At 70.4% G+C, this 56,726-nt stretch carries 49 protein-coding genes (2 of these 49 cut by a window edge); 30 read left to right on the top strand and 19 right to left on the bottom strand.

Going from position 1 to position 56,726, the window contains the following annotated elements; genetic code table 11:
- The 5 genes from GGR16_RS10005 to GGR16_RS09985 all read left to right on the top strand — a co-directional run.
- Positions 1–862, top strand: partial view of a TonB-dependent receptor plug domain-containing protein gene (locus GGR16_RS10005; RefSeq protein ID WP_183316519.1) — the 3' portion only. Its footprint begins 1,115 nt before the window's first position; 862 of the gene's 1,977 nt are visible here — the last part of the coding sequence; the start codon falls outside the window, past its left edge; the stop codon is at positions 860–862.
- A gap of 4 nt (positions 863–866) precedes the next feature.
- Positions 867–1,910: a FecCD family ABC transporter permease gene (locus GGR16_RS10000; protein WP_183316518.1), complete on the top strand. Its 1,044-nt coding sequence runs from the start codon at positions 867–869 to the stop codon at positions 1,908–1,910.
- Positions 1,910–2,713, top strand: coding sequence for an ABC transporter ATP-binding protein (locus tag GGR16_RS09995; RefSeq protein WP_183316858.1), 804 nt, complete (start codon positions 1,910–1,912; stop codon positions 2,711–2,713). The genes GGR16_RS10000 and GGR16_RS09995 overlap by 1 nt, the downstream gene beginning before the upstream one ends.
- 91 nt (positions 2,714–2,804) lie before the next feature.
- Positions 2,805–3,443, top strand: coding sequence for a TetR/AcrR family transcriptional regulator (locus tag GGR16_RS09990; RefSeq protein ID WP_183316517.1), 639 nt, complete (start codon positions 2,805–2,807; stop codon positions 3,441–3,443).
- 93 nt (positions 3,444–3,536) lie between these two features.
- The gene (locus tag GGR16_RS09985) at positions 3,537–5,504 is read left to right on the top strand and encodes a nucleoside-diphosphate sugar epimerase/dehydratase (RefSeq protein ID WP_183316516.1); all 1,968 of its coding nucleotides are present in this window, start codon (positions 3,537–3,539) and stop codon (positions 5,502–5,504) included.
- Here the strand turns inward: GGR16_RS09985 and GGR16_RS09980 are convergent.
- The 4 genes from GGR16_RS09980 to GGR16_RS09965 all read right to left on the bottom strand — a co-directional run bounded on the left by GGR16_RS09980 (position 5,431) and on the right by GGR16_RS09965 (position 10,977).
- Positions 5,431–6,360 (bottom strand): NAD-dependent epimerase/dehydratase family protein, encoded by a 930-nt coding sequence (locus GGR16_RS09980; protein ID WP_183316515.1) that lies wholly within the window; start codon positions 6,358–6,360, stop codon positions 5,431–5,433. The two genes, GGR16_RS09985 and GGR16_RS09980, sit on opposite strands and share 74 nt — an antisense overlap.
- A complete protein-coding gene (locus tag GGR16_RS09975; protein WP_183316514.1) occupies positions 6,357–7,388 on the bottom strand; it encodes an MraY family glycosyltransferase in 1,032 nt (343 codons plus the stop codon). Before GGR16_RS09975 ends, GGR16_RS09980 begins: the two co-directional genes overlap by 4 nt.
- 96 nt (positions 7,389–7,484) lie before the next feature.
- Positions 7,485–8,351 carry an MBL fold metallo-hydrolase gene (locus tag GGR16_RS09970; protein ID WP_183316513.1) on the bottom strand — a complete coding sequence of 289 codons (867 nt, stop codon included), beginning with the start codon at positions 8,349–8,351 and terminating at the stop codon, positions 7,485–7,487.
- Positions 8,352–8,427: 76 nt separating this feature from the next.
- The gene (locus GGR16_RS09965; protein WP_183316512.1) at positions 8,428–10,977 is read right to left on the bottom strand and encodes an ABC transporter ATP-binding protein; all 2,550 of its coding nucleotides are present in this window, start codon (positions 10,975–10,977) and stop codon (positions 8,428–8,430) included.
- Between the two features lie 223 nt (positions 10,978–11,200).
- Here GGR16_RS09965 and GGR16_RS09960 point away from each other — a divergent pair, with 223 nt between their 5' ends.
- From GGR16_RS09960 to polA, 5 genes are all read left to right on the top strand, one after another.
- The gene (locus tag GGR16_RS09960; RefSeq protein ID WP_183316511.1) at positions 11,201–12,829 is read left to right on the top strand and encodes a GMC family oxidoreductase N-terminal domain-containing protein; all 1,629 of its coding nucleotides are present in this window, start codon (positions 11,201–11,203) and stop codon (positions 12,827–12,829) included.
- A gap of 101 nt (positions 12,830–12,930) precedes the next feature.
- Positions 12,931–13,509, top strand: a complete 579-nt coding sequence (locus tag GGR16_RS09955) for a Yip1 family protein (RefSeq protein WP_183316510.1) — start codon at positions 12,931–12,933, stop codon at positions 13,507–13,509.
- A gap of 78 nt (positions 13,510–13,587) precedes the next feature.
- Complete coding sequence (locus GGR16_RS09950; protein ID WP_246372981.1) at positions 13,588–14,082, top strand: MmcB family DNA repair protein; 495 nt, start codon at positions 13,588–13,590, stop codon at positions 14,080–14,082.
- Positions 14,083–14,204: 122 nt separating this feature from the next.
- Positions 14,205–15,260 carry an acyltransferase family protein gene (locus GGR16_RS09945; protein WP_183316509.1) on the top strand — a complete coding sequence of 352 codons (1,056 nt, stop codon included), beginning with the start codon at positions 14,205–14,207 and terminating at the stop codon, positions 15,258–15,260.
- Between the two features lie 111 nt (positions 15,261–15,371).
- The gene (gene polA / locus GGR16_RS09940) at positions 15,372–18,380 is read left to right on the top strand and encodes a DNA polymerase I (RefSeq protein WP_183316508.1); all 3,009 of its coding nucleotides are present in this window, start codon (positions 15,372–15,374) and stop codon (positions 18,378–18,380) included.
- 210 nt (positions 18,381–18,590) lie between these two features.
- Here the strand turns inward: polA and pncA are convergent, their stop codons facing one another.
- Positions 18,591–19,229, bottom strand: a complete 639-nt coding sequence (pncA, locus tag GGR16_RS09935; RefSeq protein WP_183316507.1) for a bifunctional nicotinamidase/pyrazinamidase — start codon at positions 19,227–19,229, stop codon at positions 18,591–18,593.
- A gap of 174 nt (positions 19,230–19,403) precedes the next feature.
- Here pncA and GGR16_RS09930 point away from each other — a divergent pair, with 174 nt between their 5' ends.
- Positions 19,404–21,002: a peptide chain release factor 3 gene (locus GGR16_RS09930; RefSeq protein WP_183316506.1), complete on the top strand. Its 1,599-nt coding sequence runs from the start codon at positions 19,404–19,406 to the stop codon at positions 21,000–21,002.
- A gap of 9 nt (positions 21,003–21,011) precedes the next feature.
- On the opposite strand, the gene pncB is transcribed toward GGR16_RS09930, so the two are convergent.
- Both pncB and GGR16_RS09920 read right to left on the bottom strand, forming a co-directional pair.
- Positions 21,012–22,304: a nicotinate phosphoribosyltransferase gene (gene pncB, locus GGR16_RS09925; RefSeq protein WP_019400785.1), complete on the bottom strand. Its 1,293-nt coding sequence runs from the start codon at positions 22,302–22,304 to the stop codon at positions 21,012–21,014.
- A gap of 102 nt (positions 22,305–22,406) precedes the next feature.
- A complete protein-coding gene (locus GGR16_RS09920) occupies positions 22,407–23,537 on the bottom strand; it encodes an NAD(P)/FAD-dependent oxidoreductase (RefSeq protein WP_183316505.1) in 1,131 nt (376 codons plus the stop codon).
- Positions 23,538–23,711: 174 nt separating this feature from the next.
- Here GGR16_RS09920 and GGR16_RS09915 point away from each other — a divergent pair, with 174 nt between their 5' ends.
- On the top strand, positions 23,712–24,497 hold the full coding sequence (locus GGR16_RS09915; protein ID WP_183316504.1) for an SDR family oxidoreductase: 786 nt from the start codon (positions 23,712–23,714) through the stop codon (positions 24,495–24,497).
- A 106-nt stretch (positions 24,498–24,603) separates the two neighbouring features.
- Here GGR16_RS09915 and GGR16_RS09910 read toward each other — a convergent pair whose 3' ends face one another.
- Positions 24,604–25,719 carry a saccharopine dehydrogenase family protein gene (locus GGR16_RS09910; protein ID WP_183316503.1) on the bottom strand — a complete coding sequence of 372 codons (1,116 nt, stop codon included), beginning with the start codon at positions 25,717–25,719 and terminating at the stop codon, positions 24,604–24,606.
- Between the two features lie 125 nt (positions 25,720–25,844).
- On the opposite strand from GGR16_RS09910, the gene GGR16_RS09905 reads away from it, so the two are divergent.
- The 13 genes from GGR16_RS09905 (at position 25,845) to GGR16_RS09845 (ending at position 40,429) form a co-directional block, all read left to right on the top strand.
- Positions 25,845–26,270, top strand: a complete 426-nt coding sequence (locus GGR16_RS09905; RefSeq protein WP_183316502.1) for an Lrp/AsnC family transcriptional regulator — start codon at positions 25,845–25,847, stop codon at positions 26,268–26,270.
- A gap of 6 nt (positions 26,271–26,276) precedes the next feature.
- The gene (locus tag GGR16_RS09900) at positions 26,277–27,524 is read left to right on the top strand and encodes a TIGR03862 family flavoprotein (RefSeq protein WP_183316501.1); all 1,248 of its coding nucleotides are present in this window, start codon (positions 26,277–26,279) and stop codon (positions 27,522–27,524) included.
- Positions 27,525–27,780: 256 nt separating this feature from the next.
- Positions 27,781–28,632: an FAD binding domain-containing protein gene (locus tag GGR16_RS09895; protein ID WP_183316500.1), complete on the top strand. Its 852-nt coding sequence runs from the start codon at positions 27,781–27,783 to the stop codon at positions 28,630–28,632.
- 1 nt (position 28,633) lies between these two features.
- Positions 28,634–31,423 carry a molybdopterin-dependent oxidoreductase gene (locus GGR16_RS09890; protein ID WP_183316499.1) on the top strand — a complete coding sequence of 930 codons (2,790 nt, stop codon included), beginning with the start codon at positions 28,634–28,636 and terminating at the stop codon, positions 31,421–31,423.
- Position 31,424: 1 nt separating this feature from the next.
- A complete protein-coding gene (locus tag GGR16_RS09885; RefSeq protein WP_183316498.1) occupies positions 31,425–32,918 on the top strand; it encodes a 6-hydroxynicotinate reductase in 1,494 nt (497 codons plus the stop codon).
- Complete coding sequence (locus GGR16_RS09880; protein ID WP_183316497.1) at positions 32,915–33,835, top strand: UPF0280 family protein; 921 nt, start codon at positions 32,915–32,917, stop codon at positions 33,833–33,835. Before GGR16_RS09885 ends, GGR16_RS09880 begins: the two co-directional genes overlap by 4 nt.
- Positions 33,828–34,412, top strand: coding sequence for an amino acid synthesis family protein (locus tag GGR16_RS09875; protein WP_071923041.1), 585 nt, complete (start codon positions 33,828–33,830; stop codon positions 34,410–34,412). The genes GGR16_RS09880 and GGR16_RS09875 overlap by 8 nt, the downstream gene beginning before the upstream one ends.
- The gene (locus GGR16_RS09870; RefSeq protein WP_019402110.1) at positions 34,409–34,993 is read left to right on the top strand and encodes an amino acid synthesis family protein; all 585 of its coding nucleotides are present in this window, start codon (positions 34,409–34,411) and stop codon (positions 34,991–34,993) included. Before GGR16_RS09875 ends, GGR16_RS09870 begins: the two co-directional genes overlap by 4 nt.
- 48 nt (positions 34,994–35,041) lie before the next feature.
- Positions 35,042–36,247, top strand: coding sequence for an ABC transporter substrate-binding protein (locus tag GGR16_RS09865; protein WP_040404348.1), 1,206 nt, complete (start codon positions 35,042–35,044; stop codon positions 36,245–36,247).
- Between the two features lie 292 nt (positions 36,248–36,539).
- The gene (locus tag GGR16_RS09860) at positions 36,540–38,489 is read left to right on the top strand and encodes an ABC transporter permease (protein ID WP_082312611.1); all 1,950 of its coding nucleotides are present in this window, start codon (positions 36,540–36,542) and stop codon (positions 38,487–38,489) included.
- A complete protein-coding gene (locus GGR16_RS09855; protein ID WP_183316496.1) occupies positions 38,486–39,259 on the top strand; it encodes an ABC transporter ATP-binding protein in 774 nt (257 codons plus the stop codon). Before GGR16_RS09860 ends, GGR16_RS09855 begins: the two co-directional genes overlap by 4 nt.
- Positions 39,256–39,960: an ABC transporter ATP-binding protein gene (locus GGR16_RS09850; RefSeq protein WP_183316495.1), complete on the top strand. Its 705-nt coding sequence runs from the start codon at positions 39,256–39,258 to the stop codon at positions 39,958–39,960. The genes GGR16_RS09855 and GGR16_RS09850 overlap by 4 nt, the downstream gene beginning before the upstream one ends.
- A gap of 37 nt (positions 39,961–39,997) precedes the next feature.
- Positions 39,998–40,429 (top strand): MarR family winged helix-turn-helix transcriptional regulator, encoded by a 432-nt coding sequence (locus GGR16_RS09845; RefSeq protein WP_063186704.1) that lies wholly within the window; start codon positions 39,998–40,000, stop codon positions 40,427–40,429.
- 36 nt (positions 40,430–40,465) lie between these two features.
- Here the strand turns inward: GGR16_RS09845 and GGR16_RS09840 are convergent, their stop codons facing one another.
- Complete coding sequence (locus GGR16_RS09840; protein ID WP_183316494.1) at positions 40,466–41,662, bottom strand: amidohydrolase family protein; 1,197 nt, start codon at positions 41,660–41,662, stop codon at positions 40,466–40,468.
- A gap of 137 nt (positions 41,663–41,799) precedes the next feature.
- Between GGR16_RS09840 and fdxA the strand changes: the two genes are divergently transcribed.
- From fdxA to GGR16_RS09820, 4 genes are all read left to right on the top strand, one after another.
- On the top strand, positions 41,800–42,129 hold the full coding sequence (gene fdxA / locus GGR16_RS09835) for a ferredoxin FdxA (protein WP_019402117.1): 330 nt from the start codon (positions 41,800–41,802) through the stop codon (positions 42,127–42,129).
- Between the two features lie 142 nt (positions 42,130–42,271).
- The gene (locus GGR16_RS09830) at positions 42,272–43,045 is read left to right on the top strand and encodes a ferredoxin--NADP reductase (protein WP_019402118.1); all 774 of its coding nucleotides are present in this window, start codon (positions 42,272–42,274) and stop codon (positions 43,043–43,045) included.
- Positions 43,046–43,204: 159 nt separating this feature from the next.
- Entirely contained in the window at positions 43,205–44,614 is a 1,410-nt protein-coding gene (argH, locus tag GGR16_RS09825) for an argininosuccinate lyase (RefSeq protein WP_019402119.1), read from the top strand.
- A gap of 200 nt (positions 44,615–44,814) precedes the next feature.
- Positions 44,815–45,924 (top strand): site-2 protease family protein, encoded by a 1,110-nt coding sequence (locus GGR16_RS09820; RefSeq protein WP_019402120.1) that lies wholly within the window; start codon positions 44,815–44,817, stop codon positions 45,922–45,924.
- Between the two features lie 4 nt (positions 45,925–45,928).
- Here GGR16_RS09820 and GGR16_RS09815 read toward each other — a convergent pair whose 3' ends face one another.
- Together GGR16_RS09815 and GGR16_RS09810 are read right to left on the bottom strand one after the other, a co-directional pair.
- Positions 45,929–47,272, bottom strand: coding sequence for a multidrug effflux MFS transporter (locus GGR16_RS09815; RefSeq protein WP_019402121.1), 1,344 nt, complete (start codon positions 47,270–47,272; stop codon positions 45,929–45,931).
- Positions 47,269–47,721 carry a MarR family winged helix-turn-helix transcriptional regulator gene (locus GGR16_RS09810; RefSeq protein ID WP_183316493.1) on the bottom strand — a complete coding sequence of 151 codons (453 nt, stop codon included), beginning with the start codon at positions 47,719–47,721 and terminating at the stop codon, positions 47,269–47,271. Before GGR16_RS09810 ends, GGR16_RS09815 begins: the two co-directional genes overlap by 4 nt.
- Positions 47,722–47,925: 204 nt before the next feature.
- Between GGR16_RS09810 and typA the strand changes: the two genes are divergently transcribed.
- Positions 47,926–49,755, top strand: a complete 1,830-nt coding sequence (gene typA, locus GGR16_RS09805; protein WP_019402123.1) for a translational GTPase TypA — start codon at positions 47,926–47,928, stop codon at positions 49,753–49,755.
- A 61-nt stretch (positions 49,756–49,816) separates the two neighbouring features.
- Here typA and GGR16_RS09800 read toward each other — a convergent pair whose 3' ends face one another.
- From GGR16_RS09800 to GGR16_RS09765, 8 genes are all read right to left on the bottom strand, one after another.
- Positions 49,817–49,978: a hypothetical protein gene (locus GGR16_RS09800; RefSeq protein WP_019402124.1), complete on the bottom strand. Its 162-nt coding sequence runs from the start codon at positions 49,976–49,978 to the stop codon at positions 49,817–49,819.
- A 229-nt stretch (positions 49,979–50,207) separates the two neighbouring features.
- Positions 50,208–51,194 (bottom strand): cysteine synthase A, encoded by a 987-nt coding sequence (cysK, locus tag GGR16_RS09795; protein ID WP_183316492.1) that lies wholly within the window; start codon positions 51,192–51,194, stop codon positions 50,208–50,210.
- Between the two features lie 121 nt (positions 51,195–51,315).
- Positions 51,316–51,768: an RrF2 family transcriptional regulator gene (locus GGR16_RS09790; RefSeq protein ID WP_019402126.1), complete on the bottom strand. Its 453-nt coding sequence runs from the start codon at positions 51,766–51,768 to the stop codon at positions 51,316–51,318.
- 33 nt (positions 51,769–51,801) lie between these two features.
- Positions 51,802–52,272 carry a dUTP diphosphatase gene (gene dut / locus GGR16_RS09785; protein WP_183316491.1) on the bottom strand — a complete coding sequence of 157 codons (471 nt, stop codon included), beginning with the start codon at positions 52,270–52,272 and terminating at the stop codon, positions 51,802–51,804.
- Positions 52,269–53,477, bottom strand: a complete 1,209-nt coding sequence (gene coaBC, locus GGR16_RS09780; RefSeq protein ID WP_183316490.1) for a bifunctional phosphopantothenoylcysteine decarboxylase/phosphopantothenate--cysteine ligase CoaBC — start codon at positions 53,475–53,477, stop codon at positions 52,269–52,271. The genes dut and coaBC overlap by 4 nt, the downstream gene beginning before the upstream one ends.
- 172 nt (positions 53,478–53,649) lie before the next feature.
- Positions 53,650–55,218 carry a 2-polyprenylphenol 6-hydroxylase gene (gene ubiB / locus GGR16_RS09775; protein ID WP_183316489.1) on the bottom strand — a complete coding sequence of 523 codons (1,569 nt, stop codon included), beginning with the start codon at positions 55,216–55,218 and terminating at the stop codon, positions 53,650–53,652.
- Positions 55,219–55,225: 7 nt separating this feature from the next.
- Positions 55,226–55,984, bottom strand: coding sequence for a bifunctional demethylmenaquinone methyltransferase/2-methoxy-6-polyprenyl-1,4-benzoquinol methylase UbiE (ubiE, locus tag GGR16_RS09770; RefSeq protein WP_183316488.1), 759 nt, complete (start codon positions 55,982–55,984; stop codon positions 55,226–55,228).
- Between the two features lie 116 nt (positions 55,985–56,100).
- A protein-coding gene (locus tag GGR16_RS09765; protein ID WP_183316487.1) for a lysine--tRNA ligase crosses the window boundary here: on the bottom strand, positions 56,101–56,726 show its end. It continues 1,078 nt past the right edge of the window; 626 of the gene's 1,704 nt are visible here — the last part of the coding sequence; the start codon falls outside the window, past its right edge; it ends in the stop codon at positions 56,101–56,103.

Genomic DNA, 56,726 nt, shown 5'->3' with positions numbered 1-56,726 from the left:
CGTGCTGCCGGTGCCCGGCCCGCGCACGACGCTCGACGATGCCGCCCAGACCACCCGCTCCCTCTTCGCCCTGCACCAGATCACCCTTGCCGAACGCCTGAACCTGTCGCTCGGCGGGCGCATCGACGACATCGAGGGGGCGGACCGCTTCGCCACCTGGCGCGCCACCCTCGCCTACGACATCGCCGAGAGCGACACGGTGCTGCGCGCGAGTGCCGGGACGGGCGCCAAGGCGCCGACGCTCTACCAGCGCCTCGATCCGCTCTACGGCAATCCGGCGCTCGGCCCGGAGCGCTCCTTCGGCGTCGACGCCGGCATCGACCAGAAGCTGTTCGACGGCCGGCTCACCCTCTCCGGCACCCTCTTCCTCAACCGCTTCCGCGATCTCATCAACTTCCAGAGCGATCCGTCCTGCCGGCCGGACCAGACCTTCGGCTGCTACGTCAACGTGGCGCGGGCCGAGACGAGCGGCTTCGAATTGTCGGCCAAGGCCGAGCTCATCCCCGAGATGCTGAGGCTCGACATCGCCTATACCAACCTTGTCGCCGTCGACCTCACCACCGACCTCAAGCTCGCCCGCCGGCCGGAGAACACGGCGCGCATCGGCCTCACTTTGACGCCGGCGCCGGGCCTCGTCATCGCGCCGGCGCTCGTCCTCGTCGATGCGCGCTATTCCGCGCCGCACGAGAAGGACAGGCTCGCGCCCTATGCCCGGCTCGACCTCTTCGCCTCCTATGAGGTGTCGGAGCGCGTTTCGCTCTTCCTGCGCGGTGAAAACCTCACCGATGCGCGTTATGAGGAGGTGAAGAACTACGGCACGGCGGGGCGCTCGCTCTACGCCGGCCTCAAGGCCACCTGGTGAGGCGATGGACGGGATGCGGGGCAAGGAGATCGAGGAAGGCGCGACCCGCCGCCCCGGCCGCTGGCTGGCGGCGGCGCTCCTTGTCGTCCTCCTCGTCCTTTGCGTCCTGTCCCTCATGCTCGGCCCGGCGCGGCTCACGCCGGCCTTGGTGATCGAGGGCCTCTTTGGTGACGGCGGCGGGGCGGGCGTCGTCGTGCGCGACATCCGCCTCCCGCGCACCCTGCTCGCCGTCATCATCGGCGCGACGCTCGGCCTTGCGGGCGCCGCCCTGCAGGGCCTGCTGCGCAACCCGCTCGCGGCCCCCTCCGTCTTCGGGGCGCCGCAGGCGGCGGCGCTCGGGGCCGTCGTCGTCATCTATTTCGGCTATGCGGAGGTCTATTCGCCCGCCCTGCCGCTCGCCGCCATCGCCACATCCTTCCTGTCGGTGCTCGTCGTCATCCTCATCGCCGGCGAAAGCGCGAGCCTCGTCGTCCTCGTCCTTGCGGGGCTTGCCATCTCGAGCCTCGCCGGGGCGGCGACCTCGCTCGCCATCAGCCTGTCGCCCAACGCCTTCGCCGTCACCGAGATCGTCTTCTGGCTCATGGGCTCGCTGGAGGACCGGACCATGCGCCACGTCGCGCTCGTGGCACCCTTCGCGCTTCTCGGGGCCGCGCTCCTCCTCTCGCAAGGCGGGGCGCTGCGCACGCTGGCGCTCGGCGAGGAGGCGGCCCGCAGCCTCGGCATCGACGTGCGCCTGCTGCGCCTTGCGGTCGTCACCGGGGTGGCCGTCGGCGTCGGCGCGAGCGTCGCGGTCGCCGGCACCATCGGCTTCGTCGGCCTCGTCGCCCCGCACATCGTGCGCCCGCTCGTCGGCCACGACCCGCGCCGCACGCTCGTGCCGGCGGCGCTCGCCGGGGCGGTGCTGCTGACGGCGGCCGACTGCGCCGTGCGCGTCATCCCCTCCGCCACCGAGGTCAAGCTCGGTGTGCTCACCGCCATCGTCGGCGTGCCCTTCTTCCTCTACATCATCGTGCGCCGCCGGGCGGAGCTGACAGGGGCGCCGGCATGATGGGCGCCGCCCTCACCGCCCGCGCCGTCGCCGCGCGCCTCGGCGGCCGGCAGGTGCTCGCCGACGTCGACATGACGCTCTCTCCCGGCAGCCTCACCGCCATCATCGGCCCGAACGGCGCCGGCAAGACCACGCTGGTGCGGGTGATGGCAGGCCTCGTCAGGCCGGAGGCGGGCACGGTGCTCTTCGGCGAGCGGCCGCTCTCGGCGCTCTCGGCCCGCGAGCGGGCCCGCACCGTCGCCTATCTGCCGCAGGGCGGCACCGTCGCCTGGCCGTTGCCGGCCGCCGACGTCGTCGCCTTGGGACGCGTGCCGCATGGCGGCGGGCCAGGGACGGGCCGGATCGACCCCGCCGTCGCCCACGCCATGCGCGCCACCGACAGCGAGGCCTTCGCCGGGCGGGCCGTTACCACCTTGTCGGGCGGCGAGCGGGCGCGCGTCCTGCTCGCCCGGGCGCTCGCCGTCGAGGCGCCGGTTCTCATCTGCGACGAGCCGGTCGCCGCGCTCGATCCGCGCCACCAGCTCGCGGTGATGGGCGTGCTCGCCGCCGAGGCGCGGAAGGGCCGCGCCGTCGCTGTCGTCATGCACGACCTCGCCCTCGCCGCGCGCTACGCGGACCGGGTCGCGATCCTCGCCGAGGGGCGTCTCGTCGCCGCCGGCACGCCGCACGAGGTACTGACCCCGGCCATGCTGGCCGAGGTCTTCGGGGTCGCCTCCCTGCGCGAGGAGCGGCCCGACGGGCTGCTCGTCCTGCCCTGGCGCCCGCTCGCGCCCGAGCCCGGGCCCCTTCCGCCATCCGTTTGACGGATGACGAGGAACGTCATACCTCTAATCGACATGCCCGGCCCGACAGGCGGGACGGGCCTTCTGGTTCGAGAGAAGTCGATCATCTGCCATGACGGACGGCAGCCCAAGCCCGGACACCACCCGCGAGCGCATCATCGCCGCGGCAGAACAGCTCTTCCGCGACATCGGCTTCCAGAAGACGACCGTTGCCGACATCGCCAGGACGCTCTCCATGAGCCCGGCCAACGTCTACCGCTTCTTCGCCTCCAAGAAGGACATCAACGAGGCGGTGGCCGAGCGCATGACGGGCCGCAAGCGCAACCGGATCGAGGCCGTCGCGAAGGAGCCCGGCACGGCGCGCGAGCGCATGCGCCGCCTCCTGACCGAGATGCACGTCATGATGGCGGAATTCGCCGATGCCGACGCCAAGATCCAGGAGATGGTGGCCGTCGCCATCGCCGAGAGCTGGAGCGTCATCCATAACCACATCCGCGACCTCGACACGATCATCGCCAATGTGGTGCGCGAGGGCATCGCCGAGGGCGAATTCTCGGATGTGGATCCGGAGGTGGCCGGCCCCTGCGTGCGCGCGGCGATGACACGCTTCTGCCATCCGAGCGTGCTCGTGATGTGCCGTGACATCCCGCAGCCGACCCTCGACGAGCAGATCGACTTCATCCTTGCGGCCCTCGGCGCGGGGCGGCAGGGGGCACCCCGCCGTGCCGGCGAGACGGCCCGGGCATCGTGAGCCGGCCACGGCTCCGGCCGGCGAGGCGCGTTGACAAACCGTCCCGTCAGGCTGATACCCCCGCAGACATCCACTAAGAACGGCTCCAGATTCTTGGCACAGCTCCTGGCGAAGAAAACGCTGATCATCGCCCACGACCTCGGCGCGACCGTCCTTGCGGTCCTGCTCGCCTTTGTCGTGCGCTTCGAGGACCCGCAGCTCGGCGAGCGCCTGGCGCTGCTGCCGCACGTCCTCCTCGTCTTCGTGCCGCTCGCCGCCGTCACCTACTGGTATTTCGGCCTCTACCGCTCGCGCTGGCGCTTCGCCTCGCTGCCCGACCTGTCGAACATCTTCAAGGCGGTCACGCTTCTGGCGATGACCCTCCTCGTCGGCGACTACATCCTCGCCTCCTCCGGTTTCTACGGCTACTTCTTCTTCGGCAAGATCACCATCGCGCTCTACTGGGTGCTGCAGATGTTCCTGCTCGGCGGGCCGCGGCTCGCCTGGCGCTATCTGAAATATGCCCAGTCGCGCCACAGCATCGAGCGGCATGAGGCCACCGCCTCCCTCGTCCTCGGGCGCAGTGCCGAGGTGGAGGTCGCGCTGCGCGCCATCGAGAGCGGCGCCTTTTCGAAGATCTCGGCCAAGGGCATCCTGTCGCCGCGCGAGTCGGACCTCGACCAGGCCATCCGCGGCGTACCGGTGCTCGGCACCTTCGCCGATCTCGAGCAGGTCATCGCCGATCTTGCCGAGCGCGGCGTCAACGTGCGCCGCCTCGTCATGACGCCGAGCGCCATCAACGCGCCCGAGGCCGACGCCCTGCTCGCCCGCGCGCGGCGCCTCGGCCTGCCGCTGTCGCGGCTGCAGGGCCTCGACGAGGAAGGCCTGCGCGACCTCACCCTCGCCCCTGTCGACATCGAGGACCTGCTGCTGCGCCCGACGGTGGAGATCGACAAGGCGCGCCTCGCTCGCTTCATCCGCGGCAAGCGCGTGCTGGTGACCGGCGGCGGCGGCTCCATCGGCAGCGAGATCTGCGCCCGCGTCGCCGCCTTCGGCGCCGATGCGCTCTATGTGCTGGAGAGCTCGGAGCCGGCGCTGCACGCGGTGACCGAGCAGCTCGCCGTGCTCGACGCGCCGACGCGGATCGAGGGCGGCATCGCCGACGTGCGCGACCGCGAGCGCATCGAGCATCTCTTCCGCCAGTTCGCGCCCGACGTCGTCTTCCACGCCGCGGCCTTGAAGCACGTGCCCTATCTGGAGCAGGACTGGAGCGAGGGCATCAAGACCAACGTCTTCGGCTCGGTGAACGTGGCCGATGCCGCCGTCGCGGCCGGCGTGCGCGCCCTCGTCATGATCTCGACCGACAAGGCCATCGAGCCGGTCTCCATGCTCGGCACGACGAAGCGCCTCGCCGAGATGTACGCCCAGGCCCTCGATGCCGAGACGGCCGCGAACGGCGGCAGCGGCACGCGCCTCATCGCCGTGCGCTTCGGCAACGTCCTCGGCTCGGTCGGCTCGGTCGTGCCGAAGTTCAAGGCCCAGATCGCCCGCGGCGGCCCCGTCACGGTCACCCATCCGGACATGGTCCGCTACTTCATGACCGTGCGCGAGGCGGCCGACCTCGTCCTCACCGCCGCCTCCCATGCCGATGCCGAGGGCCGCACGGCCACCGGCGCCGGCCGCCGCGCCGCCGTCTATGTCCTCAAGATGGGCCAGCCGGTGCGCATCTACGATCTCGCCCAGCGCATGATCCGCCTCGCCGGCTTCGAGCCCGGCGTCGACATCGACATCGCCGTCACCGGCGTGCGCCCCGGCGAGCGCCTGCACGAGATCCTCTTCGCCCGCGAGGAACCGATGACGGAGACGGGCATCGACGGCGTCATGGCGGCCGAGCCGGTCTTCGCCGACAAGGCGCGCATCGCCGGCTGGCTGGCGCGGCTCGAGGAGGCGGCGCACGCCTACGACCGGGCGCGTGCCGAGGCGGTGATGGCGGAGGCCATCCCCGAGTTCAGCCGCCGGCAGCCCCCAGCCGCCGCAGGCCTTCCGGCGTCGTCAGAGCAGGTCGCCAGCCGAGCGCCATGAGGCGGCCCGGCTCGACGACGAGCGAGCCGGCCAGCCGCTCCAGCATGCCCTGCCGGCCGGCGAGCCGCAGCAAAGCCGCGATCCACCGCTCGTCGATGTCGACGAGGCCCGGGCGCCGCCCCATCCCGGCCCTGAGCGCCGTGATGATCTCCGGCAGCGAGACGGGCGCCGCATCCGCCACCAGCATGGATCCCGACAGCGGGCCGGGCTGCGCCAGCACATGGACGATGGCACCGGCGAGGTTCTCGACGGCCAGGAGCGAGCGCCGGGCGCCGAGCCCGGCGAAGGGCAGCGGCAGCGGCAGGCGCGCCAGCCTGACGAGCGCCCCCATGTTGCCCGCGACGCCCCGGCCGTAGACGAGCACGGGCCGCAGCGCCACATGGTCGATGCCGCGCTCGGCAAGGCCGCGCTCGGCGGCGAGCTTGGAGCGGCCGTAAGGATCGACCGGGGCCGGCGCGTCGTCGTCGCGCAGGGTCGCCGGCGCGCTCGCCCCGCTCTGGGCGCGGACGGAGGACAGGAAGACGAAACGGCGCACGCGGCCGGCGGCGGCATCGGCGAGCGCCAGCGTCGCATCGGTATTGACCCCCTGGTAGCGCGCCTCCGGAACGCCCGGCCCCACATGGGCGATGCCGGCGCCGTGCACGACCGCATCGACGCCGGCGAGCGCCGGCGCCCAGTCGACCGGTGTGGCGAGATCGCCGATGACGAAAGGCTCGCAGCCGGGCGGCGCGCGCCCCGCATCGCGCACGGCGGCGCGGACCGCATGGCCGGCCTCGCGCAGGGCCGCGGCCACGTGCCGGCCGACGAAGCCCGAGGCTCCGGTGAGGAGGACGGTGCCGCCTGCGCCCGCCGTCATGCCGGGGCCATGCCCGCGCGCGGGCGCGAGAAGCGCAGCAGCACGAAGCCGACGCCCGCCGCCCCGAGAGCGACGAGGGCCGCCTGAAGCGCCGGAGAGGTGACGCCCAGCGAAACCGCCGCCAGCAATGCGAGGAAGAGATTGAGGGCCAGCACCTGCCCGACGACGGCCGGCACCGAATAGCCGTTGTCGGTGGCGCGCTGGTAGAAGTGGCTGCGGTGCGCCTGCCACACGCGCTCGCCGCGCGCGAGTCGCCTGAAGAGCGTCAGCGTGGCGTCCGCCAGGTAGTAGAGCGGCAGGAGGACGGCGGCGGCGAGCCCGCCATGGGCGGCGAGCACGAGCAGCAGATAGCCGGCGATGAGGCCGATGGGCAGCGAGCCGACATCGCCGAGGAAGAGCCGGGCCACCGGCCGGTTGAACGGGGCAAAGCCGAGGAGGCCGCCGAGCAGGGCGGCCGCAAGCACGCCCTCCGCCGGCGGCAGGAAGCCCGACAGGGCGAAGGTGGCGAGCGCGGCGCACAGCGGCGCGAATTCCGCCACCGTCATCAGGTCGAGCCCGTCCATGAAGTTGACGAGATTGACGAACCAGACCCCGGCGAGCACCAGCAGGGCCTGCTCGAAGCCGAGGGGCAGCCAGTCCGGCCCGATACGCACCACGTTGGTAGCTGCGACGACCACCAGCCCGACGGCGGCGAACTGCGCGCCGAGACGCGGCAGCACCGGCAGCGGGCGGATGTCGTCGAAGGCGCCGAGCCCCGCGAGCACGACGGCCGCGAGCGCGACGGCGAGGAGCGCGGCACCGGCACCGGCACCGAGCGGCGGCAGACCGATCGCGAGGGCCGCGGCACCGGCCGCGAGCGCGGCCCCGAGCACGGCGATTCCCCCGCCCTGCGGCGTCGGGATGCGGTGGCTCGAGCGCGCGTTGGGCCGCGCCAGCGCATAGCGCTGCAGCAGCGGGCGCAGAAGGATGATGGCGAGCCCCGCCAGGAGGGCGGCGCCGAGGCAGGTGGTGGCGAACAGCGCCGTCACGTCGCGCTCCGGATCACGAACCGATCCCGCTCCCCGGCGGGCGGCGCGACAATAGCCGATGGAGGCGCGGCCGCAAGGGCGGGCGGACGATCCGGCTCAGGCGGCGACACGCGCGGCAGCGAGGTGGACCTCCTGCCCCTCGCGCGCCACGAAGGAGCCGGGCAGCATGGCGGCGAGGCGCCGCTCCATGTCGGCGAGATCGGCATCGGTGTGCCAGGGATGGACGTGGAAGGCCGCGAGCCGGCCGACGCCCGCCGCCCGGCAGAGCGCGACGCCCGCATCGCAGGTCGAATGGCCCCAGCCGCGGCAGCGGCAATATTCGGCTTCCGTGTACATGGCGTCGTAGATGACGAGGTCGGCGTCGCGCACGAAGGCGAGCAGCTCCTCGTGCGGCCAGGGGCCGAGCTCGTCATGCTCGATGTCGCTGACGTAGCAGACGGAGCGCCCGCCGTGATCGAAGCGGTAAGCGGTGGCACCGGACGGGTGCTGCAGCGGACAGGTGCGGACCTTGAGCCCGTCGTCGAAGGTCAGCGTCTCGCCGGCATGGAAGCCGACGTGCTCGATGGTCGCCGGCAGCTGGGCGAGCGTCACCGGAAAGAGCGGCGGCGCGAACAGCCGGTCGAGCGCCGCCTCGGCGCTCTCGCCGTCGAGATTGCCGCAGTGCAGCCTCAGCGTCGTGCCCTTCATCAGAGCCGGCCGGAAGAAGGGCAGGCCGATGACGTGGTCGAGATGGAGGTGGCTCAGGAGCAGGTCGATATGCGCCGGCGCATCGGCGCCGAGCGTCTGTCCGAGGCGGGTGATGCCCGTGCCGGCGTCGATGACGAACAGCCGCTCGCCGCAGCGCACCTCGACGCAGGCCGTGTGACCGCCGAACGTGCACACGTCCGGCCCCGACACGGGATGCGAGCCCCGGACGCCCCAGAAGCGGACGCTGAGATCACTCTCGGTCGGTTTGTTGTCCATAGCCATCTGCCATTTCTACCTTAGAAAAACCGCAAACGACGTGCGCTAGCGCACATGAAGGTCACGATTCGGAGGGTCACGATCCATCCGCCATTTCCGCCTCCGCCCGGGGCAGCGCCAGCCCGGCGCGCGAGAAATGGACAGTCCTGTCGAGGCAATCCTCGGGCAGGCCCGGCGGCAGCACGGCGACGAGGCTGCGGTTCTCGAGCCCCTGGCGCAGGCGCCCGATCAGCGCCTCGGCGTCGCTTCGCGTCATGCCGTCGAAGATGTGGCTGACCACGAGCACCTGCGGCTCGCGCGCCAGGCAGCGGATGAGATCGACCAGCCGGTCCGGCACCGGCGAGACGAGCCCCTTGCGCGGGCCGACGCGGGCGGAGAGCCCGAGCCGCAGCACCTCGGCGTCGAGGTCGAGCGAGGCGAGCACGCGCCGCACGGCGGCATGCACCCGCTCCTCCGCCCCGGCGATGTCGTAGGCCACGCGGCCGAAGAGCAGGTTGTCGCTGAGCGAGGCGGCGCTGCACAGCCGCTCCGCCTCCCAGAACTCGATGGCCGGCGCAAGGCCCGGCGGCAGCAGACGGGCGAAGGTGCGCCGGGCGGCGACGAGGCGCGCCTCCAGCGCCTCGTCGAGCAGGCCGAGGCGGTGCCGCGTCTCCACATAGCGCAGGGCGAGCGCGATCAGGAGATCACGGTCCTCGGCCTGCTCGCTGCGCCGGCGCTGGGCGCGGCGCGCGATCAGTCCCTCGTAGCGGCCGCGCTCCTCGGCGCTGAAGAAGGAGAAGCGCTCGATGAGGGCATTGTCGTCCGGGATGCCGGCGAACATCTCCACCATCTGCGTGGCGATGGCGAGGCCCATCTCGGTCAGCGGCCGCGTCAGATCCTCCGCCTCCAGCACCGCCCTGAGGAAAGGGTTGCGGGCGAGACGCCGCTCCTCGAACGTGTCACCCACGGGCACGCCGAAGAGGATGTTCTCGGCCACGGTGCCGTGGCGGTTGTAGCGCTCGGCGGCAAACGGATCGACGAGATCCTCGGTCCCGTCGGAAGCGAGCTCCTCCCTCACTGCCCGCCGGGCATCGGCGATGAAGGGGGCGAGGCGCGCCGCCGCATGGGCGCCGACGGCCCCGTTGAGCCCGAGACTGTAGACCTCGGCATCGACCCCGACGAGCTTGAGCGCGGCGATGAGCCGGGCATCGCACGCATCCTTGTCCCGCGTCAGGTCCGGCGGCACGCCGTAGGTCAGGTTGTCCCTGAGGCTGCCGTCGAGCATCACGGGATCGGCCCCGGCAAAGGCGATGACGGCCGCCCTGTAGCCGTCGGACATCTCGCCGACGTCGACGCCATCGAAGAGGACGCGCCCCTCCGTAGGATCGAGCGCCCCGCCGAGGACGGCCGCGAGCACGTCCGCCCCCGAGCCCGGCGGCCCGGCAAGGGCGACATGCGCCGGCAGGTCGAGTGTAAGGTCGACGCCCTCGAGCCTGTGGCCGGAATGCGGGTCGAAGGCCGTGAGCCCCTCGACGCCGACACGCTGCGGCGAGGGCTGCGGCAGGCGCGCCGCACGCCGGCGCCGCTCGCCACGCGCATTGAGGCTGCCGACGGCCCGGGCCAACTCCTCGAGGGCCGCCCGGCCCTCGCGCTGCCCGGCAATCCAGCGCGTGAGCGCATCGACCGGCCGCAGCATCAGGAAGGCGGCGAAGAGCGCGGCGACGAAGCCCCCGGCGGACAGCACCCGCTCGGCCGCGAGATTGCCCGCGATGACGATGAACAGCGCCGGAAGGCCGTAGCGGACGATGGCGACGAGCGCCTGCAGCCCGATCTGGCGCCGCGCCTGCGCGACCTGCCGGGCGGACAGCCGCGCCAGCATGGCGCCGAAACCGGCGAGCTCCGCCTCGCCCGTGCCGTGAATGCGGATGGCGGGCAACCGGCGGGCCGCCTCCTGCGCCATGCGCCCCGATTCCCGGTCGCCGTCGCGCGCGACGAGGCCGAGCGCAGCCCTTGCCTCGTCGAGCGGCCGCATCAGGACGGCGGCAGCGATGGCCCCGCCGAGGAAGAGGAGCCCGATGGACAGGTGCTGCGCGAAGCCGAAGGCGAGGATGACGAGGATTTCCGGGCCGACGCTGAGCGGCACGGCAAGCGCCTCCCGGAGCACCGGCGCGAGCCGGCCGACGCCTTCGCCGATCTGCCGGGCTGCCGCCTCCGCCTCGTCCCGCGCCGAGGGCCGGGCCGTGACGATGCGGCCGAAGATATCCTTCCTGAGCCCGTTCGTGGCGCGGCTCGCTGCCGTCGCAGCAAGAAGGGAGACCAGCGCCCTGAGCCCCACCTGCAGGAGGATGAGGGCAATGAGCGTTGCGATGGCCGCCGCCATATAGGCATCGCGGCCGAGGAGAATGCCCTCGGACACGACGACCTCACCGCCGCCGAAGACCGCGGGCAGCCCGAAGGCGAGGCGCAGAAACGGCGCCTGCGCGTCGATATCGGCGAAACGCCCGCCGATGAGGACGTCGTCGATCAGGGTCGCCAGCACGCCGAGGAAAAGAAGGACGGCGACCGCCAGGAGGAGGCCGACGAGGGCGATCACCAGATTGAGGCCGCGATTGCTGCGCCAGGCAAGTCGTAGGGGATCGCGTTCCATGGTTCTCCGGCGGCCTGTGGCGGGCCGCGGTGCGGCAACCCGTGGCGACGACCCTACTGACGTTTCGCGAAAGTTTGAACAGCTTTTGCAGGAAGATGGCCGGGCGCGGTGCGGCGAGCCGACATGCGGTCTGGCCAAAGCATCACCGCAGCATGACTTGCCATGAGCCGCCGCGCCGTGTCCTTCTGCACATCAAGAAACGGCAAGGCTTGGGGAGGATGGCGTGGCACCTGCGAGCGATGAGGGGGAAACCTTCGACTACATCGTCGTCGGCGCCGGCTCGGCCGGCTGCGTGCTCGCCAACCGCCTGTCGGCGGACCCGAAGCGGTCCGTCCTCCTCCTGGAGGCCGGCGGCCGCGACAACTGGGTATGGTTCCACATCCCCGTCGGCTATCTCTTCGCCATCGGCAATCCGCGCGCCGACTGGATGTTTCGCACGGAGGCCGTGGCCGGCCTCAACGGCCGCGAGCTCGCCTATCCGCGCGGCAAGGTCATCGGCGGCTGCTCCGCCATCAACGCCATGATCTACATGCGCGGCCAGGCAGCGGACTACGAGCGCTGGCGGCAGATGGGCCTTGCCGGCTGGGGCTGGGACGACGTCCTGCCCCATTTCCTGTCGATGGAGAACCACGTCGCCCCGCCCAATGCGCTGCACCGCAGCGGCGGGGAATGGTGCGTCGACTATCCGCGCATGCGCTGGGACCTGCTCGACGCCGTGCAGGACGCCGCCGAGAGCCTCGGCATCCCCAAGGTCGCGGATTTCAATACGGGCGACAATTTCGGCTCCTCGTACTTTCAGGTGAACCAGAAGAACGGCCGCCGCTGGAGCGCGGCGCGCGGCTTCCTGAAGCCGGTCCTCGGCCGTCGGAACCTTCGTCTGGAGACGGGAGTGCACGTGGAGCGCATCCTCGTCGAGGACGGCCGCGCCACCGGCGTCGTCTTCTCGCGCGGCGGCGAGCGCTTCACCATGCGCGCCCGCGGCGAGGTGGTGCTCGCCGCCGGCGCCGTCGGCACGCCGCAGCTGCTCGAGGTGAGCGGTATCGGCGATGCGGCCCGGCTCGCCGGGCTCGGCATCGACCCCGTGCGCGACCTGCCGGGCGTCGGCGAGAACCTGCAGGACCATCTGCAGCTCCGCCCCATCTTCAAGGTCTCGGGCGTGCGCACCCTCAACGAGGACTATGCGCGGCTCGCCAGACGCGCCGCCATGGCGCTCGAATATGCCCTCTTCCGGCGCGGGCCGCTGACCATGGCCCCCTCGCAGCTCGGCATCTTCACCCGCTCCTCGCCGGAGTACGAGACGCCGAACCTGCAGTTCCACATCCAGCCGCTGTCGCTCGACAAGTTCGGCGACCGGCTGCACCCCTTCCCCGCCTTCACCGCGAGCGTCTGCAACCTGCGCCCGACGAGCCGCGGCTCGGTCCATGCGAAGAGCCCGGAGGCGCGCGTGCCGCCGGCGATCGCGCCGAACTACCTCTCCACCGAGGAGGACCGGCGCGTCGCGGTCGACGCCATCCGCCTCACGCGCCGGCTCGCCGCCGCCCCGCCGCTCGCGCGCTTCTCGCCCGAGGAATTCAAGCCGGGGGCGCATCTGGCGAGCGACGAGGAGCTCGCCGGCGCGGCGGGCGATCTCGGCACCACCATCTTCCATCCTGTCGGCACGGCGCGCATGGGCCGCGACGACGATCCGCTCGCCGTGGTCGACGCGCGGCTCCGGGTGCGCGGCATTGCCGGCCTGCGCATCGCCGATGCCTCGGTGATGCCGACCATCACCTCCGGCAACACCAACTCGCCCACCATGATGATCGCCGACAAGGCGGCCGCCATGATGGCCGAGGATGCGCGCGTCGCCTGACCGGGCGCGACCCCGGCCGGTTTCCGCCCGGGCGTTTCCGGCATATGTTGCGTCGTTTCGCCGCGGCCGGATGCCGCGGCCTCCGCCAGGGGAGATGGCACATGGGGCTGGTCGACAGGGCAAGGAACATCATCGTCACGCCGCGGACCGAATGGCCCGTGATCGCGGCCGAGGGGGGCACGGTCGGCGATATCTACCGCAACTACGTCGTTCCGCTCGCGCTCATCCCGGCCGTCTGCGGCTTCATCGGCATGTCGGTACTGGGCTTCAGCATGGGCGAGGGCCGCATGCGCATGCCCTTCTTCAGCGGCCTCGTGATGGCGGCCCTGCAGTTCGGGCTCGGACTCCTCATCGTCTATCTCGTGGCGCTCGTCATCGATGCGCTGGCCCCGCGCTTCGGCGGCCGCAAGGGCATGCTCCCCGCCTTCAAGCTGGCGGCCTATTCCTACACGCCGGCCTGGCTGACCGGCGTCTTCCTCCTCGTGCCGGTGCTCGGCTTCCTCGCCATCCTCGGGCTCTACGGCATCTATCTGCTCTATGTCGGGGCGCCGCGGCTCATGGGGGTGGCGGAGAGCAAGGCCGGCCTGTTCACTGCCGTGGTCGTGATCATCGCGCTCGTCATGAGCTTCATCCTGTCGCTCGTGATCGCCTCCTTGATGCCCATGCCCGCCATGATGTGAGACCAAAGCTGTGCGAAGGCAGGAGCGCCGGCGAAGGACGGCGAAGTGACGGGTGGATGATATCGATGGATGGCTTTGATGGGTGACTTGGCCTCCCGGTTGGACGGCGTGCTGGTGCTGCCGGAGGACGGACGCCAGTCGCCGGTCGCGCTCGCCGTCCAGCGCGGGGTGCGGCGGCTCTTCGCCGGCCTCGGCCAGGTGACGGTGACGGAGCTTACCCTTGCCTCCGGTCGGCGGGCCGACGTGGTGGCGCTCGCCCCCGACGGGCGCATCACCGTCGTCGAGGTCAAGTCGTGCCTCGCCGACTTCCGCACCGACGGCAAGTGGCAGGACTACCGGGCCTATTGCGACCGCCTCTTCTTCGCCGTCACCGACGACTTCCCGCAGGAGGTGCTGCCGGAGGCGACAGGGCTCATCGTCGCCGACCAGTACGGCGCCGCCGTGCTGCGCGAGGCGCCGCTCCATCCCCTGCCCGGCGCTCGCCGCAAGGAGGTGACGCTGCGCTTTGCCCGCGCCGCCGCCTCGCGCCTCCACGCCGCCTTCGATCCCGAAGGCGCGCGCGGCATCATCTGAGATCCCTGCCGCCATCCGGCACGAGGCTTGCTGGACAAAGCCCGAAAGAGAGCGCACGCCGGCCTCAGGCCCGGCCGGCGTCGCATTGCGGGACAGGGCGTGCCATAACGGGAGCAGCCAGCATGACGTCGCCATTGCCGACCGGCGAGCGCATCGCCTGGGTCGATACCGCCAAGGGCATCTGCATCATCCTCGTCGTCATGATGCATGCGACGCTCGGCCTCGGCGAGGCGGTGGGCCGCGAGGGCTGGATGCATGAGGTCGTCGCCTTCGCCAAGCCCTTCCGCATGCCCGACTTCTTCCTCGTCTCCGGCCTCTTCCTCGGCCGGGCCGTCACGCGCGACTGGCGCATCTTCGCCGACCGGCGCATCGTGCATTTCCTCTATTTCTACCTTGTCTGGTACGTCATCCAGTTCGCCATGAAGGGCTGGGGCCTCGCCGGCGGCGATCCGGCCGAGCTCGTCCGCCTCTTCGCGCTCGGCTTCATCGAGCCCTTCGGCACCCTGTGGTTCATCTACATGCTCGCCGTCTACTCGGTCGCGGTGAAGCTGCTGCGCCGGCTGCCGCCGGTGGCGCTCCTCGCCGGCGCCGCCGCCCTGCAGATCGCCCACATCGAGAGCGGCTGGCTCGCGATCGACGCCTTCGCCGCCTATTTCGTCTATTTCGCCGCCGGCTACGTCTTCGCCCCACGCGTCTTCGCCATTGCCGCCTGGGCGGGCCGCAATGCGCTGCCGGCGCTCCTTGGGCTCGGCCTCTGGGCCCTCGGCAACGGCTTCGCCGCCTTCACGCCGAGCGGGGTGAGCGGCCACGAGACGATCGCCACCCTGCCGGGGGTGAGCCTCGCGCTCGGCCTTGCCGGCGCCGTCGCCATCACGGCCGTTGCCGCGCTGCTCGTGGCGCGCGGCCTTGCCGGCCCGCTGACCTATTGCGGCGAGCGCTCCATCGTCGTCTATCTCGCCTTCTTCCTGCCGATGGCGGCGATGCGCGTCCTCCTCGTCAAGACCGGCCTCGTCGACGTCATCGGCGTCGGCTGGGGCGCCGCCCTCGTGACGGCGGCGGGCGTCGTCGCGCCGCTCGTCTTCGAGCGGCTGATCCGCGGCACGGTGCTCGACGTGCTCTTCGTGCGGCCGCGGGCCTGCCACATCGCCGCCCCGGCGCGTCTCGCACCGGCCGGCTGACGGCCGTTTTCCCCGGACGGCGAGCGAAACGGATCGCGAACGCGGGCGAGGCGTGGCATAGTCCCGCCCCGACCTTACCGGCGATTCCCGAGAAGCACCCGTCCGAGAGCCATGTCCGAGCAAGCCGCCCCCGCCGTTGCCGTCCACGCCGCCCGTGCGCTGAAGCCGGGGGACCACGTCTTCCTCGTCGACGGCTCGTCCTTCGTCTTCCGCGCCTATTTCCAGTCCATGAACCAGGACCGGAAATACAACTACCGCTCGGACGGCCTGCCCACCGGCGCCGTGCGCCTGTTCTGCACCAAGCTGTTCCAGTTCATCCGCGAGGGCGCGGTCGGCATCACCCCGACCCACCTCGCCATCATCTTCGACAAGTCGGAGCAGTCCTTCCGCAAGGAGATCTATCCGGCCTACAAGGCGAACCGGCAGGAGCCCCCGGAAGATCTCATCCCGCAGTTCCCGCTGATGCGCGAGGCCGTGCGCGCCTTCGGCCTCAAGCCGGTCGAGCAGGACCGCTACGAGGCGGACGATCTCATCGCCACCTATGCGCGCGAGGCGACGGAGGCCGGCGCCGACGTGCTCATCATCTCCGCCGACAAGGACCTGATGCAGCTCATCCGGCCCGGCGTCGCCATGTACGACCCGGCCTCCGGCACCCAGTCGAAGGGCAGCTTCCGGCCCGAGCGGCGCATCGGCCGCGACGAGGTGCTGGAATATTTCGGCGTCGAGCCGCAGAAGGTGGTCGACGTGCAGTCGCTCGCCGGCGATTCGACCGACAACGTGCCCGGCGCCCCCGGCATCGGCATCAAGACGGCCGCGCAGCTCATCGGCGAATACGGCGATCTCGACACGCTCATCGCCCGCGCCGGCGAGATCAAGCAGCCCAAGCGGCGCGAGACGCTGACGAACCCGGACATCGTCGAGCAGATCCTCATCTCCCGCCGGCTCGTCTCGCTCGTCGACGACGTCACCGTCGAGACGCCGCTCACCGACCTCGCGCTCGTGCCGCCGGAGCCGCAGAGCCTCGTCGCCTTCCTGAAGGCGATGGAGTTCACCACCATCACCAAGCGCGTCGGCGAGCTCTACGAGGTCGACATCGCCGCCGTCGAGCCGGACGCCCGCCTCGCCACCCCGGGAGCCGGCCTCGGCTGGAGCCCCGGCGAGACGGTCGCGGCGCCTGCGTCAACCGCTGCGTCGGCCACACCGACGGGGCCGGGCGACGAGCTTCTCGTCCCGGCGGCGCTCGTCGCGAGCCGCGCGGCCGAGGCGGCGGCCCCGGTCGACCGCAGCACCTACGAGACGGTGACGAGCCTCGCCCGCCTCGAGGAATGGATCGCCGAGGCCCGCGAGCGCGGCCACGTGGCCGTCGACACGGAGACGAACTCGGTCGACGCCATGCAGGCCGAGCTCGTCGGCTTCTCGCTCGCCACGGCACCCGGCAAGGCCTGCTACGTGCCCCTGCAGCACCGTGACGGCGACGACCTCTTCGGCAACGGCCTTGCCGCCGGCCAGATCCCTCTGCGCGAGGCGGTGGCGCGGCTGAAGCCGCTCCTCGAGGACCCCTCGGTCCTCAAGATCGGCCAGAACCTGAAATACGACTGGCTCATCTTCGCCCGCCACGGCATCACGCTGGCGTCCTACGACGACACGATGCTGATCTCCTACGTGCTCGATGCCGGCCGCAGCTTGCACGGCATGGACGCCCTGTCGGAGAAGCATCTGGGCCATAAGCCCATCGCCTTCTCGGAGGTCGCCGGCTCCGGCAAGGCGCAGGTCACCTTCGACAAGGTGGCGATCGACAAGGCGACCGCCTATGCCGCCGAGGATGCGGACGTCACCTTGCGCCTGTGGCTCGCGCTGAAGCCACGCCTCGTCGCGGAGGGCCGTACGAGCGTCTACGAGACGCTGGAGCGGCCGATGGTGGCGACGCTGGCGCGCATGGAGAGCCGCGGCATCGCCATCGACCGCGCCATCCTCTCGCGCCTGTCCGGCGATTTCGCCCAGAAGCTCGCTGGCCTCGAGGAGGAGATCTACGCCATCGCCGGCGAGCGCTTCACCATCGGCAGCCCTAAGCAATTGGGCGACATCCTCTTCGGCAAGATGGGCCTGCCCGGTGCCAAGAAGACGAAGACCGGCCAGTGGGCGACCGGCGCCGGCGTACTGGAAGACCTCGCCGCCGAGGGCCACCCGCTGCCGTCGAAGATCCTCGACTGGCGCCAGCTCGCCAAGCTGAAATCCACCTACACCGATGCGCTGCCCGGCTACGTCAATCCCGAGACGCATCGCGTGCACACGTGCTTCTCGCTCGCCGCGACCACGACCGGGCGCCTGTCGTCGTCGGAGCCGAACATCCAGAACATCCCGGTGCGCACGGAAGAGGGGCGCAAGATTCGCACGGCCTTCGTCGCCGCGCCGGGCACCAAGCTCGTCTCGGCCGACTACAGCCAGATCGAGCTGCGCGTCCTCGCCCATATCGCCGACATCCCGCAGCTGCGGCAGGCCTTCGCCGACGGCATCGACATCCACGCCATGACCGCCTCCGAGATGTTCGGCGTGCCGGTGAAGGGCATGGACCCCCTGGTGCGCCGGCGCGCCAAGGCCATCAACTTCGGCATCATCTACGGCATCTCGGCCTTCGGCCTCGCCAACCAGCTCGGCATCCCGCGCGAGGAGGCCTCGGCCTACATCAGGAAATATTTCGAGCGCTTCCCCGGCATCCGCGACTACATGGACGAGACCAAGCGCTTCTGCCGCGAGAACGGCTATGTGACGACGCTGTTCGGCCGCATCTGCCATTATCCGCAGATCAAGTCGTCCAACCCCTCCGAGCGCGCCTTCGTCGAGCGCCAGGCGATCAACGCCCCGATCCAGGGCACCGCCGCCGATATCATCCGCCGCGCCATGGTGCGCATGGACGAGGCGCTGGAAAAGGCCGGCCTCGGCGCGCGCATGCTGCTGCAGGTGCACGACGAGCTGGTCTTCGAGGTGCCGGAGAACGAGGTGGACAGGACGCTGCCGGTCATCACCCATGTGATGCGCGAGGCACCCAACCCCGCCGTGGCTCTCGCCGTGCCGCTCGAGGTCGAGGCGAGGGCCGCGGGCAACTGGGAAGAGGCGCATTGAGCGACGCGCTGCGGACGCTTCCAGCTGAGCGCCGCCATGCCCCGCAGGCCATGCGGCGGTTCAGCTGAAGAGGGCAGAAGCGGGTCGAAAGGACCGCCCCCGTTCGTCATGGCCGGGCTCGTCCCGGCCATCCACGCCTTTGAACCTGATGCCCGTGCTGGACCGTGGATGCCCGCGACAAGCGCAGGCATGACGGGGAGGCCATTCCGCTCAGCCGATATCGGCCGCATCCACCTGGGCGATGCCGAGCGCCGCGAACCCCGCCTCGGTCGCGGCCAGCGACCCGTCGAGGTCGATGGCGCGGCAGGCGTCCTCGATGACCGTGACCGCGAAGCCGTGGCCGTGCGCATCCTCGGCCGAGTAGCGCACGCAGAAGTCGAGCGCGAGGCCGGCGAGGAAGACGCGCCTCAGGCCCCGCTCCTTGAGATAGCCGCCGAGCCCCGTCGGCGTCACGCGATCGTTCTCGTAGAAGGCCGAGTAGGAATCGATCGCCGAGTCGAAGCCCTTGCGCAGGATGAGCTCGGCATGGGGCACGTCGAGGTCCGGGTGGAACTCGGCGCCCGGCGTGTCCTCGACGCAATGGTCCGGCCACAGCACCTGCGGCCCGTAGGACATCTCGACGGTCTCGAAGGGCCTGCGGCCGGGATGGGCCGAGGCGAAGGACAGGTGGCCCGGCTTGTGCCAGTCCTGCGTCAGGATGACGTGGGCGAAGCGCCGCGCCAGCGCGTTGACCACCGGCACGATGGCGTCCCCGCCCTCGACCGCCAGCGCCCCGCCGGGGCAGAAGTCGTTCTGCACGTCGACGACGAGGAGGACGTCCGCTTCGTCGATCCGGATCCCTGCCATCATCGGCTCCCGTTCACGGCCGCAGGATCCGGCGCGCCGGACGCTCCGTCAATGCCTGCCATTGACACGGCCGCCAATGGCTGGAAAGAACGCGCCAACCGTGGTTCCAGGCGCTGCCGGAGCCGGCGAGGCCCTTCCTCCCTGCCGGTCCGCCGCCGCAAGATTTTTTGACGCCCCATGCAAAGCCCCCTCGTCAACGGCGGGCCCGCCGACCCCATCGCGCGGCGGCGCACCTTCGCCATCATCTCCCACCCGGATGCGGGCAAGACGACGCTCACCGAGAAGCTGCTGCTCTTCGGCGGCGCCATCCAGCTCGCCGGCGAGGTCAAGGCCAAGCGCAACCGCGTGCAGACGCGCTCGGACTGGATGGGCATCGAGCGTGAGCGCGGCATCTCGGTCGTCACCTCGGTGATGACATTCGAATACGGCGGCTGCGTCTTCAACCTGCTCGACACGCCCGGCCACGAGGACTTCTCGGAGGATACCTACCGCACGCTGACCGCGGTCGATGCCGCCGTCATGGTCATCGACGCGGCCAAGGGCATCGAGGCGCGCACGCGCAAGCTCTTCGAGGTCTGCCGGCTGCGCGACATCCCCATCGTCACCTTCATCAACAAGCTCGACCGCGAGAGCCGCGACCCCTTCGACCTGCTCGACGAGATCGAGAAGACGCTGGCGCTCGACACGGCCCCGATCAACTGGCCGATCGGCGCCGGCAAGAGCTTCGCCGGCACCTATACCTTCGGCACGAAGACGGTGCGGCGCATCGCCGACGACGAGACCATGAAGGTGAGCGGCGCCGACGACGCGGCCCTCGCGGCGCTGTTGCCGGCGCACGAGGCCGGCGCCTGGCAGGAGGAGGCGATGCTCGCCGAGGAGGCGCTGAAGCCCTTCGACCTCGCCGCCTTCCGCGAGGGGCACCTGACGCCCGTCTTCTTCGGCAGCGCCTTGCGCAACTTCGGCATCCGCGACCTCATCGACGCCATGGCGGCCTATGCCCCCTCCCCGCGCGGGCAGGAGGCGGACAAGCGCACGGTCGAGGCGGACGAGCCGAAGATGACCGGCTTCGTCTTCAAGATCCAGGCCAACATGGATCCCAACCACCGCGACCGCATCGCCTTCATGCGCGTGTGCTCGGGGCGGCTGGCGCGCGGCATGAAGGCGAAGCTCGTGCGCACCGGCAAGGCCATCAGCCTCAACGCGCCGCAGTTCTTCTTCGCGCAGGACCGCACGGTGGCGGACGAGGCCTATGCCGGCGACGTTGTCGGCATCCCCAACCACGGCACGCTGCGCATCGGCGACACGCTCACCGAGGGCGAGGACATCGTCTTCCGCGGCGTGCCGAGCTTCGCCCCCGAGATCCTGCGCCGCATCTCCATCAAGGACGCGATGAAGGCCAAGAAGCTGCGGGAGGCGCTCGAGCAGCTCGCCGAGGAAGGCGTCGTGCAGCTCTTCATCCCCAACGACGGCTCGGGCGCCATCGTCGGCGTCGTCGGCGCGCTGCAGCTCGACGTGCTGATCGAACGGCTGAAGACGGAATACGGCCTCGACGCCGCCTACGAGACGACGCGCTTCTCCGTCTGCCGCTGGGTGAGCGCCGACGACAAGGCCGAGCTCGACAAGTTCGCCACGGCGAACAATTCCGCCATGGCCGCCGACCTCGACGGGGCGCCGGTGTTCATGGCCTCGAGCCCCTTCTCGCTGCGCTACGACGAGGAGCGCTGGCCGGCCATCCGCTTCTCGGACGTGAAGGACTACCAGAAGAAGGCGGCCTGAGGCCGCCCCTTACACGAGCACCGGCCGCTCGGCGCGCTCCTCGAGCTCGAAGACGCGCTTGTAGCGCTCGACCTCGGCCGCCGGGCCCATGGCCTTGGCGGGATTGTCCGACAGCTTCACGGCAGGGCGGCCGTTGGCCGACACCACCTTGCAGACGATCGAGATGGGGTCGAGCGCCCCGTCCGGCGCGAAGCCGCGGAAGTCGTTGGTGAGCAGCGTGCCCCAGCCGAAGCCGAAGCGCATGCGCCCGGCGAAATGGTAGTGGATGCGCTCGATGGCGGTGACGTCGAGGGCGTCCGAGAAGATGGCGAGCTTCTTGCGCGGGTCCTCGCCGCGCTCGCGCCACCAGCGGATCGCCTCCTCGCCGCCCTCGATCGGATCCTTGGAATCGACGCGGATGCCCGTCCAGCTCGACACCCAGCTCGGCGCGGCGGCCAGGAAATGCGTGGTGCCGTAGGTGTCGGGCAGGATGATGAGCAGGTTGCCCTCGTAGTCCTCCTGCCAGTCGCGCAGCACCTGGTAGGGCGCGGCGGCGAGCTCGGCGTCGCTGTCGGCGAGCGCCGCATAGACCATCGGCAGTTCGTGCGCATTGGTGCCGACGGCCTCGACCTCGCGGCGCATGGCGATGAGGCAGTTCGAGGTGCCGGTGAAGGCATCGCCCAGGCCCTCGATCATCGCCTGCACGCACCAGTCCTGCCACAGGAAGCCATGGCGACGGCGCGTGCCGAAATCCGCGATCTGCAGGCCGGGCAGGGCCTTGAGCCGCTGCACCTTCTCCCACACCCGCGTCATGGCCCGGGCATAGAGCACCTGCAGCTCGAACTTGCCCATGGCGGCGAGCACGGCGCGCGAGCGCAATTCGTTGAGGATGGCGAGCGCCGGGATCTCCCAGAAGGTCGTCTCCAGCCACGGCCCGTCGAACTCGAGCTCGTACTGGCCGTCGCGCACCCGAAGGTCGTAGGCCGGCAGCTGGAAGCCCTCCAGCCACTCGATGAACTCGGGCGCGAACATCTGGCGCTTGCCGTAGAACATGTTGCCGCGCAGCCAGGTCGATTCCCCGCGGGTCAGCCTCAGGCTGCGGGCATGGTCGAGCTGCTCGCGCAGGGCGCTTTCCTCGACGAGGTCGGCGAGGCGGATGTCCTTCGAGCGGTTGAGGATCGAGAAGGTGACGCGCGTGTCGCGCTGGCGCCGGAAGATCGTCTGCGCCATCAGCAGCTTGTAGAAGTCCGTGTCGAGCAGGGAGCGGACGATCGGGTCGATCTTCCACTTGTGATTGTAGACACGTGTGGCGATGTCCGTCATGCCCCGGCTCCGTCGGCCCGTCCCGTTCGGCGTTCTCCCGTGCCGAAACTAGGCTTTGCCATATATCGGACGCAAGAACGGCCAGCGCATGCCGGCGCCGCGTCAGGCGGGCGGCCGTCCTCCCTCGAGGCGCGCCAGAACCTCCTCGGCGATGGCGAGCGAGGCGGTGAGGCCCGGGCTCTCGATGCCGAAGAGATTGACGAGGCCGGCCATTCCATGGGTTTGCGGCCCGTCGATGCGGAAATCGGCCGCCGGCTCTCCCTCCCTCACGATCTTGGGGCGGATGCCGCTGTAGCCGGGCGACAGGGCCTCCTCGTCGAGGCCGGGCCAGTAGCGGCGGATCGCCGCGGCGAAGGCCGCACGGCGCGCGCCGTCGACCTCGTAGCGGATGTCCTCGACCCACTCCGTGTCCGGCCCGAAGCGCGCCTGCCCGCCGAGGTCGAGCGTCAGGTGCACGCCGAGGCCATGGGCGCTGGGCGCCGGATAGATGAGCCGGGAGAAGGGCGCCCGCCCGGCGAGGATGAAATAGCTGCCCTTGCAGAAGCGCGTGCGCGGCACCGCATCTGACGGCAGCCCCGCGATTCGGTCTGCCACGTCCGATGCGCCGAGGCCGGCGGCATTGACGAGCTCGCGGCAGGCAAGGCGCATGGGCTCCGCCCCGCCGGTCCTGACGAGAAACCCTTGTGCTGCGGGTTCGGCCGCGACGAAGGGCGTGTTGAAGGCGAGGACGGCGCCGGCGTTCTCCGCATCGCCCTGCAGCGCCAGCATATAGGCGTGGCTGTCGATGATGCCGGTTTGCGGCGACCACAGCGCCGCGACCGCTGCCAGTTCCGGCTCCATGCGCCGCGCCTCGGCGCCGGAGATCATCGCGAGGTCTTCGGCGCCGTTGACGCGGCCGCGCTCGGCGATCGCCGCGACGGCGGCGATCTCGTCCTCGCTCGCCGTCACCAGCAGCTTGCCGCAACGGCGGTGCGGCACGCCGCGCGCGGCGCAATAGGCATAGAGCGCGCGCCGCCCCTCGACACAGAGGCGCGCCTTCAGGCTGCCCTCCGGATAATAGAGCCCGGCGTGGATGACCTCGCTGTTGCGCGCGGACGTGCCGGTGCCGATGGCGCCCTCGCCCTCCAGCACCACCACCGAGCGGCCGGCGAGCGCGAGCGCCCGTGCGACGGCCAGCCCGACCACCCCCGCGCCGACGACGATCGCGTCGACAAAATCATCCGCTTCGCTCATCGCCGGCCGAATCTCCCTGCCCGATCGCCGCCCTTCGGCGCGTATCTAGCGGCGGCCGGCGCGCCGCGAAAGGCGCTTCTCGCACGGGCCGCCGGCCCGGGCTTGCCATGCGCCGCACCCGGCTGGCACAACGGCGCCGACATGCGGCCGCACCGGCCACGAGGAGATATGGCGATGGATCTTGGACTGAAGGGCAAGCGGGCGCTGGTTCTGGGGGCGAGCCGCGGCCTCGGCGCGGCGATTGCCCGCACGCTGGCGGAAGAAGGCGCGAGCGTCGTCGCGGCCGCGCGCAGCGAGGAGAAGATCAGGGCCTGGGCCGACGCCCTGCCGGCCGAGGTCGGCGGGCGCGTCACCGCCGCGCGGCTCGACCTCGCCGACCTCGCCAGCGTCGAGGCGCTCGTCGAGCGGCTGATCGCGGAGGGCGGCGTCGACATCCTCGTCAACAATTCCGGCGGGCCGCCGCCGGCAGATGCGCGCGAGGCCAAGCGCGCCGACTGGCTGGTGCAGTTCGAGGCGATGGCGGCCAACCTCTTCCACCTCACCCAGCGCCTCCTGCCCGGCATGCTGGCGAAGAAGTGGGGCCGCATCGTTACCATCGCCTCCTCGGGCGTCGAGCAGCCGATCCCGCGCCTTGCCCTGTCGAACGGCATCCGCTCGGCGGTGGTGGGCTGGTCGAAGACGCTGGCGAGCGAGGTGGCGGGCCAGGGCGTGACGGTGAACGTGGTGCTGCCCGGGCGCATCGAGACCGAGCGGGTGGAGGAGCTCGACGCGGCCAATGCGCAGCGCCAGGGCAAGACGCCGGAGGAGGTGGCCGAGGCCTCGAAGGCGACGATCCCGGCCGGCCGCTACGGCACGCCGCAGGAATTCGCCGACGTGGTCGCCTTCCTTACGAGCGAAAAGGCCTCCTACGTCACCGGCGCCAAGCTCCGCATCGACGGCGGCGCGACCCGCGGCATCTGAGGCGGAGCGTCAAGAGAACACCGGCAACGTGCGTGGCTGGCGGCTGCCGTCTGAACCCTCTCCCCGTGAACGGGGAGAGGGAGTGACGCCACGGCTCGGACGATGCTTACGCCGCGGCGCTGTAGGGCTGCGGCGCCGGCTGCCCGTAGGCGCGGCCGAAGCGGTTGGCGAGGAAGGTGTCGAGCGCGATGTCCTCCTGCCGCACAAAGCCGCGCCGCGGCAGCTCGCCCGTCGCCAGCATGTCGAGCACCGCGCAGATGCCCGAGGCCGTGGTGATCTGGATGGCGCTGCGGGTGATGCCGTTGACGCGCGCGCTGTAGATCTTGTTGGCGTAGGTCTCCTGCACCAGGCGGCCGCCCCGGCGCCCGCTCACGGTGACGAAGACGACGACGACGTCCTGCAGGGTCGTCGGCAGCGCGCTTTCGAGGATGTCCTTGAACAGCTCGCGCCGGTGGCGCAGGCCGAGGTCGTTCAAGAGCGCCTTCATGATGGCGCAGTGGCCGGGATAGCGGATGGTGCGGTAGTTGAGCGTGCGCACCTTGCCCTTCAGCGTCTCGCACAGGGTGCCGAGCCCGCCCGAGGTGTTGAAGGCCTCGTAGGTGACGCCGTCGAGCGAGAATTCCTCGCGTTCCTCCAGCGCCGGCACCTCGACGAGTTCGCCCTCGACGATGGCCTCGCACGGCTCGCAATATTCGTTGATGACGCCGTCCGTGCTCCAGGTGAGGTTGTAGTTGAGGGCGTTGGACGGATATTGCGGTAGCGCGCCGACACGCATGCGCACGCTGTCGAGCGTGTCGAAGCGGCGGGCGAGGTCGTGGGCGACGATGGAGATGAAGCCCGGCGCCAGCCCGCATTGGGGAATGAACGCGCTCTTCGCATCCGCTGCCAGCTCCCTGACGCGCCGCGTGCTGGCGACATCCTCCGTGAGGTCGAGATAGTGCACGCCGGCGCGCGCCGCCGCCTCGGCGATGCGCGTCGTCAGGTGATAGGGCGCGGCGCTGAGCACGGCGAACGTCTTCGCGAGCAGCCGGTCGAGCGCCCCGTCCCCGGCGATGTCGAGCCGGACCCTGGCGACGGGCAGGGCAGCGTCGAGCGCGTCGAGCTGGGCCTGATCACGGTCGACGACCGTCACGTCATAATCGCCGGAGCCCGTCAGCAGGTCGGCGATGGTGGCGCCGATCTTGCCGGCTCCGACGACGAGAATGGACTTGCGGTCACGCATGGCTGTGGTTCCCCGTTTGGCAATTGCCATCAGGATCGCACCTTGGCCGTCGAATTGAAGATTCCGCTTCGCCGAAACGCGAAGATCGCTTAGTGAAAACGACGATTCCTTCCTGCGAAACGCCGATGGACGATACCGACCGCCAGCTCATCGCCCTCCTGCGCGAGAATGCCCGCACGCCGACGGCCGACCTCGCGCGGCGCCTCAGGCTGTCGCGCACCACGGTGCAGAGCCGCATCGAGCGGCTGGAGCGGCGCGGCATCGTTGCGGGCTATACGGTGCGCCTGGCGGACGACTACGAGCGCGGCCTCGTGCGCGCGCATGTGCTCATCACGGCGCTGCCCAAGTTCGCCCGCAAGGTCGAGGAGGCGCTCGCCGGCATCGTGGAGGTGCGCACCCTCCACTCCATCAGCGGCAGCTATGACATGATCGCCGTCGTCGCGGCGCCCTCGATCGCGGAGCTCGACCAGCTCATCGACCGCATCGGGGCGCTGGAGGGCGTGGAGCGCACCATGTCCTCGATCATCCTGTCCACACGCATCAGCCGGTAGGACCTCATGACGGACAACAGGAAAACGGTGGCCGTCATCGGAGCCGGCCCGGCCGGGCTGATGGCGGCGGAAGAGCTGGCGCGGGCCGGCCTTGCCGTCACCGTCTACGAACGCATGCCCTCGCCGGCGCGCAAGCTCCTCATGGCCGGGCGCGGCGGCCTCAACCTGACGCACGGGGAAGGGCGCGAGGCCTTCCTCGCCCGCTACGGCGCCGCCGAGCCGTGGCTCACCCCGATGATCGAGGCCTTTCCGCCGGCCGCGCTGCGCGCCTGGTGCGAGGGGCTCGGCGAAAAGACCTTCGTCGGCTCGAGCGGGCGCGTCTTCCCGGAGAGCTTCAAGGCCTCGCCGCTCCTGCGCGCCTGGCTGCGCCGCCTCGACGGGCTCGGCGTGGCCCTGGCGACGCGCCACCGCTGGCAGGGCTGGGACGGGGACGGACGCCTCCTCCTCGAGAGGGAGGACGGCGATGCGCTTCACCTCGCGCCCGACGCCACATTGCTGGCGCTCGGCGGCGCGAGCTGGCCGCGCCTCGGCTCCGACGGGACGTGGACGGAGATTCTTGCCGCACGCGGCGTCGCGCTCACCCCGCTCGCGCCGGCCAACTGCGGCTTCGAGCATGCGTGGTCGCACCATTTCGCCGAGCGCTTCGCCGGCACGCCGCTGAAGCGCATCGCCATCGGCTTCGACGGCATGAGCGTCATGGGCGAGGCGGTCATCACGCGCGAGGGGCTGGAGGGCGGCGCCATCTATGCCCTGTCGGGGCGGTTGCGCGAGGCCATCGCCGCGCACGGCCCGCAGACGGTGACGCTCGACCTCAGGCCCGATCTCAGCCCGTCGCATCTTGCCGCCCGCCTCGCGCGGCCGCGCGGCAAGCAATCCACCGCCTCCTTCCTGCGTAAGGCGGGCGGCCTGATGCCCGTCTCCGTCAATCTCCTCAGGGAGGTGCTGGGCGAGTTGCCGGCCGAGCCCGCGGCGCTGGCGAAGGCGGCGAAGGCCCTGCCGCTCACCCTCACCGCGCCGCGGCCGATCGCCCGCGCCATCTCCAGCGCCGGCGGCATCCGCCGCGAGGCACTCGACGACAACCTCATGCTGCAGGCCCTGCCCGGCGTCTTCGCCGCCGGCGAGATGCTGGACTGGGAGGCGCCGACCGGCGGCTACCTGCTGCAGGCCGCCTTCGCGACCGGGGTGGCCGCCGCCCGGGGCATCCAGCGATGGCTCGGCGTGGAGCAAGCGTCGGGCGAAGCGGGGCCGAAATAGCCCTCCGCATAGACCTTGGCGCCGCGATCGGGCATCCTTTCTTCATCAGGCACAGCGACGTGCGGGGCGCCCCAGGCGGCGCCTGCCGCGCTTTTGGGCAGTTGCCATGCCACGAGCCCCCCATTGCTCCAAAAAGCGGGTCAGGTGCCGCTTGACAGTGCCGCTCATCCAGTTGCAGATTATTTGTATACCAACAAAAAACTGATCGGCATTGCTGATGCCGTCAGAGGGTGAACATCAGTTTCGGGAGGCATCGATGTACCTCCGTCCGCGGACCCTCGACGAAGCGCTCGACGCGCTCGCGACAACGGGCGCGCAAGTCCTGGCCGGCGGCACGGACGTCTTTCCGGCCCTCGGCGACCGGCCGCAGGCGCGCCCCTTCCTCGACATCTCGGCGCTGCCGGAGCTGCGCGGCATCGGCATGGGGCCGGACCATGTGCGCATCGGCGCCGCGACCACCTGGACCGAGGTCGCGAGGGCAGACTTGCCGCGCGGCTTCGACGCCCTGAAGGCCGCTGCGCGCGAGGTCGGCTCGATCCAGATCCAGAACCGTGGCACCGTCGCCGGCAATCTCTGCAATGCCTCGCCCGCCGCCGACGGCGTGCCGCCGCTGATCGCGCTCGATGCCGAGGTCGAGCTCGCCTCCCGCGCCGGCATCCGCCGCCTGCCGCTCGCCGCCTTCATCTCGGGCTATCGCCGCACGGAGCGGCGCGAGGACGAGATCGTCACGGCCGTGCTCGTGCCCCACGCCATGACGGACGCCCGCTCCGTCTTCCTCAAGCTCGGCGCGCGGCGCTATCTCGTCATCTCCATCGTCATGGTCGCGGCCATGCTGCGCACCGACGAGACGGGCCGCATCGACGCGGCGCGCGTCGCCGTGGGCTCGTGCTCGGCCGTGGCCCAGCGCCTGCCGGCGCTGGAGGCGGCGCTCATCGGCAAGCCGGCCGCGGCCGGTATCGGCACGGCCGTCGAGGCCGCGCATCTTGCCCCCCTTTCCCCCATCGACGACGTGCGCGCCACCGGTGCCTACCGCGCGGATGCGGCTGAGACGCTCGTCGCCCGCGCGCTCGAAGCCTGCGTGCGCGATGCTGCCAAGGAGGCCGCCTGACATGCTCGACCGGGTTGCCGCAACCGAGAGCCACGCCGGCGTCGCCCTCACCGTGAACGGCCGGACGGTCGAGGTCGCCGCCTCGCCCGCCGCGCGCCTCTCCAAGGTGCTGCGCGACGACCTCGGCCTCACGGGCACCAAGGTCGGCTGCGACGCAGGCGACTGCGGCGCCTGCTCCGTGCTCGTCGACGGCGAGGCCGTCTGCTCCTGTCTCGTCGCCGCCGGGCAGGTCGAGGGCTGCAGCGTCACCACTGTCGAAGGCCTGCCGGCCGGCCACCCCGTCGCCGGGCGCCTCGAGGAGGCCTTCCTGCGCCACGGCGCCGCCCAGTGCGGCATCTGCACGCCGGGCATGCTGGTCGCCGCCGTCGCGCTCCTTGCCGGCAACGAGCGGCCGAGCGAGGCCGAGGTGCTCGACGCCATCGGCGGCGTGCTCTGCCGCTGCACCGGCTATCGCAAGATCGTCGCCGCCATCCTCGACGTGGCGGCCGAGGCGCGGGCCGAGGTGCTGCCGGAGGGCGGCGCGGCCGTCGGCGCCCGCATCCGCCGCCTCGACGGGCTGAAGAAGGTGCGCGGCACCGACATCTTCGGCGCCGACGAGGCCCCGGCCGATGCCCTCGTCCTCAGGGCCGTGCGCAGCCCTTACCACCGCGCCGCCTTTTCCTTCGGCGACATCGACGCCTTCCTCGCCCGCCACCCCGGCATCGTGCGCGTCTTCACGGCGAAGGACGTGCCGGGCGAGAACTGCTACGGCGTCATCCCGCCCTTCGCCGACCAGCCGGTCTTCGCCGAGACGGAGGCGCGCTTCCGCGGCGAGGCGGTGGCGGCCATCGTCGGCGAGGCCGCGGCCATGGCGGCGCTCGACCTGTCCGATTTCCCCGTCACCTGGCAGGAGCTGCCGGCCAATACGACGATCGATGCGGCGCTCGCGGACGATGCGCCGCTCGTGCACACGGGCCGCGTGGGCAACATCCTCGTCGGCGGCCGCGTCGTCAGGGGCGATGTCGAGGCCGCGCTCGAGAAGGCCGACGTGGTCGTCGACGGCGAATTCGAGACCGGCTTCGTCGAGCACGCCTATATCGAGCCGGAGGCCGGCTTTGCCCGCCGCGTCGGCGAGCGCATCGAGGTGCAGGCCTGCACCCAGGCGCCCTACATGGACCGCGACGACGTCGCCAAGGTGCTCAGCATCGCGCCCGAGGCCGTGCGCATCATCCCGACCGCCGTCGGCGGCGGCTTCGGTTCCAAGCTCGACCTCTCGGTGCAGCCCTTCATCGCCATCGCCGCCTGGCACCTCGACCGGCCGGTGCGCATGACCTACACGCGCCCCGAGTCGATCATGACGACGACGAAGCGCCACCCGGCGCGCATCAGGGCGCGGGCGGGCGCGACGCAGGACGGCAGGCTCGTCGGCCTCGATTTTCTCGGCGACTTCAACACCGGCGCCTATTCCTCCTGGGGCCCGACCGTGGCGAATCGCGTGCCGGTCCACGCCTCCGGCCCCTATTATGTGCCGCATTACCGGGCGCTGACGCGCGCCGTGCACACCCACCTCGTGCCCGCCGGCGCCTTCCGCGGCTTCGGCGTGCCGCAGGCGGGCATCGCGCAGGAGCAGCTCTACGACGAGCTCGCCGACAAGATCGGCATGGACCGGCTGGAATTCCGCCTGCGCAACGCGCTACGCGCCGACCAGCCGACCGTGACCGGCCAGGTGCTCGGCGAAGGTGTCGGCATCCGCGCCTGTTTCGAAGCCCTTGTGCCGCACTGGCAGCGCGCTCTGGCCGAGGCGGCCGCCTTCAATGCGACGAGCGACGGCAAGGGCGACGGCCGGCTGCGCCGCGGCGTCGGCGTCGCCGGCATGTGGTACGGCTGCGGCAACACCTCGCTGCCCAATCCCTCCACCATCCGCGTCGGCCTGAAGCGCGACGGGCGCATTGCGCTGCACCAGGGCGCGGTCGACATCGGCCAGGGCTCCAACACCGTCATCACCCAGATCTGCGCCGACGCGCTCGGCGCGCCGATTGCCCGCTTCGATCTCGTCTCGGCCGACACGGACCTGACGCCCGACTGCGGCAAGACCTCCGCCTCGCGCCAGACCTTCGTTACTGGCAAGGCGGCCGAACTCGCGGGCCGCGAGCTGCGCGCCGCCATCCTGCGCCTCGCCAATGCCGGCGAGGGCGCGACGGTCAGCTTCGCCGACGATGCGGTCACGGTACGCGACGGCGGCCACGAGCGCGCCATCGCCCTGGCCGATCTGCCGGCCGACGAGCACGGCTACCTGCTGACCGGCGAAGCCACCTTCGACCCGCCGACGAGCCCGCTCGATGCCGACGGCCAGGGCATCCCCTACGCCGTCTACGGCTTCGGCGCCCATATGGTGGAGGTCGAGGTCGACACCGCGCTCGGCACGGTGAAGGCCCTCAAGATCACCGCGGCGCACGACGTCGGCCGCGCCATCAACCCGACCCTCGTCGAGGGACAGATCGAGGGCGGCGCCGCGCAAGGCCTCGGCCTTGCGCTGATGGAGGAGTTCTTCCCCGGCAAGGGCGAGAACCTGCACGACTATCTCATCCCCTCGGCGGGGGACATGCCGCCGGTCGAGTCGATCCTCGTCGAGGATGCCTCGCCCGTCGGCCCCTTCGGCGCCAAGGGCATCGGCGAACAGGCGCTGATCCCGACCGCTCCGGCCATCCTCAACGCCATCCACGACGCCACCGGCGTGCGCATCCGCCGCGTGCCGGCGACGCCCGACCGGGTGCGCGCCGCCCTTCTCGCCGCCAGAGGCGCACGAGGCTGACATGCAGAACGAACAGGCGGCCGCGCCGGGCGCGGCCAAGGACGACAAGATCCGCTGCGATGCCTGCCCGGTGATGTGCTACATCAAGCCGGGCATGACGGGCGCCTGCGACCGCTACGCCAACCACGAGGGCGAGCTGGTGCGCATCGACCCGCACGTGGTGCTGGAGCGTACGCTTGCCCAGGGCGGCAACGTGGTGCCCTTCAACAAGGGCGAGTGGGACGGCACCATCGTCCAGGGCGAGGAGACCTTCGTCACCGCCATCGGCGCCGGCACCACCTATCCCGACTACAAGCCCGCGCCCTTCATCGTCTCGTCCGAGGTGGACGGGGTGGACATGGTGACGGTCGTCACCGAGGGCATCTTCAGCTATTGCGGCGTCAAGGTGAAGATCGACACCGACCGCCACCTCGGCCCGGAGCAGGCGACCGTGCGCGTCGAGGGCGAGGCCGTCGGCCACGTCACCACCGGCGAATACGGCTCGCAGATGCTGTCGCTCGGCGGCGTGCATCACCTGACCGGCGGCTCGAAGAAGGAAGGCCGCATCACCTGCGACGCCCTGCTCGACCTGTGCAACGGCAAGCCGGTGGAAATGACCATCGACGACGGCACCACCGTCGTCGTTCAGGCCGGCAAGCCGCCGATCGTCAACGGCGTCGCCGAGGAGCGCATGCGCGTCGGCTGCGGCTCGGCCACCATCGGCATGTTCGCCAAGCAGTGGCACGGCAAGGTCGACGAGGTGGTGGTAGTCGACGATCACATCACCGGCGTCCTCTCCGAGCACCAGGCCGGCAAGCTGCTCGACATCCCCGAGACCGGCATCAAGATGAAGGGCCGGCGCTCGACCCCGGGCCGCTACTTCCAGGTGGCGGAGCCGGGCACGGGCTGGGGCGGCACCAACATCTCCGATCCCCTGTCGATCCTCGGCCCCTTCGACCCCAAGGTGGCGCGGCCGGGCCTCCGGCTCCTCATGGTCTCCACCACCGGCGAGCACCATGCCTATTACGAGCTCGACGAGACGCTGACGCCGGTCGAGCGCGCGCTGCCCGAGGCGCTGCGCCAGTCGGTCGAGCGCATCAAGGAGAACTGCGAGCCCGCCCTGTGCACCGTGCTCTTCATGGGCGGGGCCGGCGGCTCGCTGCGCGCCGGCGTCACCGAGAACCCGGTGCGCCTCACCCTCTCCGTCAAGGACGCGCTCACCTATGTCACCTGCGGCGGCGCGCCGGTCTATGTCTGGCCCGGCGGCGGCATCACCTTCATGGTGGACGTGACGCGCGTGCCGGAGAACGCCTTCGGCTACGTGCCGACGCCGGCCCTCGTCGCGCCCATCGAGTTCACGATGCGGCTGAGCGACTACGAGGCGCTCGGCGGCCATATGGGCGAGGTCCGGCCGGTCTCGTCGCTCGAGCCGGGCGAGGCGCGCCGGCAGGTGCCGCACCGCCTGGACAATCCCTGGCCGCTGTCGCCGCAGAAGGCGAAAAGGTCGCACGGATGAGGGACGCCGCCACCGCCCGCATGCTGCCCGACGGGCGCCGGCTGCACCTGCAGCACGGCCCGATCGACCTCATCATCGAGGCCTTCGGCGAAGCGGGCGAGGTGGCGCGCGCCTATGAGGCCGCGGCGCGGCGCTTCGCGACCCTGCTCGACGAGCTGTGCGCCGAACTGCCGGCGCTGCGGCGGCAGGCGCGCCCTGGCGATCCGCCGCTCGCCGGCGCGGTCGCGCGGCGCATGCAGGGAGCCGTCATGCCCCATGCAGCCGACGGCTTCATCACGCCTATGGCGGCCGTCGCCGGCGCCGATGCGGACGAGGTCCTCGCCGCCATGCTCGCCGTGGCGCGGCTCGACAAGGCCTATGTCAACAACGGCGGCGACATCGCGCTCCATCTTAGCGCGGCCAGCACCTTCTCCATCGGCATGGTGGACCGGCCGGACGAGCCGGGCCTTTTCGGCACCCTCAGCCTCACCGCCGCCCATGGCATCGGCGGTATCGCCACGAGCGGCCGGCACGGGCGTAGTTTCTCGCTGGGCATCGCCGACGCGGTCACCGTGCTCGCCCGCGACGCGGCGGCAGCGGATGCGGCCGCGACCATGATCGCCAACGCCGTCGACCTGCCGGGCCATCCCGCCGTCACGCGCGTGCCGGCCTCGGTGCTCGCGCCGGAGAGCGACCTCGGCGAGCGCCCCGTGACGCGCGCCGTGCGCCGCCTCGACGATATCGACATCGCGGCGGCGCTCGACGCCGGCTGCGGCTTCGCGCAGGCGCTTCTCCACCGCGGACTGATCATCGCCGCGGCATTGCATTTGCAAGGTCATACGCGAACGGTAGGCTCGCTGCCGGCCGCACCCACCGTCGCGGCGCCCGCGCCGCGGCCGGCTGACACTTTCCGGGAGACGGGTCAAATCCATGCCTGACGTCGATGTCCGCAAGCGCCTGATCACGGTGGAGGAGATCTTCCACGAGGGCGGCCAGCCGGCCGCAAGGCCCCTCAAGCGCGGCGCCATCGTCGCCGTGATCGCCAATCCCTTCGCCGGCCGCCATGTCGAGGACATCGCCGGCTTCATGGACGACCTGAAGCCCCTCGGCCTCGCCATGGCGCGGGACCTCATCGCCGCCCTCGGCGGCGACGTCGCGGCGATCGAGGGCTACGGCAAGGGCGCCATCGTCGGCGCCGCGGGCGAATTGGAGCACGGCGCGCTGTGGCACGTGCCCGGCGGCTATGCCATGCGCGAGGCCCTGGGCGATGCCAAGGCCATCGTGCCCTCGACCAAGAAGGTCGGCGGGCCGGGCGCGCGCCTCGACGTGCCGGTCACGCACATCAACGCTTCCTACGTGCGCAGCCATTTCGACGCCATGGAGGTGGGCATCCCCGATTCCCCGCGCGCCGACGAGATGGCGGTCATCCTCGTCATGACGACGGGGCCGCGCATCCACGCCCGCGTCGGCGGGCTGAAGGCGAGCGAGATCAAGGGAGAGGACGGCCTGAGATGAAGGCGAAGATCCGCAAGATCGCGACATTCGTCGAGGAAACCCACACCGAGATGGGCCGGCTGGTGAGCCCGCCGACCCGCAAGGCCGCGGCTGTCGCCGTGATCGAGAACCCCTTTGCCGGGCGCTATGTCGAGGACCTCGGCGAGCTCATGGACATCGGCGAGGAGCTCGGCGGCTTCCTGGCGGAGAAGGCCGTCGCGGCGCTGGGCATCGAGGGGCAGGCGGCCGAGAGCTACGGCAAGGCGGCGCTCGTCGGCGAGAACGGCGAGCTGGAGCATGCCGCCGCCATCCTGCACCCGCGCATGGGCACGCCGGTGCGCAAGGTGCTGGGCAAGGGCGCAGCGCTCATTCCCTCCTCGAAGAAACGCGGCGGGCCGGGCGCGGTGCTCGACATCCCGCTCGGCCACAAGGATGCCGCCTATGTGCGGAGCCACTTCGACGGCATGGAGGTCAGCCTCAACGACGCACCGCGCGCGGGCGAGATCCTGGTGGCGGTCGCCGTCACGGATTCCGGCCGGCCGCTGCCGCGCGTCGGCGGGCTGACGAAGCAAGAGATCAAGGGTGAGGACGGCTTGCGCTGACGGTCCAGACCAGAGGGGACGGGCGCGGACGATAACGGGAGAGAGCACATGCGGACGAGATTGCGAAAATCGGTAGCCTTTGCAGCCCTGGCCATTGTCGCGGCCACCGGCGCCGCCCGAGCCCAGGGCGAGATCAAGATCGGCGAGATCAACAGCTATTCGGCCCTGCCGGCCTTCACCGAGCCCTACCGCAAGGGCTGGCAGCTCGCCATCGAGGAGATCAATGCCAAGGGCGGCGTCGACGGCAAGAAGCTCGTCGTCATCTCCAAGGACGACGCCGGCAAGCCGGCCGAGGCCGTGACGGCCGCCAACGAGCTCGTCTCGCGCGAGGGCGTGGCGCTCATCACCGGCACCTTCTTCTCGCACATCGGCTTGGCCGTGGCCGATTTCGCCAAGCAGAAGCAGGTGTTCTTCATGGCAGCCGAGCCGCTGACGGACGCCATCACCTGGTCCAAGGGCAACGACTACACCTTCCGCCTGCGCCCCTCCAACTACATGCAGGCGGCGATGCTGGCCGAAGAGGCGGCCAAGCTGCCGGCCAAGCGCTGGGCGACGGTGGCGCCGAACTACGAATACGGCCAGTCGGCCGTCGCGGTGTTCAAGGAGCTTCTCTCGAAGGCCCGGCCGGATATCGAATGGGTGGACGAGCAGTGGCCGCCGCAGGGCAAGATCGACGCCGGCGCGGTGGCGCAGGCGCTGCTCGCGTCGAAGCCCGAAGCCATCCTCAACGTCACTTTCGGCGCCGACCTCGTGAAGTTCGTGCGCGAGGGCAACACCCGCGGCCTGTTCAAGGACCGCTCGGTCGTCAGCTTCCTCACCGGCGAGCCCGAATATCTCGACCCCCTCAAGGACGAGACCCCCAAGGGCTGGATCGTCACCGGCTATCCCTGGTACGACATCAAGACGCCCGAGCACGACGCCTTCCTCAAGGCCTACCAGGCGAAGTTCAACGACTATCCGCGCCTCGGCTCCATCGTCGGCTACGGCACGATGAAGGCGGTCGCGGCCGTCCTCGCCAAGGCCGGCTCGACGGAGACCGACAAGCTCGTCGCCGCCGCCAAGGGCGTCGAGGTCGACACGCCCTTCGGCAAGATCGTCTTCCGCGCGACCGACCACCAGTCGACGCTCGGCGCCTATGTCGGCAAGACCGACGTACGCGACGGCAAGGGCGTTATGGTCGATTCCGTCTATCGCGACGGCGCCAACTACCTGCCGTCCGAAGAGGACGTGAAGCAGCTCAGGCCGCAGGGGTGATGTTGCGGCTGAAGCGTTAAGGAGCGCCGCTGCCGTAGCGAGAGCGGCTATTCCCCTCCCCCACCCATCTCGGATTCACCCGGGAAGGGATCTTGGGAAGAGCAAGCCGGGATCACTCGACTTGCTCGGGGAGGGGTGGGGGTGGAGGCCGTGACGCAAGAACACGGCGGTCATCCAGGTGCCCCCTCCCTACCCTCCCCCGCAAGGGGGGGAGGGAATGAGCAGCGTCGCTCAGCCCAGCGAACCCCGGCGCAACGACGCCGGGCCTGACCAGAACCAGAGGGTCGCGTCCGTGGAATTCTTCGTCGTCCAGTTCCTGACAGGCCTCGCCAGCGCGGCTTCCCTGTTCCTCGTCGCGTCCGGCCTGTCGATCATCTTCGGCGTCACGCGCATCGTGAACTTCGCCCACGGCGCCTTCTACATGCTCGGCGCCTATGTGGCCTATACGCTCACCGACCGGTTCGAGGGCTTCTTCGGCTTCTGGGGCGGCATCGTCGTCGCGGCCCTCGTCGTCGCGGCCGTCGGCGCGCTGCTGGAGATCGTGCTGCTGCGCCGCATCTATCGCGCGCCGGAGCTGTTCCAGCTGCTCGCGACCTTCGGCGTGACGCTGATGGTGCAGGACCTCGTCGTCATGATCTGGGGCCCGGAGGACCTCGTCGGGCCACGTGCGCCCGGGCTGCGCGGCGCGGTCGATATCCTCGGCCTCGCGGTGCCGACCTACGACCTCTTCCTCATCGTGCTCGGCCCGCTCGTGCTCGGCGGCCTGTGGATCCTCTTCCACCGCACCCGCTGGGGCGTCCTCGTGCGCGCCGCGACCCAGGACCGCGACATGGTGGCGGCCCTCGGCGTCAACCAGACCTGGCTGTTCACCTCGGTCTTCGCGCTCGGCATCTTCCTCGCCGGCCTCGGCGGCGCGCTGCAGATCCCGCGCAACGCCGTCACCCATCTCATGGATCTCTCCATCATCGTCGAGGTCTTCGTCGTCGTCGTCATCGGCGGGCTCGGCAGCGTGCTCGGCGCCTTCATCGCCGCGGTGCTCGTCTCCGAGCTCAACGCCTTCGGCATCCTGATCTTTCCCAAGATCTCGATCGTCCTCGTCTTCCTCGTCATGGCCTGCGTGCTCATCGTGCGGCCGTGGGGCCTGCTCGGGCGCGCCGAAGGCCCGGCCCGCCAGCCGGCCGGGCTCAGCATCCGCCCCTGGCGGCCGATGAGCCAGAACCAGCGCCTCATCATGCTCGCCGTTGTCGTCGCCGCGGGCTTCGCGCCCTTCGTCACCGGCGACTACGCGCTGACGGTGCTGGCCGAGATCGCCGTCTTCGCCCTCTTCGCGGCGAGCCTGCACTTCCTGATGACGGTCGGCGGCCTCGCCTCCTTCGGCCATGCGGCCTATTTCGGCCTCGGCGCCTATGGCGCGGCCTTCGCCACCACCATGTTCGGCATGCCGATGATCGGCTCGCTCCTGCTGGGGCCGCTGCTCGGGGTGGCCGGCGCCATCCTCTTCGGCTGGTTCTGCGTGCGCCTGTCGGGCGTCTATTTCGCCATGCTGACGCTCGCCTTCGCGCAGATCGCCTGGTCCATCGCCTTCCAGTGGGTCGAGGTCACCGGCGGCGACAACGGCATCCTCGGCGTGTGGCCGGCGAGCTGGGCCTCGAGCCCCGCCACCTTCTACTGGCTGGCGCTCGCCGTCTCGGTCATCGGCATCGTGGCGCTCAGGGTGCTCGTCTTCTCACCCTTCGGCTATGCGCTCAGGGCAACGCGCGATTCCGCCCTGCGCTCGGAGGCGATCGGCATTGACCGCTCGCGCGTGCAGTGGGCCGCCTTCGTCATCGCCGGCACCTTCGCGGGCATCGCCGGGGCGCTCTTCGCCTTCCTGAAGGGCAGCGTCTTCCCGGACAACCTCGCCATCCCGATGTCGGTCGACGGGCTCGTCATGGTGCTGCTCGGCGGCATCGAGACGGTGTCGGGGGCCGTCGTCGGCGCCATCGTCTACAAGGCGCTCGCCATCTGGCTCGTCAGCCAGACGGACCTGTCGAAGCTCGTGCTCGGCGCCATCATCGTGCTGCTCGTCGTCGCCTTCCCCAAGGGCATCGTCGGCTTCGCGGAGGACCTCCTGGCCCGCCGCCGCACCCGGGCCGACGACGGCGGCAGCGCGGCGCGGACCGCACCCGCGAAGGCAACCGCCCCGACGTCCGGCAGCGGCGCCGCCCCGATCGCCGCCCCCAAGATGGAGGCCGCACGATGAGCACGCCCATCCTCGAAGTCGAGAACCTGTCGAAGTCCTATGGCGGCGTGCATGCGGTCAGGGGCGTGTCCTTCACCCTCGCCGCCGGCGAGATCCTCGCCCTCATCGGTCCCAACGGCGCCGGCAAGAGCACGTGCTTCAACATGCTCAACGGCCAGATCAGCCGCGACACCGGTTCGGTCAGGATCCTCGGCCGCGACACGGCCGGCCTGCGCCCGCGCGAGATCTGGCGTCTCGGCGTCGGCCGCACCTTCCAGATCACCGCCACCTATCCCTCGATGACGGTGCGCGAGAACGTGCAGGTGGCGCTGCTCTCGCACCACCGCGAGCTCGGCCGCCTGTTCGGCTTCGCCGGCGCGCGCCACCACGCCGAGGCCGACCGGCTGCTCGGGCTCGTCGGCATGCGCGACCTCGCGGAGCGGCCGTGTGGCGAGCTCGCCTATGGCGACCTGAAGCGCCTCGAGCTCGCCATCGCCCTCGTCAACGAGCCGAGGCTCCTCCTGATGGACGAGCCGACGGCCGGCATGGCGCCGAAGGAGCGCGTCGCGCTGATGCGCCTCACCGCGACGATCGCGCGCGAGCAGTCGATCGGCGTGCTCTTCACCGAACACGACATGGACGTCGTCTTCGAGCATGCGGACCGGATCATGGTGCTGAACCGCGGCAGCCTCATCGCGGGCGGCACGCCGGCCGAGGTGCGCAACAACCCGGACGTCAAGGCCGTCTATCTCGGCGAAGGCAGCGTCTATGGCGGAGAGGCCGCGGCATGAAACTCGAAGTCCACCAGCTCAACAGCTTCTACGGGCCGGCCCATATCCTCTTCGACGTCGACATCAACGTCGGCCCCGGCGAGGTGGTCGCCCTCCTCGGCCGCAACGGCGCCGGCAAGTCCACCACCTTCCGCTCCATCGTCGGGCTCGTCGCCCGGCGCGAGGGGCGCATCCTCTTCGAGGGCGAGGACATCACGGCGCGCCCGACGCACGAGATCGTGCGCCGCGGCCTCGGCTACGTGCCCGAGGACCGGCGCATCTTCACCGAGCTGACGGTGGAGGAGAACCTCATGGTCGGCGAGCAGCCGGAGCGGACGGGCGCCCCCCGCTGGACGCCGGAGAAGCTCTACACGCTCTTTCCCAATCTCGGCGAGATGCGCGGGCGCCTCGGCGGGCGCATGAGCGGCGGCGAGCAGCAGATGCTGACCATCGCCCGCACGCTGATGGGCAACCCCTCCCTCGTCCTCCTCGACGAGCCCTCGGAAGGCCTCGCCCCCAAGATCGTCGAAGAGATGGCGAACGCCATCCTCGCCATGAAGAACGAAGGCCTCAGCATCGTCCTCTCGGAGCAGAACCTGCATTTCGCGCGGCTGATCTCCGACAGGGCCTATATCATCGAGAGCGGGCGCATCCGCTTCGGCGGCACGATCCGCGAGCTCGAGGAGAGCCCCGACATTCGTGACGCTTATCTTGCAGTGTGATAGGCGGCGAGAGATCGCCGCCCGGACCGGAGTATCGATGACCTCAGCCGTTTCGACGCCAGCCTATGTTCTCGACGAGCAGATCGGCTTCATCCTCCGCCAGGTCAGCCAGCGCCACACGACCATCTTCATGACCATGATGGGCGAGGACCTGACGCCGACCCAATGGGCGGCGCTCGCCAAGCTCCACCAGGCCGGCCCGCTGTCGCAGAACCTCCTCGGCCGGCAGACGGCCATGGACGCCGCCACCATCAAGGGCGTCGTCGACCGGCTGACGAAGCGCGGCCTGACCGGGACGAGCCCCGACCCCGACGATGGCCGGCGCCTGCTCGTGGCCCTGACGCCGGAGGGCGAGGCGACCGTCGCACGCTGCCTGCCCCGGGCCGCCGCCATCTCCGAGGAAACGCTGAAGGAACTGAGCGCCGCGGAACGCGCGACGCTGCTCGCCCTGCTGCAGAAGATGCTCTGACGCGCTTCCGACCCCGCGGCCGGAAACGCGTGCGCCCTATCCCGCTACGATCTCCGGCATGCGCGTCGCCGGCGGGGTGTTGCGGCTGCGCTGCGTGCGCACGATGCCGTCGATGATGGTCATGCCGATGCCCGGCAGGTCGCCGAGGCGCACGGACTCGAGCAGGTCCTTGCCCGCCGAGTGCTGGGCCTTGTCCATCAGCACGAAATCGGCCGCGCGGCCGACCTCGACCAGGCCGCAGTCGAGCTGGCGCATGCGCGCCGTGTTGCCGGTGGCGAAGCAGAAGGCCACCTCCGCCGGCACGTCACCGAGCGAGGAGAGCAGCGAGACCATGCGCAGGATGCCGAGCGGCTGCACGCCGGAGCCCGCCGGCGCATCCGTGCCGAGGATGACGCGGTTGAGGTCGCCCATCTCGCGCGCGATGCGCAAGGTGTAGAGCGCGGCCCGCTCGTTGCCGTTGTGCACCAGCTCGAGGCCGCGCTTGCAGCCCTCACAGATGCAGCGGATCTGGTCGTCCGGCAGGGCCGTGTGGCCGCCGTTGATGTGACCGACGACATCCGTGTCCGCCTCCAGCACCACGTCCTTGTCGATGAGGCCGGAGCCGGGGATGGACGGCCCGCCGGTATGGATGGTCGACTGGATGCCGTACTTGCGGGCCCAGGCCACCATCTTGCGCGCCGTCGGCCCGTCCTTGACGCCGCCGAGGCCGACCTCGCCGAGCAGCTTGACGCCCGCGTCGGCCAGGTCCTTGAAATCCTGCTCCGTCATGTCCGGCTCGATGCAGGGCGCGCCGGCGTGGATCTTCACGCCGCTCGGGCGGAAGGCGGAGAAGGTGCGCTGCGCGTAGATCGCCATGGCCTTGAGGCCGACGACGTCGCGCGGCCGGCCCGGCGTGTGCACCTCGCCGGCCGAGATCATGGTGGTGACGCCGCCGTGCAGGTTGCTGTCGATCCAGTTGAGCTGCTGCTGGCGCGGCGTCCAGTCGCCGGCGACGGGGTGGACGTGGCTGTCGATGAGGCCGGGCGTCAGCACCGTGCCGTTGGCATCGATGACTTCGCTCGCGCCGTCGGTGTCGACGTCCTTCTCGCGGCCGACGGCGGCGATCCGGCCGTCGATCGCGACCACCGTGTCGCCGTCGAGGATCGGCCGCTCGAGATCGCCGCTCAGGATCAGGCCGATGTTGCGAATGACGAGCTTGCCCTTCCCGCCCTGCTGTACCGCGTCGTGCGCCATAGGTTCCCTCTCTCCCGTTGCTTCGACCGGCCTCTCGCCGCCCGCGTCGCGACCCGATTGACAAGCCGGATCAGGTGCGCTAATTTGTTAGTATACAAACAATCCAGAGGCGAGCAAGAGCCCTTCCGGAGGTTCGCATGACCTATGTCGTGACCGATGGCTGCATCCGTTGCAAGTACCAGGATTGCGTGGAGGTGTGCCCGGTCGACTGCTTCTACGAGGGGGAGACGATGCTCGTCATCCATCCGGACGAATGCATCGACTGCGGCGTGTGTGAGCCGGAATGTCCGGCCGACGCGATCGTCTCCGACACTGACCCGCGCGCCGACCGCTGGCTGCCCGTCAATGCGAAATATGCCGCGATCTGGCCCAACATCACCGATAAGGGACCGGTCCCGGACGATGCGGACGCGTGGAAAGACGTCCCCGACAAGGAGAAATTTCTATTTAGTACGGAAAAAATGTAAATACTTGCAATTCCGTACGAGATCGTGCAAATAGAAGCTGGTTACCCCTTTTCCCCCGCGCGGCGCCCCGCTATGTGAAGGCGCGGCACTCAACCCCGCGGCACCGGCCGCGACGCAGATCCGGGAGCATGGACGAGAAGCCATGAGCAACTTCAACCAAGAGCGCGTTCTGAGCGTGCATCACTGGACGGACACGCTGTTCTCCTTCACGACGACGCGCGACCCCGGCTTCCGCTTCAAGAACGGCCAGTTCACGATGATCGGCATCGAGGTGGAGGGAAAACCCCTCCTGCGGGCCTACAGCGTCGTGAGCCCCAACTACGACGAGAAGCTGGAGTTCTTCTCCATCAAGGTGCCGGACGGGCCGCTGACCTCCCGCCTGCAGCACCTGAAGGAAGGTGATCCCATCATCGTCGGCCGCAAGGCCACCGGCACCCTCGTGCTCGACAACCTGATGCATGGCCGCAACCTCTACCTGCTCGGCACCGGCACCGGCCTTGCCCCCTTCCTCAGCCTGATCCGCGATCCGGAGACCTACGAGCGCTTCGAGAAGGTCGTCCTCCTGCACGGCTGCCGCCAGGTGTCCGAGCTCGCCTATGGCGAGATGATCACCCGCGACCTGCCGGAAGACGAGTTCCTCGGCGAGGAGATCCGCTCGAAGCTGATCTACTATCCGACCGTGACGCGCGAGCCCTTCCGCAACCGCGGCCGCATCACCGATCTCATCACGACCAGCAAGCTCTTCGGCGACATCGGCCTGCCGCCGATCGACGCCGAGAACGACCGCCTGATGCTCTGCGGCAGCCCGCAGATGATCCGCGACCTCAAGATCATCCTCGAGGAGCGCGGCTTCAACGAAGGCAACCACGGCGAGCCGGGCCATTTCGTCATCGAGAAGGCCTTCGCCGAGCGCTGAGCCCGGTCCTGCGTAGCTCTCCTCCCCTGCCTGAGGCGCGGCCGGCGTGAACCTGCCGCGCCTTTTCCTTTACGTCCCTCTCCCGCCTTGCCCCCCGCCCGCTGCTGGCCTATGACGCGCCGATGGCGAAGGGGCGCCAGACGAAGCGAGCGAGGCGACATGAGCGGCAAGCCGGCAAACGGGCAGGACAAGAACGCCAATGCGATGTGGGGCGGGCGCTTCGCCTCCTCGCCGAGCGCACTCATGGAGGCCATCAACGTCTCCATCGGCTTCGACAGACGCCTCGCCGCGCAGGACATCCGCGGCTCCGTCGCCCATGCCGACATGCTGGCGAAGCAGGGCATCATCTCGGAAGAGGACCGCGACGCCATCCACGACGGGCTGAAGCGCATCCTCGAGGAGATCGAGGGCGGCCACTTCACCTTCTCCACGGCGCTCGAAGACATCCACATGAACGTCGAGGGCCGCCTGCGCGACCTCATCGGCCCGGCCGCCGGGCGCCTGCACACGGCCCGCAGCCGCAACGACCAGGTGGCGACGGACGTGCGCCTGTGGGTGCGCGAGGCGCATGACCGGGCCGACGCCCAGATCACCAACCTCATGGACACGCTGCTCACCCAGGCGGCCGCCCATGCGGAGACGGTGATGCCCGGCTTCACCCACCTGCAGAGCGCCCAGCCCGTCACCTTCGGCCACCACCTCATGGCCTATGTCGAGATGCTGGGGCGCGACCGCTCGCGCATCCGCGACTCGCGCAAGCGCCTCAACGAATGCCCGCTCGGCGCCGCCGCCCTCGCCGGCACCTCCTTCCCCATCGACCGGCACGCAACGGCCGAGGCGCTCGGCTTCGACGGGCCGACGCGCAACTCGCTCGATTCCGTCTCCGACCGCGATTTCATCCTCGAATATCTGTCGATCGCCTCGATCTCGGCCATGCACCTCTCGCGCCTCGCGGAGGAGATCGTGATCTGGATGACGCCGCAGTTCGGCTTCGTGCGCCTGTCGGACCAGTGGACGACCGGCTCCAGCATCATGCCGCAGAAGAAGAATCCGGACGCGGCCGAGCTGGTGCGCGCCAAGCCGGGCCGCATCATCGGCTCGCTGGTGGCGCTGCTCACGGTGATGAAGGGCCTGCCGCTCACCTATTCCAAGGACATGCAGGAGGACAAGGAGCGCCTCTTCGACGCCGCCGACACCTACGAGCTCGTGCTCGCCGCCGTCTCCGGCATGATCGCGGACCTGAAGCCCGTGCCCGAGCGCATGGCGGCCGCCGCCGGCGCCGGCTTCGCCACGGCGACCGATCTCGCCGACTGGCTGGTGCGCGCGCTCGAAATGCCGTTCCGCGACGCCCACCATGTCACCGGGCGCCTCGTCGCCGAGGCCGAGCAGCGCGGCTGCGGCCTGGAAGACCTGTCGCTCGACGTGATGCAGGCGGTGGAGCCGCGCATCACGGACGCGGTCTACGCCGTCCTCGGCGTCGAGAACTCCGTGCGCTCGCGCATGAGCTTCGGCGGCACGGCCCCGGACAACGTGCGCGCGCAGATCGCCTGGTGGCGCGCCCGGCTCTGAGGCGAACAGCGCTGGCGGCCGCATTCCCCTCCCCGCCAGCGAAAGGACGGGGAGGGAGGCAGTCCCGACATCGCTCCACCGCTCTCGTCTTTCTTCAAGCGTTCGGCGCCGCGGCCGGGACCATTCGGCCGCATGGCGCGCCCGCCCCGGTTCGTGCTTTCCTGTAGATCGGACGGCCCGATTCCCGGAGGCTCGCGCCCATGCCCTGGTCCATTCACGTCGGCACCATCGCCGGCACCGCGGTGCGCATCCACGTCACCTTCCTGCTCTTCCTGGCGTGGATCGGCTTCGCGCAATGGCGCCTCGGCGGGCCCGCCGCTGCCGCCGACAGCGTCCTCTTCATCGCGCTCCTCTTCCTGTGTGTGCTGCTCCACGAGTTCGGCCACGTGCTCGCCGCCCGGCGCTACGGCGTGCGCACGCCGCACATCACGCTCTTTCCGATCGGCGGCGTCGCGAGCCTCGAGCGCATTCCCGAAAAGCCGGGCGAGGAGCTGGTCGTCGCCGTGGCGGGACCGGCGGTCAATGTCGTCATCGCCCTCGTGCTCGTCATCATCCTCGGCGCCACCGTCGACCTGACGGACATGGCGCGGCTCGAGGATCCGCGCGTCAGCCTGCTCGCGCGCCTCGCCGGGGCCAACATCATCCTCGTCCTCTTCAACATGATCCCGGCCTTTCCCATGGACGGCGGCCGGGTGCTGCGGGCGCTGCTCGCCATGCGGGTCGGCTTCTCGCGCGCGACGCAGCTCGCCGCCACCATCGGCCAGGGCTTCGCCTTCCTGCTCGGCTTCGCCGGCCTCTTCCTCAACCCGCTCCTCATCTTCATCGCCATCTTCGTCTATCTCGCCGCCTCCTCGGAGGCCGAGCACGTCGCCTTCCGCGACGTCACCCGCGGCCTGCCGGTCGGCGAGGCGATGATCACGCAGTTCGAGGTGCTCGGCCCGCAGAGCTCGCTCGACGATGCCGTCGAGACCATGATCCGCACGTCCCAGAAGGAATTCCCGGTGGTCGACGGCGGCGGGCACCTGCGCGGCATCCTGACGCGCGACGCCCTCGTCATGGCGCTCAGGAACCACGGCGCCGCATCGCCCGTCATCGAGGTCATGAATGCCGAGGTGCCGACGATCCACTACCGCCAGCCGCTCGAGGCCGCCTTCCGCAAGCTCAACGAGGCCAAGGCCCCGGCCCTCGGCGTGCTCGACGGCAACGACCGTCTCGTCGGCCTGCTCACGGCGGAGAACATCGGCGAGATGATGCTGGTGCGCTCCGTGCAGCCGGAATGGCGCTTCGGCCACCGCAACCCGCGCGCCTGACCGATCAGGTGCGGGCGTCCTCCCGCGCCGTCCGTGGTTCGCGCGGGCGCGCCTCCTCCAGCAGCATGGCCTCCTCCGCGCCCGTGCCGACGATGCCTGCGGGGTCGGCAGCCGCCATCAGATCCTCGGCTGCGGGAGGGGCTGCGCGCAGCGGGCGCGGCGCGAGGCCGGCATGGGCGGCGGCCGCGAGGACACCCATGATGGGCAAGACCGTCGTCATGGCGACGAAGGGATCGGCGAAGAACGCCGCGCCGACCGCCGAGCCGACGAGCCCGCCGCCGATCTGCATGAAGCCCGTCATGGCCGCCGCGGCCCCGGCGATGTGCGGAAAGCCGGCGAGCGCATTGGTCGTGACGCCAGGCATGACGAGGGCGATGCCGAAGGCCCACAGCGCCACCGGCACCATGACGGTGGCAAAGCTCGGCGGCAGCAGCCTCAGGCCCACCGCGAACCAGAGGGCGGCTGAGAGCGAGAAGACGAGGCCGGCCGAGATGAGGCGGCTCGCCTCGAAGCGGCGCAGCAGCCGCCCGACGATCACCGTGCCGATGGTATAGGCGCCGGTCTGGCACAGCATCGACAGGCCGAAACCCGTCGGCGTCAGGCCCACCCGGTCGATCATGACGAAGGGCAGCATGGAGGCGAGGGTATAGAGCCCGCCGGTGGTGAGGCCGAGGACGAGGCCCGCGCGCAGGAAGCGCCGGTCGCGCAGGAGAACGCCGTAGCTCGTCAGCATGCGGGCCGGGCGCGCCAGCGCCCTGTCGGGCGCAAGGTTCGTCTCGCGCGTCGCGAGGGCGAGCGTGAGGACCACGGCGAGGCCGTAGACGACCATGATGACGAAGAGGGCGTGCCAGCCGAAGGCGCTCGCCGTCATGCCGCCGAGCGTCGGCGAGACGGCGGGGCCGACGGCGAGCATCAGGCCGATCAGGTTCATGATGCGGGCCGAGGTCTGGCCCGTGAACTGGTCGCGCACGATGGCGCGCGAGATGGCGACGCCGGCCGCCACGCCGACGCCCTGCAGCGCCCGGCCGGCGAGCAGCCAGCCGATGCTCGGCGACCAGGCGGCAACGAGGCTGCCGGCCAGGTAGATGGAGAAGAAGCCGATGGCCACCGGGCGCCGTCCATAGGCATCGGAGAGCGGCCCGCAGACGAGCTGGGCGAAGGCGAAGCCGAAGAAATAGACCGTCAGCGTCAGGTTGATCGCCGCCGGCGTCGTGCCGAAGGCCCCGACCAGCGCCGGCATCGCGGGGGTATAGAGCGCCAGGCTCACCGGCCCGAGCGCCACGATGAAGGCGCCGATGACGGCCGTGCGCATCTCGCTCATCATCGGCGCGGCGGCGGACGGCTTCATGCCCCCTCTCCGCCGCTGCGGCTGCAGAGATTGCTGCGCATGCGGTCGAGCAGCCGGCGCATGGTCTCGATCTCCTCCTGCGAGAAGTCGCGCGTCGCGTCCTCGCGCGCCCGCGTCAGCACGACCTTGATCTCCTCCACGAGCGGCAGGGCCGCCGGGGTGAGCTGCACCGTCTTGGCGCGCCGGTCCTCCGGATCGGGAGCACGAGCCACCAGTCCGCGCGCCTCCAGCCGATCGATGAAGCCGACGAGCGTCATGGGCTCCACGCTCATGCGCTCGGCGAGGTGGCTCTGGCGGATGGGCGCGAAATGGCTGACGAAGACGAGGGCGCGCGCCTCGCCCGGCGTGAGGCCGAGGCCCGCCTCCTCCATGGCGCGGTCGAACCGCGCGCGCAGGAGGCGCGCCGCATCCGTCAGGAGGAAACCGAAGGTGGCTGGGCCGGTTCTCATGGGTCACCTTAATATAAGGACACCTTACTAAATCGTCGTCAAAGGTCAAGGAGCTGCTGCGCTGCAACAGACTTTCCGTTGCCGTTTGACGCACATCGGATTATAGGAACCGCGTGCCAGTGCGCGTGGGCAGCGCGCGCTGTCTCATCCGCTTCGCAATTTCGTGTCATGAGCCGGGCCCCATCCGCCGCGGCAGGAGTTTTCATGCAGCTGCGCAATATCGCCATCATCGCCCACGTCGACCACGGCAAGACGACCCTCGTGGACAAGCTGCTCGCCCAGTCCGGCGCCTTCCGCGAGAACCAGCGCGTGGCCGAGCGCGTGATGGATTCGAACGACCTCGAGAAGGAGCGCGGCATCACGATTCTTGCCAAGGCGACCTCGGTCGTCTGGAAGGGCACGCGCATCAACATCGTCGACACGCCCGGCCACGCCGACTTCGGCGGCGAGGTGGAGCGCATCCTCAACATGGTGGACGGCGCCATCGTGCTCGTCGACGCCGCCGAGGGCCCGATGCCGCAGACGAAGTTCGTCGTCGGCAAGGCGCTCAAGATCGGCCTGCGCCCCATCGTCGCCATCAACAAGGTCGACCGGCCGGATGCGCGGGCGCAGGAAGTGATCAACGAGGTCTTCGACCTCTTCGCCGCCCTCGACGCCACCGACGAGCAGCTCGACTTCCCCATCCTCTACGGCTCGGGCCGCGACGGCTGGATGGCGGCCTCGCCCGAGGGCCCGAAGGAGGACGGCCTTGCGCCGCTCTTCGACCTCGTGCTCGACCACGTGCCCCCGCCGACCGTCGAGGACGGCGCCTTCCGCATGCTCGGCACCATCCTCGAGGCCAACCCCTTCCTCGGCCGCATCGTCACCGGCCGCATCTCGGCGGGGCAGGTGAAGCCGAACCAGGCGATCAAGGTCATCGATCGCGACGGCAAGGTCATCGAGCAGGGCCGCGTCTCGAAGATCCTCGCCTTCCGCGGCATCGAGCGCCAGCCGATCGATCTGGGCGAGGCGGGCGACATCGTCTCCATCGCCGGGCTCGAGAAGGGCACGGTAGCCGACACCTTCTGCGCGCCGGAGGCCGACACGCCCCTGCCGGCCCAGCCGATCGACCCCCCGACCGTCACCATGTCCTTCCTCGTCAACGATTCGCCGCTCGCCGGCACCGAGGGCGACAAGGTGACGAGCCGCATGATCCGCGACCGTCTGTTCAAGGAGGCCGAGGGCAACGTCACGCTGAAGATCGAGGAATCGTCCGACAAGGATTCCTTCTTCGTCTCCGGCCGCGGCGAACTGCAGCTCGCCATCCTCATCGAGACCATGCGCCGCGAGGGCTTCGAACTCGCGGTGTCGCGCCCGCGTGTCGTCTTCAAGAAGGACGAGGCCACGGGCGAGACGCTGGAGCCGATCGAGGAGGTCGTCATCGACGTCGACGAGGAGCACTCGGGCGTCGTCGTGCAGAAGATGTCCGAGCGCAAGGCGGACATGATCGAGATGCGCCCCTCCGGCGGCAACCGGCTGCGCCTCGTCTTCCACGCCCCGACGCGCGGCCTCATCGGCTACCAGTCGGAGCTGATGACGGACACGCGTGGCACCGCGATCATGAACCGGCTGTTCCACGCCTACGCCCCCTACAAGGGCGAGATCGCCGGCCGGCGCAACGGCGTCCTCATCTCGAACGACGCCGGCGAGGCCGTGGCCTATGCGCTGTGGAACCTCGAGGACCGCGGCCCGATGATGATCGAGCCCGGCTGGAAGGTGTACCAGGGCATGATCGTCGGCGAGCACACGCGCGACAACGACCTCGAGGTCAACGTGCTCAAGGGCAAGAAGCTCACCAACATCCGCACCACGTCGAAGGACGAGGCCGTGCGCCTGACGCCGCCGATCCGCATGACGCTGGAGCGGGCGCTCGCCTGGATCCAGGACGACGAGCTCGTCGAGGTGACGCCGAAGTCCATCCGCCTGCGCAAGACCCTGCTCGACCCCAACGACCGCAAGCGCGCCGAGCGCGCCAAGGAAGCGGCGGCGGGCTGACGCCGACAAATGGAAAGGGCGCCGAAGGCGCCCTTTTTCATGTCCGCTTGAGAGGCGGCGCTCACATGTCCGGCCCGATGCTCACGTCGCTCTCCGGGACGATCGCGACATGCTCGCCGGCCCCGCGCAGCAGGCTCACCGCCGAGCGCGGCAGCCGGTCCTGCGTCGCGTAGGCCGCGGCGAAGAACACGAACATCGAGAGAAGGGCGAGGCGGCGGTACATGGTTCGGCTCCCGGTGCCCGGCGCCGCATCGGCGCGTCAGGCAGGGACAAGATGCGCCGAACCGGAACGGGCCGGCGTGCGCCCCCGCACGCGGCGGGGCCCGCCGAAGCCGAACAAGCAAAAGGGCGGCCACATGGCCGCCCCTGAGCTTCGCAAGCCAATCGAAAGAGGGCCTCTCGAAGGAGCGCCGAGATTCCCTCTCCCCGCTCACGGGGAGAGGGAATAAAGATCACAGCCCCTCGAACAGCGCCGTCGAGAGATAGCGCTCGGCGAAGGAGGGGATGATGATGACGATGGTCTTGCCGGCACTGTCCGGACGCGCGGCGATCTCGAGCGCCGCGGCCACCGCCGCGCCCGAGGAGATGCCGACCGGGATGCCCTCGAGGCGGGCGACGAGGCGCGCGGTGTCGAAGGCCGTCTGGTTGCCCACCGTCACCACCTCGTCGATCACGGAGCGGTCGAGCACCTGCGGCACGAAGCCGGCGCCGATGCCCTGGATCTTGTGCGGGCCGGGCTGGCCGCCGGAGAGCACGGGCGAATCCTCCGGCTCCACCGCGACGACGCGCAGGGAGGGCTTGCGCGGCTTCAGCACCTGGCCGACGCCGGTGATGGTGCCGCCGGTGCCGACGCCGGAGACGAAGATGTCCACCTCGCCGTTGGTGTCGTTCCAGACCTCTTCGGCGGTGGTGCGCCGGTGGATGGCCGGATTGGCCGGGTTGGCGAACTGCTGCGGGATGATGGAGCCGGGGATCTCGTTCTTCAGCTCCTCGGCGCGGTTGACGGCGCCGCGCATGCCCTGGGGGCCGGGGGTGAGCACGAGCTCGGCGCCGAGCAAAGCGAGCATCTTGCGCCGCTCGATCGACATCGTCTCCGGCATGACGAGGATGAGGCGATAGCCGCGCGCGGCGGCGACGAAGGCGAGCGCGATGCCGGTGTTGCCCGAGGTCGGCTCGATCAGCGTCGCGCCCGGCCTGATGAGGCCGCGCTCCTCGAGGTCGTCGATCATGCTGACGCCGATGCGGTCCTTCACGCTCGCGATCGGATTGAAGAACTCGAGCTTGGCGAGGAGGTTGGCCTTGACGCCCTTGTCCTTCGCCAGCCGGTCGAGTCGCACCAGGGGCGTGTCGCCGATCGTCTCGGTGATCGAATTGTAGATCCGCCCGCGGCCGGGCACGTGCTGCTTGTCCGCGGCGGGCTTGGCGGCTGGTTCGGCCATGATCTCGTCTCCACCCTTCTGCCGGCCTGCCGCAGAAGTGAAAGGCAGGCCAGGCGATTGAACCTCAGCCCCGATAGCATATTTACACAAAGACTGTCGATAATATTCCTATATTCACATTCTATATCGTAAAATCGACCGATGACGGCACGAGCCCGAAGACCGCGGCCTCCTCGGCGCGTCGGCACAGGTCTTCGACCGTCGATTCGTCGAGGATCCTGAGAAAGGCCTCCCCGGCATCACGCACCACCGGCCCGACGACGAGGTCGACGAGGGCGGATTCCGGCACGGGCGGCAGCGATTCCTCCGTCGAGGTCGCCATCGCCGCCCGCACGATCTCGCCGGCCGTGATGCGGCGGCGCTCGCGCGCGAGTTCATAGCCGCCGCGCGGTCCCCGCACTCCCTTGAGGATGCCGGCCCGCACGAGTTGCTGCAGCACCGTCTCGAGATGGCGCGGCGGCAGGTTGTGACGGGCCGCGAGCAGCTTCGCCGCCACCGGGCTCGGCCGGGCGTGGATGGCCACGTCGACCACGGCGGCGATGGCGAGAAGGCTGCGCCGGGAGAGCAGGATCATTGTCGTCGTTCCTCTTCGTCTGCTTCTCGCGGGTCACACGCCGGTCGACCCGAAACCGCCGGCGCCGCGCTCCGTCGCGCCGAGCCGGTCGACTTCCGCGAACCGGACCTGCCGCACGGGCGCGACGACCAGCTGTGCAATGCGCATGCCGCGGCTCACCGTAAAATCCGCTGCACCCGTGTTGATCAGAATAACACCGATCTCGCCGCGGTAATCCGCATCCACGGTCCCCGGCGCGTTGAGAACGGTCACGCCGTGCTTCAGGGCAAGGCCGGAGCGTGGCCGCACCTGCGCCTCGTAGCCCGGGGGCAACGCCATCGCGAAACCCGTGGGCACGAGCGCGCGGCCGCCGGGCGGCAGCGTCACCGGCCCACCGGCGGGTACGGCTGCCATCAGATCGAGCCCCGCGGCATGCGCGCTCTCGTAGCGTGGCAGCGGCAGGTCGCCCGCATGCGGCAGGCGCACGACCTCGACGAGCGGTTCGGCAGGCGGCGTCGGTGTCATGCGGATCCCTTCGGCATGGCGGCGGCGATGCGGGCCACGAGCCGGCGCGCCACCTCGTCCTTGTCCATGGTCGGCCAGTCCTCGACGCCTTCGCCGGTGACGAGATGCACCGTGTTGCGCGTGCCGCCCATCACCCCCGTGCCGGGGCCGACGTCATTGGCGACGATCCAGTTGCAGCCCTTGCGCAGGCGCTTCTGGCGGGCATGCTCCACCACCTTCTCCGTCTCGGCCGCAAAGCCGACGACGAGGCCGGGCCGCTGCTCGGCACGATGCGCGATGGTGGCGAGGATGTCGGGGTTCTCGACGAGGGCGAGCTGGGGGGTGCCCTTGCCGTTCTTCTTCATCTTCTGAGCGGCTTCGCCCGCCGTGCGCCAGTCCGCCACCGCCGCGGCGAAGACCGCGGCATCGGCCGGCAGCGCCGCCTCGACCGCCGCCAGCATCTCGCGGGCGGTCTCGACCTCCACCGTCGTCACCCCCGCGGGCGGGGCGATGGCGACCGGCCCGGACACGAGCGTCACCCGCGCCCCGGCGGCAGCCGCGGCTGCGGCGATGGCGTGCCCCTGGCGCCCGGAGGAGCGGTTGGCGATGTAGCGCACGGGATCGATCGGCTCGTGCGTCGGCCCCGACGTGACGAGGACGTGGCGGCCGGCGAGCGGCAGGTCCGCACCGCCGAGAAGCCGCTCGACGGCGGCCAGGATCTCCATCGGCTCGGCCATGCGGCCGGGGCCGAACTCGCCGCGCTCGGCCATCGCCCCCTCGTTCGGCCCCACGACGGCGACGCCATCGGCTTCGAGGAGCGCCATGTTGCGGCGCGTGGCCGGGTGCTGCCACATGCGCGGGTTCATCGCCGGGGCGACGAGGACCGGCTTGTCGGTAGCAAGAAGCGCCGTCGAGGCGAGATCGTCGGCATGGCCGCCCGCCATCTTGGCGAGAAGGTCGGCCGTCGCCGGCGCGACGACGAGGAGGTCGGCCGAGCGCGACAATTCGATATGGCCGATGTCCGCCTCGTCGGTCAGCGAGAAGAGGTCGGTGAAAGTGCGCTCGCGCGACAGGCTGGCGACGGAGAGCGGCGTGATGAATTCCGCGCCGCCCTTCGTCAGGATCGCACGCACGGAATAGCCGCGCTCCTTCAGGCGGCGGATGAGATCGAGCGACTTGTAGGCCGCGATGCCGCCACCGATGATGAGAAGGATACGCTTGGTCACGCGCCGCTCCCGTCGAGGATCGATCCGGCGCCGGGCGCTTGGGCGAGCGAGGCCGGCGCGGCGCGACGCGCAAACTAGCGCGTCGTGCACAGCACGCAAACAGTTCAGCGCGCCATGGAAGCCCTCGGCACGGAAATGAAGTATCAACCTTAACGTGCAGAGTGGCGGATTTTCAGCCGCCGAGCCACATGGCGGCCAGGATGGCCGCGATGACCCACAGCGCCAGGTTGCCCCAGCGGGCGCGGCGGGCCTCGGCGCGGCCGATGTCGGCGACGCTTTCCGGCGCGAGCAGGAAGCCGCGCTCGCCGGCGATCTCGAGCTGCTCGACGATGCGCTCGCCGCGGTTGAGGATCGACGGCAGGTGCCCGGCGAAGCCCGCGATCGACAAAGCGCCGCGCCCGGCCTCCTCCAGCCGGCCGACGGGGCCGAGGTTGCGCTCGATCCACTGGCGCACGACCGGGTCGGCCGTCGACCACATGTCGAGGCGCGGGTCGAGCGAGCGCGCCACGCCCTCGACCACCACCATGGTCTTCTGCAGCATCACGAGCTCGGTGCGCGTGTTCATGTCGAACAGCGCCGTGATCTCGAAGAGAAGCGTCAGGAGCTTCGCCATCGAGATTTCGTCGGCGCGCCGGTCGTGGATCGGCTCGCCGATGGCGCGGATGGCCTGGGCAAAATCCGCGATGCTGTGGTGGCGCGGCACGTAGCCCGCCTCGAAATGCACCTCCGCCACGCGGCGGTAGTTGCGCGTGATGAAGCCGAGGAGGATCTCCGCAAGGAAGCGCCGCTCCTTGTGGCCGAGCCGGCCCATGATGCCGCAGTCGACCGCGACGAGCCGCCCCTCGGGATCGACGAAGAGATTGCCGGGATGCATGTCGGCATGGAAGAAGCCGTCGCGCAGCGCCTGGCGCAGGAAGGACTGGATGACCGTGCGCGCCAGCACCACGCGGTCGTGGCCGGCGGCGACCAGCGCCGCCATGTCCGACAGCGGCGTGCCGTCCACCCACTCGCTCGTCATCACGTCGCGGGCGGTGAGGTCCCACTTCACGTCCGGCACGCGGAAGTCGACGTCGTCGCGGGTGTTCTCGCCGAGCTCCGACAGCGCCGCTGCCTCGAGCCTCAGGTCCATCTCCATGGCGACGGAGCGCGCCAGCGTCTCCACCACCTCGATGGGCCTGAGGCGCCGCATGGACGGGAACAGGCGCTCCGCCATGGCGGCGGCAAAGCGCATGGAGGCGAGATCGCGTGCGAAGCGCTCGCGCACCCCCGGCCGCAGCACCTTGACCGCGACCGTCAGCGCTCCCTCGCCCTCGCCGATGCGCGCCTTGTGCACCTGGGCGATGGAGGCCGCGGCGAGCGCCGGGCCGAAGTCGCTGAACAGCCTGTCGATGGGCACATCGAAGGCTTCCTCGATGGTGCGCACCGCCTCCTCGCGCGGAAAGGGCGGCAGCCGGTCCTGCAGGCTCTCGAGATCGGCCGCCGCGCGCACGCCGACGACGTCGGGCCGCGTCGCCAGGAACTGGCCGAACTTGACGTAGGAGGGCCCGAGCCGCGTCATCGCCGCCGCAAGGCGCGAACCGCTCTCGCGCGCGCCGCGCCGCTCGACGGTGCGGCCGAGCGAGATCATGAGGCGCATCGCCGGCGGCAGCGGGGCGACGTCGGTCAGGGAAAGCGCCCCTTCGCGCGCCAGCACGAAGCCGACGCGGGCGAGCCTGAAGCAGTGGACGAGCGCTGAGATCACGACCGCCTCAGATCTTCCAGCCGGAATGCAGGGCGACGATGCCGCCCGTCATCGGCCGGGCCGTGACGCGCACGAAGCCCGCTTCCTCGATCATGCCGGCGAAGGTGCGGGCGTTGGGGAACTTGCGGATCGATTCGACGAGATAGCGGTAGGGCTCGCCGTCACCCGTCACCATGCGGCCCATCGTCGGGATGACGTTGAAGGAATAGGCGTCGTAGATCGCATCGAGCACCGGCACGTCGACCCGGCTGAACTCGAGGCACAGGAAGCGGCCGCCGCGCTTCAGCACGCGGTGCGCCTCCTTCAGGGCAAGTTCGATGCGCGGCACGTTGCGGATGCCGAAGGCGATCGTATAGGCGTCGAAGCTGCGGTCCGGAAAGGGCAGGCTCTCGGCATTGCCCTGCACGAACTCGATGTCGTGCGCATGGCGCGCCGCCGCCCGGTCGCGCCCGACGGCGAGCATCTCGCCATTGATGTCGAGCACCGTGACCTTGGTGTCCGGCCCGCCGGCGTCGCTCACGCGGAAGGCGACGTCACCGGTGCCGCCGGCGACGTCGAGATGGTGGAAGGGCCGGTGCCGCGGCGGGCGCAGCGTGGAGATGAGCGCATCCTTCCACGCCCGGTGCAGGCCGGCCGACATGAGGTCGTTCATCAGGTCATAGCGGCCGGCGACCTTGTGAAAGACATCGTCGACGAGGCGCTGCTTGTCCGTGAGCCTCACGTTCGAGAAGCCGAAATGCGTGTCTTCGTCGCGCGCTGCCGTCATCGTCCCACCTCATCGAACGCCGGGACCATAGCCCGGCCGGCGCGGCCGCGCCATGGCACGGCACGTCGCGCCCCCGGGTCGTCACCCGAAAACCGCGCGCCGCACCTTGGACCGGCTCAACGCGCCGCGAGGAAGGCCTCGTGCTCGGCCAGGAGGACGCCGGACAGCGCCTTCTCGATCAGCGCCCGCGTCTCCGCGACGCCGTAGAGGGCGATGAAGGAGCCGAAGCGCGGCCCGCGCTCTTCGCCGAGCAGCACCTGGTAGACGCTCGAGAACCACTGCTGCGAGACGCCCGGGCGCCCGTCCGGGCTCTTCGTCTTGCCGCTGAGATCGGGGAAATGCCGGCGCCCAACCTCGTAGACGACCGCCTGCAGGGCATCGGCGTCGCTCGATCCCTCGAGCGCCGCGAGCTCGTTGTCGAGATCGGCCAGCGCCGCCCGCTCCGCCTCGCTCGCCGCCCGGAACGTCTTGGCCGGGCGCACGAAGTCGCGGAAGTAGTTGACGGCATAGCCGACGAGCTTGGCGAGCCGGGGATGCGTCTCGGGCGACGCGCCCGGCGCATAGCGACGGATGAAGCCCCACAGCACCGCCGGATCCTCGGAATTGGCGACGCCGGCGAGGTTCAGCAGCATGCCGAAGGTGAGCTGCGTCGACGTCCCGTTGGCCCCGGCCGCCTCGATCGTCTCCGGCGCCGGCGGCTCGCCGGCGTGGATGTGCCAGGCCGGGTTGCCGAGCCGGTGCT

Origin of the sequence: Chelatococcus caeni (genome assembly GCF_014196925.1) — a bacterium.
Classification (GTDB): Bacteria; Pseudomonadota; Alphaproteobacteria; order Rhizobiales; family Beijerinckiaceae; genus Chelatococcus_A; species Chelatococcus_A caeni.
The sequence above is the reverse complement of the archived record's forward strand: the minus strand, read 5'-3'. Positions and strand labels throughout refer to the sequence as shown.

Bases quoted from the DNA above. Each gene is read 5' to 3' on its own strand.
- GGR16_RS10000 (WP_183316518.1), top strand. From the start codon at position 867: ATGGACGGGATGCGGGGCAAGGAGATCGAGGAAGGCGCGACCCGCCGC.
- GGR16_RS09995 (WP_183316858.1), top strand. From the start codon at position 1,910: ATGGGCGCCGCCCTCACCGCCCGCGCCGTCGCCGCGCGCCTCGGCGGC.
- GGR16_RS09990 (WP_183316517.1), top strand. From the start codon at position 2,805: ATGACGGACGGCAGCCCAAGCCCGGACACCACCCGCGAGCGCATCATC.
- GGR16_RS09980 (WP_183316515.1), bottom strand. From the start codon at position 6,360: ATGACGGCGGGCGCAGGCGGCACCGTCCTCCTCACCGGAGCCTCGGGC.
- GGR16_RS09970 (WP_183316513.1), bottom strand. From the start codon at position 8,351: ATGGACAACAAACCGACCGAGAGTGATCTCAGCGTCCGCTTCTGGGGC.
- GGR16_RS09965 (WP_183316512.1), bottom strand. From the start codon at position 10,977: ATGGAACGCGATCCCCTACGACTTGCCTGGCGCAGCAATCGCGGCCTC.
- GGR16_RS09955 (WP_183316510.1), top strand. From the start codon at position 12,931: ATGGGGCTGGTCGACAGGGCAAGGAACATCATCGTCACGCCGCGGACC.
- GGR16_RS09950 (WP_246372981.1), top strand. From the start codon at position 13,588: ATGGGTGACTTGGCCTCCCGGTTGGACGGCGTGCTGGTGCTGCCGGAG.
- GGR16_RS09945 (WP_183316509.1), top strand. From the start codon at position 14,205: ATGACGTCGCCATTGCCGACCGGCGAGCGCATCGCCTGGGTCGATACC.
- polA (WP_183316508.1), top strand. From the start codon at position 15,372: ATGTCCGAGCAAGCCGCCCCCGCCGTTGCCGTCCACGCCGCCCGTGCG.
- pncA (WP_183316507.1), bottom strand. From the start codon at position 19,229: ATGATGGCAGGGATCCGGATCGACGAAGCGGACGTCCTCCTCGTCGTC.
- GGR16_RS09930 (WP_183316506.1), top strand. From the start codon at position 19,404: ATGCAAAGCCCCCTCGTCAACGGCGGGCCCGCCGACCCCATCGCGCGG.
- pncB (WP_019400785.1), bottom strand. From the start codon at position 22,304: ATGACGGACATCGCCACACGTGTCTACAATCACAAGTGGAAGATCGAC.
- GGR16_RS09920 (WP_183316505.1), bottom strand. From the start codon at position 23,537: ATGAGCGAAGCGGATGATTTTGTCGACGCGATCGTCGTCGGCGCGGGG.
- GGR16_RS09915 (WP_183316504.1), top strand. From the start codon at position 23,712: ATGGATCTTGGACTGAAGGGCAAGCGGGCGCTGGTTCTGGGGGCGAGC.
- GGR16_RS09910 (WP_183316503.1), bottom strand. From the start codon at position 25,719: ATGCGTGACCGCAAGTCCATTCTCGTCGTCGGAGCCGGCAAGATCGGC.
- GGR16_RS09905 (WP_183316502.1), top strand. From the start codon at position 25,845: ATGGACGATACCGACCGCCAGCTCATCGCCCTCCTGCGCGAGAATGCC.
- GGR16_RS09900 (WP_183316501.1), top strand. From the start codon at position 26,277: ATGACGGACAACAGGAAAACGGTGGCCGTCATCGGAGCCGGCCCGGCC.
- GGR16_RS09895 (WP_183316500.1), top strand. From the start codon at position 27,781: ATGTACCTCCGTCCGCGGACCCTCGACGAAGCGCTCGACGCGCTCGCG.
- GGR16_RS09890 (WP_183316499.1), top strand. From the start codon at position 28,634: ATGCTCGACCGGGTTGCCGCAACCGAGAGCCACGCCGGCGTCGCCCTC.
- GGR16_RS09885 (WP_183316498.1), top strand. From the start codon at position 31,425: ATGCAGAACGAACAGGCGGCCGCGCCGGGCGCGGCCAAGGACGACAAG.
- GGR16_RS09880 (WP_183316497.1), top strand. From the start codon at position 32,915: ATGAGGGACGCCGCCACCGCCCGCATGCTGCCCGACGGGCGCCGGCTG.
- GGR16_RS09875 (WP_071923041.1), top strand. From the start codon at position 33,828: ATGCCTGACGTCGATGTCCGCAAGCGCCTGATCACGGTGGAGGAGATC.
- GGR16_RS09870 (WP_019402110.1), top strand. From the start codon at position 34,409: ATGAAGGCGAAGATCCGCAAGATCGCGACATTCGTCGAGGAAACCCAC.
- GGR16_RS09865 (WP_040404348.1), top strand. From the start codon at position 35,042: ATGCGGACGAGATTGCGAAAATCGGTAGCCTTTGCAGCCCTGGCCATT.
- GGR16_RS09855 (WP_183316496.1), top strand. From the start codon at position 38,486: ATGAGCACGCCCATCCTCGAAGTCGAGAACCTGTCGAAGTCCTATGGC.
- GGR16_RS09850 (WP_183316495.1), top strand. From the start codon at position 39,256: ATGAAACTCGAAGTCCACCAGCTCAACAGCTTCTACGGGCCGGCCCAT.
- GGR16_RS09845 (WP_063186704.1), top strand. From the start codon at position 39,998: ATGACCTCAGCCGTTTCGACGCCAGCCTATGTTCTCGACGAGCAGATC.
- GGR16_RS09840 (WP_183316494.1), bottom strand. From the start codon at position 41,662: ATGGCGCACGACGCGGTACAGCAGGGCGGGAAGGGCAAGCTCGTCATT.
- fdxA (WP_019402117.1), top strand. From the start codon at position 41,800: ATGACCTATGTCGTGACCGATGGCTGCATCCGTTGCAAGTACCAGGAT.
- GGR16_RS09830 (WP_019402118.1), top strand. From the start codon at position 42,272: ATGAGCAACTTCAACCAAGAGCGCGTTCTGAGCGTGCATCACTGGACG.
- argH (WP_019402119.1), top strand. From the start codon at position 43,205: ATGAGCGGCAAGCCGGCAAACGGGCAGGACAAGAACGCCAATGCGATG.
- GGR16_RS09820 (WP_019402120.1), top strand. From the start codon at position 44,815: ATGCCCTGGTCCATTCACGTCGGCACCATCGCCGGCACCGCGGTGCGC.
- GGR16_RS09815 (WP_019402121.1), bottom strand. From the start codon at position 47,272: ATGAAGCCGTCCGCCGCCGCGCCGATGATGAGCGAGATGCGCACGGCC.
- GGR16_RS09810 (WP_183316493.1), bottom strand. From the start codon at position 47,721: ATGAGAACCGGCCCAGCCACCTTCGGTTTCCTCCTGACGGATGCGGCG.
- typA (WP_019402123.1), top strand. From the start codon at position 47,926: ATGCAGCTGCGCAATATCGCCATCATCGCCCACGTCGACCACGGCAAG.
- GGR16_RS09800 (WP_019402124.1), bottom strand. From the start codon at position 49,978: ATGTACCGCCGCCTCGCCCTTCTCTCGATGTTCGTGTTCTTCGCCGCG.
- cysK (WP_183316492.1), bottom strand. From the start codon at position 51,194: ATGGCCGAACCAGCCGCCAAGCCCGCCGCGGACAAGCAGCACGTGCCC.
- GGR16_RS09790 (WP_019402126.1), bottom strand. From the start codon at position 51,768: ATGATCCTGCTCTCCCGGCGCAGCCTTCTCGCCATCGCCGCCGTGGTC.
- dut (WP_183316491.1), bottom strand. From the start codon at position 52,272: ATGACACCGACGCCGCCTGCCGAACCGCTCGTCGAGGTCGTGCGCCTG.
- ubiE (WP_183316488.1), bottom strand. From the start codon at position 55,984: ATGACGGCAGCGCGCGACGAAGACACGCATTTCGGCTTCTCGAACGTG.